Here is a 56126-nt window from a genome sequence, read left to right as displayed (position 1 = left end):
GCCGTGTCGAGGAGGTGGCTGCCATGCGCCAGCATGTAATATTGGCGCAAATCCGCCTTGGGATTGACGGAAGGCTTGCGCGCCTTGGCGCTGGTGATGATGAGCGGCTGCACCGCATCGGTCATGGGGTAGCGGTGGGTGCTGTCGCAATACCAGCCCTTGAACGCCAGCCGCTCGCCCATCTCGTCATCGGCGAAGGCCTTGGCCGCCTGGATGCCGGGATCGAAGCGCTTCATATGGCCGACCTGAAGCACCTTGCCGCTCTTGTGGACCGCGGCTCTCAGGCCTTCGACCTCCTCGACCGAAACGCCTAGCGGCTTTTCGCACAGCACGTGCTTGCCGGCATCGAGTGCCAGCTCCGTGGCCTTCACGTGAAACGTGTCCGATGTCGCGATGATGACGGCATCGAGATCGGGATCGGCCAGCATCTGGCCATAGTCGGCATAGGATTTTTCAGGCGCGTAAGTCGCGGCCATCCTGTCGCGCAGATCGTCGGCGACATCGCAGATGGCATAGAGGTCGGCGTTGCGCGCCTTGGCGCAGGATTCGAAATGCGCCGCCTGCGCAATCGGGCCACAGCCGAGCACGCCGACACGCAGCCGCTTCTCATCTTTGCGAGGCATGGAATCTCTCCTGATTATCGCGCGGCAAGGCCGCGAAGTTGAAATTGCGGATCGCCCGACAAGGCTGACTGGTGCAGCAGGCAGGCAGCGCCCAAGGCCGGGCCGTCGGCGCCGACACGCGACAGTTCAATCGTGGGAGCGGGATAACCTTCGGCCAGGAACTCCGACAGGAAAGCTTCCACCCGTTCGGCGACAAAGGGATAGACGGCATTGACCGAGCCGGAGAGAATGATGCGCTCCGGCTGCAAGGTGCAGGTCAGCGTCGCCAGCCCACGGCCGAACCAGAGCGCCCAGTCGCGCGCGGTGGCGATGGCGGCCGTATCGCCGCCAGCGAGTGCCGCGACAAACTCGTCCACTCCGGCTCGCCGCCCGCTTATGTGGAAATAGCGGGCGAGAAGCGCGTCCTTGCCGACATAGGATTCCAGACGGCCCGGGCGCTTCGCGTCATAGACAAAACCTTCATCGCCGATGCGCAGATGTCCGATTTCGCCGGCGCCGCCGAGCCGGCCGCGATGCAGCCTGCCGGCATTGATGATGCCACCCCCAACGCCGTTCTCGATCAGGATGACCAGAGCATCCTCGCCGTCCTTTCCCGGCTGCGTGCCGTATGTCTCAGCCACGGCGACGGCATTGGCATCGTTTTCCAGGAGGATCGGAAACTCGTCGCCAAAGGCATTGCTCAAAAGCTCGGCGAGATTGACCCCGTGCCAGCCAAGGATGGTGGCATGGTACGAAACGCCGTCGGCGGCGGGGAAGCCGGGCACGGCGACATTGAGCCCATAGGGACGCGTGCCCTCAGGCAATTGCGACCGGATCTCGGCCACGAGCTCCTCGATGATGGCGACCGCAGCTTCAGGCGTGCTGCCCGGTCCGGCAAAAGCCCTGGAGGCGCTGGCACGCTGTGTGCCTGCAAGATCGACAGCCACGACAGCGACCCAGTTGACGCCGATATAGGCGCCAAGAAAGAACCCGCCATCGCCATCGATCTCGACCAGGATTCCGGGGCGGCCGACCCGGCCCTCTCCGTCCTGCTCCTCATCCGGCCCATCCGCCCGCTCCCGCGCCAGACCGGCTTCGGTCAGGCTGAGCACCAGGGTGCCGGTGGTCGAACGGGTCAGGCCGAGATCGCGTGCGAGCGCTGCCCGGCTCAACGCGCCGGCACGAAACAGCGCCGCAAAGGCCCGCGTTTCATTCGGCCGAAGATCGGTCGACACCAGCACTTTCTCCTCCCGAAATTTGTTTGATACGAATACTAATCGAATTTCTGTTCGATCTCAATGGGCTGAAATATCGGCATTGCCAGCCACTGATGCAGATTTTAGACGATAATTTGTGTTTTGAGCTTACAAATTTGCATGAGAGGATGCGATGCCGGTTCTAGCGCGCCTTCGAAAACAGCGGCGGGCAAAGAGCGGACCGCTCAGCAAAGCTGACGCGCAATCCAGGTCCGTGCGCTAAAATCGTTCCTCGTGATTCGGCCCCGATCGGGCCTCAACGCAAGGAATGGCATGAGCAAGGCTCTCTCCACATTCGCATTGGTCGCAGTGTTCACCGCACTGCTCATGGCGCTCTGCCTGGCGGTCGCCAGGCACGGCTATCCCTATGGCGCGATCGGGGTGCGGCGGCTGGACGGCATTGCCGATGCCGGTTCGTTCCTGCCGCTCGCCGCCGTCTATTTCTTTGCCGCCATGCTGATGATGATCCTGCCCATTCGAGCCGCCGGCATCGTCTTGACCCATGCGGCGGATGCGCTGTTCTGGGCGGTGATCGCCTTGTTCGCCACCATTGTCGGCTGTCTCGTCGCCCGCTGGGCCTTTGGCCAGAGCAGCGTGCTGTGGGCGCTCCTGAACTGGCGCTTCCTGTTCGCCGCGGCAATCGTCGGCTGCCATTTCACCATGAATGAACTGCGCCGTAACATCCTGTTGAGAAGCCTGTTCTTCGTCATCTTTGCCGCGGCGACCCTGGCCTGCCTGTTCTGGACGTTTCCGACCTGACCAAGGTCTGCTCCATTTCGTCCGTTTTGAGGTCGCGGCTTTCGCAGCCGCGCGGCATCGGCTATCCAGTCGCCAGCGTCACTTCGCCCCTCACAGTGTCGTCATTTGTCTGATAAATGGTTCAGACATACGGCACCGCCAGCGAAACCATTACAAGGAAGAACCCCGACATGACCCTGTTCCGCAAGAATCTGATCGATGGCGAGTGGGTCGGCGAAGCCGGCTCGCGCAACATCAACCCGTCCGATACCGGCGATCTCGTTGGCGAATATGCCTCGGCCGGCGTCGAACAGGCAAAGCAGGCGATTGCAGCGGCCAAGGCCGCTTTCCCGGCCTGGTCACGCTCGGCGCCGCTCGCGCGTCACAGCGTGCTGAAAAAGGCCTCGGACGAGATCATGGCGCGCAAGGACGAGATCGGCCGCGCGCTGTCACGCGAAGAAGGCAAGACTCTGGCCGAGGGCATTGGCGAAACCATCCGCGCCGCCCAGATCTTCGATTTCTTCGCCGGCGAGACGCTGCGCCTGTCCGGCGAGTTGGTGCCCAGCGTGCGGCCCGGCGTCGGCGTCGAGATCACCCGTGAAGCCGTCGGCGTCGTCGGCATCATCACGCCGTGGAATTTCCCGATCGCCATTCCCGCCTGGAAGATCGCGCCGGCACTCGCCCACGGCAATACCATCGTCTTCAAGCCGGCCGAACTCGTCCCCGAAAGCGCCTGGACCATTGTCGACATCCTGCACCGCGCCGGCCTGCCGAAAGGCGTGCTGAACCTCGTCATGGGCAAAGGCTCTGTGGTCGGCCAGGCCATGCTCGACAGCCCCGACCTCAACGCCATCACCTTCACCGGCTCGGTCGGCACCGGCAAACGCGTCGCCGCAACCAGTGTCGAACATATGCGAAAGTTCCAGCTCGAAATGGGCGGCAAGAACCCGCTCGTCGTGCTCGATGACGCCGATCTCTCCATCGCTGTCGATTGCGCGATCAACGGCGCCTATTTCTCGACGGGCCAGCGCTGCACGGCGTCGTCGCGCCTGGTGGTGACCGAAGGCATACACGACCGCTTCGTGGCGGCGCTCAAGGAGCGCCTGGACAAACTCGTCATCGGCGATGCGCTCGATGCAAAGACCCAGATCGGCCCCGTCGTCGATGCGAGCCAGCTGAAGCAGGACGAAGACTATATCGCCATCGGCAGCCAGGAAGGCGGCAACCTTGCCTTCGGCGGCGAGCGGCTCGATTGCGAAACGCCCGGCTTTTATCTCAGGCCGGCGCTTTTCACCGAGAGCACCAATGCCATGCGCATTTCGCGCGAGGAAATCTTCGGGCCGGTCGCCAACGTCATCCGCGTCAAGGACTATGATGAGGCGCTGGCGGTGGCCAACGACACGCCCTTTGGTCTGACGTCCGGAATCTGCACCTCCAGCCTCAAGCATGCCACGCATTTCCGGCGCAATTCGGAAGCCGGCATGGTGATGGTCAACCTGCCGACCGCCGGCGTCGATTTCCATGTCCCGTTCGGCGGCCGCAAGGGCTCGAGCTACGGCCCGCGGGAACAGGGCCGCTATGCCGCGGAGTTCTACACAACGGTGAAGACAGCCTACACATTTGCCGGCTAATCGGTTGTAAACCGATGATGGCGGCGAAAGAGGAACTCACCTGGCTCAATCCGCCGCCGCATCATGCGTTCGGTGACGACACGGTGCGTGTGAGCACCGGCAAGGAAACCGATTTCTGGCGAGAGACCTTCTACGGTTTCTGGCGCGACAATGGCCATTTCCTCTACCGGCCAGTCGAGGGGGACTTCAGCGCCGAAGTCACCGTCCAGGGTGACTATCGTGTGCTCTACGACCAGGCCGGGCTGATGCTGCGGCTGAGCGACACGCACTGGATCAAGGCCGGCATCGAATACACGGACGGGCTGGCGTATTTTTCGGTGGTCGTCACCAATGACACGTCCGACTGGTCGCTGCTCAGCATTCCCAACGATCCCGACGGCGTCCGCATCCGCCTGACCCGCCACGCCGAGGCGATTCGCATCCAGTATCTGGATGCCACCGATGGCCGCTGGAAGCCTGTGCGGCTCGCCTATTTCCCGGTATCCAGGTCTGTCGATGTCGGCATGATGTGCTGTTCGCCGCAGCGCGAAGGGTTTGAGGTCACCTTTTCCGGCTTTACCGTCGGCCCGCCGATTTCGCGGCAATTGCACGATTGACGGCGATTTCGATCACGCTGGAAGCATGATCCCAAAAAGTGGGTGCCGGTTTTTGGAAAAGATCATGCTTCAATAAAGGGTTAGATCAGCGAAGCGGTTCGGCGTTGAACACCTTCTGCACGATCAGCCACTGACCGTTGAGGAAGAGGCACGACAAAAGATCGGTCACCTCACAGCGGCAAATGGCGCCGGCGCTCCGCGCGCTCATCGACACCATTCGTCGGGGGGCGCGAGGTCAGAGGCGAATAGTTCCTAACCGTCTGCGCGGTGATGGAAGAACTGCAAAAACAGTTCCCGCTCGGTGGTGATGTCGAGCTTTTCGTAGATGCGGCGGCGGTGGTTCTTCACCGTGCCGACGGTGATGCCTAGCCGCTCGGCGATGTTGGCGGTCGGATGTCCCGCGAGTATCAGTTGCACAAGTTCACGCTCGCGCAGTGACAGCTCCGGCCACAGGCTCGTCGGGATGGTCGGCTCCTGTCGGGGCGAGGCGCCCGGCCCGGTCGGCGCCGATGTGCGGGAGAATTCGGCTCCACGCGCCTTGGTGTCCAGCGCATGCAGCGCCTCGAACACCGGCAGCCGCTCGTCCAGCAGCGCGATTTCGCCGTCTTTGAATGAGGCGGTTGAACGGTCGAGAAAGATACCGAGGCACCAGTCGCCCCCGTCGGCCAGCATGATGCCGACCTCGTCGCAGATATCCGACTGCGCCAGGAAGCCGGCTATGTACTGGCCGCGCTTGGCCTCGTCGTCGGCAAGCCGCTTCAGCGGCAGGATGCCCAGCCGCCGCTCGCGCCGCCATGAGGCATAGAACGGGTCGAAGACATAGTAATTGTCGAGATAGCGCCGGACCATTTCGTCCGAGAAGCGCCGGTGCTTGATGAACTCCGGCGTTTGTGTCGCCGAGTAACGCGTCACGGTGACGAGGTCGTGCTCGATGTCGGCGCCGATCAGGTCGATCATGCAGTCGACATGCCTGTCCGTACCGGTGGCGGCGATCGCCCTGGCCAGCGGCGCCCAGATGTTGCTGCCCATGCGCATGCCCTCTTCTCGGCCATCCCGCCCCAAGCGTCATTGTGTCTTTTGGCATATGGCGCAACGCCGCCCAATGACTCTAGCCTGGCCCCATCCTAGAGCAATCCTGAGGCGATCGTGACCCAACCCAACCTCACCAGCCCCATCGTCGGCAATCCCATCGTCATCGGCATTGACGCCGGCGGCACCATGACGGACACGATCCTTGTCGATCAGGACGGCCACTTCAAGATCGGCAAGTCGGCAACCACGCCGAAGAACGAGGCCGAAGGCTTCCTTGCCTCGGCCGAGGACGCCGCGGACGCCTGGGGCATCTCGCTGGAATCGCTGTTCTCCGGCGTCAACGTCGTGCTCTATTCCGGCACCGGCATGCTCAACACGCTGCTGTCACGCACCGGCCGCCGCCTGGGCCTGATCACCACCAAGGGTCTGGAGGACATGATCCTGATGGGCCGCGGCCTGCAGGCATGGGCCGACTATTCCTATGCCGACCGCCTGCATGCGGTGACCCATCATCATCCCGATCCGCTGGTGCCCCGCCGCCGCACCCATGGCGTCACCGAGCGCATCGATCAGTTCGGCGACGTCATCCTGCCGCTCTACGAGCATGAGGTGCATGCCGCCGCCAAAAAGCTGATCGCCGACAAGGTCGAAGCGATCTGCATCATGACCATCTTCTCGCACGTCAATCCGGTGCACGAGAAGCGCATTGCCGAGATCTGCCGCGAGGAAGTGCAGAAGGCCGGCGCCGACATTCTCGTCTACACCAGCCACGAAGTCCGCCCCGTCATCCGTGAACAATCGCGGCTGAACTCGGTGCTGATCGAGGCCTACGCCACATCACGCGGCCGCAAGCAGCTTAAGGGCATCGAGGACGTCTCGAAGAAATACGGCTTCAAATATGGCGTGCAGACGCTGCTCTCCTTCGGTGGCCTGACCTCCATCAACCATCCGCGCCTGCACGAAACCATGATCTCCGGCCCGATCGGCGGCATTCTCGGTGCGGCCTATGTCGGCAAGCTCATCGGCAATGACTCGCTGATTTGCTCGGATATGGGAGGCACCTCCTTCGACATGGGCGTCATCTCGCGCGGCCAGACGCGGATCGAGAACGAGCCGCTGATGGACCGGTTCAAGCTCAACGTGCCGACACTGCATCTCGACACGATCGGCGCCGGCGCCGGCATGATCCTCAAGGTCGATCCGCTGACCAAGAAGGTCTCGCTCGGGCCGGAAAGCGCCGGCTCCGATCCCGGCCCGATCTGCTTTGCCAAGGGTGGCACCGAACCCACCATCGCCGATTGCGACGCCATCCTCGGCCGCCTCAACCCGTATTACTTCCTCGGCGGCAAGGTCGTGCTGCAGGTCGAAAAGGCGCGCAAGGCCTTCGAGGAAAAATGCTCCAGCATCCTTGGCGTCGGCGTCGAGGAAGCCGCGGAGGGCATGATCGACATGCTGGAGGCCGACGCCAACAACGCGCTGCGCCGTGTCATCTCCGGCCAAGGCATCCATCCCTCCGAATTCACGCTGCTCTCCTATGGCGGTTCCGGCCCGCTGCATCTGGCCGGCTGCTCCAGGGGCATCGGCTTCAAGGACATCATCACCTTCCAGTTCGCCGCAGCCTTCTCGGCCTTCGGCTGCACCACCGCCGATTTCATGCGCCGCCATTCGGTGTCGACGCAGCACGACATCGGCGCACGGGCAAGCGATGACGAGCTGCTCGCCTTCGGCAAGAAGGTCACCAATGTCTGGAACGACCTGACCAAGGCCGCAGTCGACGAGATGATCACGGACGGCCACGGCCGCGACAAGATCAAGACCGTGCCGTTCCTGATGATGCGCTACACCGGCCAGCTCGAGGATGTCGAAGTGATGGCGCCGCTTGCCGAGGTCAACTCGGCCGACGACATGCGCAAGGTCATGGACGAGTTCGAGGCGGTCTATGCCAAGGTCAACCATCGGGTGTCGCGCTATGGCGAGGCCGGCTTCACCATCACCGAACTTGGGTTGATCGCCACCGCCGACAAGGTCAAGCCGGTGCTGCTGAAGCGCCCGCTCGGCAAATCGGATCCGGCAGCCGCCCACAAGGGCGTGCGCGAGGCCTATATCGGCGGCCGCTGGCACAAGGCCAATCTCTACGAAATGGACCTTCTGCAGCCCGGCCATGAGGTGATCGGCCCGGCCATCATCGAACATCCCGCCACCACGCTCGTCGTTCATCCGCAGGACCGTGTTCATGTCGATGAATGGACGCTGCTGCACTACACCCACGCTTGAGAGGGCGTCGCCATGTTGGACAAACCTGCCTCGGTGCTGCGCCTTCGCGAGAGACTGCTCGAGTCCGAGCGGCTGATGGAAGAGACCGGCTGCTACGACGGCATCACCGAGCTCACCCTGCGCAACCAGGACCCGCTGAAATTCGAGACGCTGCACACCAAGCTGCGCGCCTATTGCGTCTCGGCCCGTGAAATGGCCCGCCGCATCTCGGCTTCGCCCGGCGTACGCGAGGTCGGCGAAATGGTCGTGGCCATCTACACCCCTGAGGGTGACGCCATCGCGCTCTCCAACGGTATCATGGTCCATGTCCACACGATGAGCCGCTTCATCAAATGGATGATCAAGAACAACTACGAGGAAAACCCGAAGATCCGCGAAGGCGATATCTTCGCCAACAACGATGCCTTCATCGGCACGGTGCAGGTGCCCGACGTCATGGACGTGGTGCCGATCTTCCATGAAGGCACGCTGGTCGGCTGGGCGGGTGCGGTCTGCCACGAGCTGGAAGCCGGCGGCATCACGCCCGGCGGCGACGTCTGCCTGGCGCAAGAGCGCTTCACCGAAGGCCTTTTCGTCTGCGCCGAGAAGATCGGCGAGGATGACGAGATCCGCCGCGACTACGTCATCCGCTGCGAGCGCAATCTGCGCATGCCGATCTATTGGGTGCTCGACGAGAAGGCCAAGGTCGCCTCCTGCATCGACATGCGCGAAAGCGTCAAGCAGCTGATCTCCGAGATCGGCTTGGACTACTGGATGAAGGTGTCGAAGGAGTTCATCGAAGAAGGCCGCCGCGCCCAGCTCGCCCGCACCCGCCAGCTCACCGTGCCCGGCATCTACCGAGGTCATACTTTCTACGGTCACGTCACTGCGGGTAAACCAGGCTTCCAGCTGCTCGGCGATCCGGACTGGCTGTACAACATCCCGATCGAGATGGAGATCACCACCGACGGCAAGATCACCATGGATTTCGAGGGCACGCAGCCCTGGGGCTACCATTCGATGAACTGCACGCCGGCCGGCATGGATGGCGGCATGTTCGTCACCTTGACCCAGCACATGAATTTCGAAGGCCTGGTCAATGACGGCGCCTGGATGGCGACCGAGCTGAAATTGCCGCATGGCACCTGGACCAACCCCGACAACGAGATGGTGGCGACCGCCACCTCATGGGCGCTGCTGCTGCCCGCCTATGGCGTCTTCCAGCGGCTTTTGTCGCGCAGTTTCGTTGCGCGTGGTTTCGTCGAGGAAGCCTTCGTCGGCCAGGTCAACAGCCCGATGATCGAGATGGGCGGCGAAAGCCAGTACGGCACGCCGTTCGGCATGGCGCATTTCGAATGCGCCGCCGCCGGCTCCGGCGCGCTGGCCATCGCCGACGGCCTCGACACCGCCTATGTCGGCTGGAATCCGGAATCCGACATGGGCAACATCGAGGTCTGGGAACAGTCCATGCCGATGATCTATATCGGCCGTTCGATCGTCCCCAATTCGGGCGGCGCCGGCAAATATCGCGGCGGCTGTTCCTTCGTCTCGACCTGGCTGATCAACAAGACCCCGCATCTGCGGCTCCACACCTCGGAGCACTCCTCGCGCGTTTTCGACAATGGCGGCATGTGCGGCGGCTATCCGGCGCCGACCTGCCAGAAGCATCGCGCCGTGCGCAACTCCAACATCCATGAGCTGGCGGCAAAAGGCGAACCGCTGGCGCATGCACCGGGGATCGACCCGCATGTCTCGGACTATGAGAAGACCATCGGCGGCGACCATGTCTTGGTCGAGGGCCCCTACATTACCTCGCCGCACAAGTCGGGCGACATCTTCAGCCATGCCTACAATGGCGGCGGCGGTTACGGCGACGTGCTGGAGCGCGATCCGATCAAGACCGCATGGGATGTCGAGAACGGCTACCTCACCCGCGAAGCGGCGATCCAGATTTTCGGCATCGTGCTGAAGGACGACGCCGACGGCTATCCCGTTGCCGATATCGACGCCACCGTCGAACGCCGTGCCGCCATGCGCAAGCAGCGTCTGGCCAAGGCGATCCCGGTTTCGGACTGGATCGCCAGCGAACGTGGCCGCGTCGAGAAGGCCGACTTCGCGCCCGAGGTGAAGAAAATGTATGCCAGCGCGATCAAGCTGTCGTCGCGCTTCACCAGGGAATTCAGTAATTTCTGGACCGTTGACGCCAGATCGATCTTCATGCCGGGAGCAAAGCCATGACCTCATACAGCAAGGAAGTCCTCGGCGATCTGGCCGCCGGCAAGCTGCCCTGGCCGCAGACCAGGCGCATCATGAGCGCCTACAAGGATGATGACCGCTTCTTAAAGATGGTCGCCGTCTATCAGGATCGTGTCGCCTGGAAGGACCCGATCCTGCTGCCGGTCTCGGATCATCTCTTCATCTGCCAGAGCGGCGATGAGCGGATCACCCGCTGCGAATGCGGTCATTCCTTCGGTGACTATCGCAAGAACTGGAAGCTGAAGGCCGCGATCATCGTGCGCAACACCGAAGAAGCGCTGCGCGAAATCTACCCGAACAGCGACATTCCCGATCCGCAGTGGATGGAAATCCGCGAATTCATCTGCCCGGAATGCGGCACCATGCACGAGGTGGAAGCGGCGGCACCCGGGTATCCGATCGTGCATGATTTCGAACCGGATCTCGAAGGGTTCTACCGCGAATGGCTGGGCAAACCATTATAAGGACATTTGTTTTGTGAACCGCGTTGCAGGCAAGGTAGCGCTCGTCACCGGGGCCGGAATGGGCCTCGGGCGGGCGGCTGCTGTGTTGCTTGCGGACGAAGGCGCCAAGCTTGTCGTCACCGACATCGATGAAGCGGCCGCTCACCAGACGGCCGATCTGATCATCCGGGGAAGTGGCGAATGCCTGCATCTTCAGCATGACGTTTCCGAACCCGACGCCTGGCCGAGGGTGATGGCGGCGGTGGCAAAACGCTTTGGCAGGCTCGACGTGCTGGTCAACAATGCCGGCATCGCCATCGCCAAAAACATCGAGGACACCTCGCTTGACGAATGGCGTCGCACCATGGCGGTCAATCTCGACGGTGTCTTCCTCGGCTGCCAGCACGGCATCGCCCTGATGAAACAATCCGGAGGCGGCTCGATCATCAACCTGTCGTCCATCGACGGCATCATCGGCGAGGCTGACCTCGCGGCCTACTGCGCCTCTAAGGGTGGCGTGCGTACGCTGACCAAGGCGGTCGCGGTACACTGCGCCGCGAAGAGCTACGGCATACGCTGCAACTCGATCCACCCTGGCTATATCTGGACGCCGCAGACGGAAAGCTATCTGCGTGACCTCGGCAAGCTTGAGCAGGAAAAAGCCAAGGCGCTGGCCCGCCATCCGATAGGCTTCCTCGGCGAGCCCAACGACATCGCCTACATGGTCGTCTATCTCGCTTCGGACGAATCCAAATTCGTCACCGGCTCCGAAATGGTCGTCGACGGAGGTTACCTTGCCGTCTGAATCTCAAATCCTGTTGGGCCCGGTCGTCCGCATCGAACAGTCTGGAGACTACGCCTCATGACAAACCTTTCCGGCCGCAGCGCGATCGTTACCGGCGGGTTTTCCGGCATGGGCTTCGCCATTGCCACCGCACTGGCGCAGGCCGGCGCCAATGTCGCCGTCGGCTCCTACATAGCACCCGCCGGCGCCGACAAGTCCGATGCAGCCTACTATCCCGGCGCCGACGAGATCGAGCGCGTGCGCGCAGCCCTGGCTGCCCATGGCACCAGGGTCCACGCCGCCCATCTCGATGTCCGCGAAAGCGATGTGACGAACCGGTTTGCCGCGGACGCGCAAGCGGCCATCGGACCGGCCGACATTCTGGTCAACGCCGCCGGCACCACCGCCGAACAGCCGGTCTGTGGCCATTCCGACGCGCTGTGGGACAAGATCGTCGACACCAATCTCACCGGCGCTTTTCGTGCAACCCGCGCGGTGCTGCCCGGCATGATCGAGCGCGGTTGGGGCCGCATCGTCAACATCGGCTCGACGGCCGCCACCGTCGGCTGGAAGGACAATCCGGCCTACTGCGCCTCCAAGGCCGGGCTTCTGGGCCTCACTCGTTGCGTGGCGCTGGAGGGCGCTGCGCACGGCGTCACCTGCGTCATGATCAGCCCGACCTGGGTCGAGACCGAACTGATGCGCCGCAATGTGGCGCAGGTCGTCGAGCGCGAGGGCAAGGGACGCACGGCCGAGGAAGCGATGGCCGAGATCGCCAAAGGCAACCCGCAGCAGCGCATGCTCCAGCCGCAGGAGATTGCGGCCCTGGCCGTGTTCCTGTGCTCGGATCTGGCCAAGGGCATCACCATGGAAAACATCCAGATCACCGGCGGAGCGCTGTGGTAGCGGCCAAGGCCTGATTTTGCGTGAAGCCGCATTCGCGCCATCTGGCTGTTGCATGATGGTTCTGGCCGGCGGATTGCCCGTGACAACTTTTCCATTGAGTGACAGGCGATACAGGTTATATTGCACTGCACAATGGATGCCCGCAGATCGGGCTCCGGCAAAGGCAGGTTCTGGCGGTCGCGTGCGGCCACCGGCGGGTGTCACGCCCGAGGCCTGACGCGGAAAGCCGGTTCATGGGCGCTTATGCGCGGCTGAAAGGCGGCTTGCCCAGTTGAAAGGCGGCATGGATGAGAAATCCGGTACGTATATGAAGATCCCGAAATCCATTCTGATCGATCCGGAAGGCAACAAGGCCTATGCCGCCTTCGCCGTTGCCGTATCGGTCTTTGCCTTCGCCTATTCCACCAATTTCGGCAAGATCCTGATCCTTGCCTATTATCTGGTGTGGCTGCCGCTGCTGTTCGTCGACTACCGGCGCTTCACGCGCGATCTTTCCAGCACCTGGCTGCCGCTGCTCTTTGTCACCTATATCTGTCTTTCGGTCTTCTGGTCGCAGGCGGCCGGCACCAGCGCTCGGGCGGGGCTGCAATATTTCTCGCATATCCTGTGTGCCTACATCGCCGCGCGCACCATAAGCGTGCGTACGCTGGTGCTGGGCTCGCTGATCGGCATCTTCATCGTGCTGCTTTATTCGCTGAAGGTCGGCGGCTATGCGCTCGACACGATCGACGGCACCACCAATTTCGTCGGCGCCTTCGGCTCCAAGAACCAGGTCGGCTTCTTCGCCTCACTGGGCATCTTCTTCTGCCTTGCCTTTCTCGTCTTTTACCGGCGCAACTGGATGAGTTTCGTGTGGACCGCGCCGATCATGCTGTTGTCGGTCTACATGCTGGCGATCGCCCATTCGGCGACCTCGGTCGCCTCGCTGCCGGCGGTGATCGGCATCGTGGTCTTGCTCACCATGAGCAAGATCCTGTCGCGCGCCTATCGGCGCGTCATGTTTGTCGTCGGCGCCGTCGCGCTGGTCGCGGGTGTGGTGGCCGCCCTCAACCTCGGCCTGCTCGACCTCGTACTCGGGATCTTCGGCAAGGATTCGACGCTGACCGGCCGCACCTATCTCTGGGAACAGGGCTGGCTGGCGGCGCAGCAGCATCCAGTACTCGGCTATGGCTATGCCGCCTACTGGATACAAGGCTTTGCCGATCCGGAACGGCTCTGGGCGGAGTTCTACATCTCGACCCGCACCGGCTTCCATTTCCATAACACCTATATCGAGACCCTGGTCGAGCTTGGCTTCATCGGCATGACCATACTGGCGCTGATCATCCTGCGCTCCTTCTGGGGCCATGTTTCGAAAGTGGTGTTCGGCGAATGGAGTGCCGATTCGGTGGTGCTTGCCGGCGCGGTCGGCTTGATGCTGGTCCGCTCCTTCTTCGAGGTCGAGATACTCGGCCCCTATTTCACGGCCTCGTTCATCGTCTATTACGGCCTGTTCAAGCTGCGCCCGGTGCCGGTTGCCAGGGCAAGGCGGGTCTATGCCCCCGTGCAGGATGAGAAGGCTGCCAGCGGCCGCATGCCGGCACGCGTCTAAAAGCAATTCCAGGACAAGTGTGAAGCGCAGTCCCTGGGAAAAGCGCGTAGCGCTTTCCCCGGAGGATTGCTTCAAAACAAGACGTTAGAGCGGATCGCCGTTTCCGTGAAACGGTAAGCCGCCCGGACAGATCAGGCGACGGCCTGCTTGCGCTGCATCAGCCGTTGCAGGAAGCGGCGCAACGGTTCGTCGTAAATGCGCGTTGCGATATCGGCGATGACGATGACCGAAACCGCCATGACGATGCCGAACCAGGGATGGTGGGCGAACGGGTCGATCGAGGCGGCCTTGCCTGCGCCGGCGATAATCATCAGCATCGGCGTGTGGATGATGTAGATCGGGTAGGAGATCCGCCCCAGCCAGCCATAGAGGCCTGACAGGCCGGCAGCGGTAGGCGCCACGGCGCCGATCACCACCAGGGCCGGGAACACGAAGACGATGCAGGCGAGATCGTAGGCAACGCGCGCGCCGCCGGCCGGCGCAATGGCAAAGACCATAAGCGTCAGCGCGATGGCGGCCTCGACCCACCACCCACCCCGCACGAAGCCGAGGCTGCCTTGATAGCGCGTCATGGATCGGCAAAGCAGCACGCCCAGGAAGAACGAGAAAAAGACGCGCGGCAGGCCGCTGATGATGGTCTTGCCAGTCATGCCGAAGTCGAGCGTGCCGGCCACGATCGAGGCGACCACCAGCAGCGCCAGGCTGACGGCGATGAGCACGCTCAGCACGCGCTTCGACAGCAGGAAAAACACAGCGACATAGGCGATGTTGACGATCAACTCGAAGAACAGCGACCACGACGCCGGATTAAGCGGGAAGATCGTGTGATAGGCATCGCTGACCAGCGGAATGAACAACATGCCCGTCGTCAGCATGGTGCCGATCTCGGAGATCGGCATGTATTCCGCAGGGATCAGCCTGTTCTTGACCAGCAGATAGAAAAAGCCGAGCAACGTGCCGGCAAGGTAGAGCGGGTAGAGCCGGATCAGGCGTATCGCCACGAACGTGCCCAGGCCCATGCCGTTTTCGATCTTGCGGTCATAGGCATGCGCGATGACGAAGCCGCTGAGCAGGAAGAAAAGGTCGACCGCCAGATAGCTCGACGGCAGCACCTTGCCGTCGGCCAGGAATGGCGAGAAGTGGTAGAGCATCACGCTGATCGCCGCCACGCCGCGGATGGCGTCGAGATTGATGTAGACATGGCGTGGGGCGGCGGGCTGCATTGTATGCCTTCAAGCGGTCGAAACGGTCAAAGCAATTGCAGGAAAAGTGCGAGCGGTTTTCCGTCCGGAATTGCTTACAAACAAAGAGCGGGATCGGTTCGCCGATCCAGCCCGCCCGCACCTGGCGCGAACGAGCCGAAATTGTTCCTCCCGTCTTCCTCGCGCGCGTCTCGTCGAGCGAGCCCCGGGGTGGCCGACTATTGGCTGGCCGTCGGCGCCAGCTTCACCTTGATGACGTCGCCCGGCAGCACCGGTGTGTCTTCCTTGGCCTCGATCTCGCTTGTCTTACCGTCGGAAACGCGCACCAGCGAATAGAGAAAGGTCGGTTCTTCACTGCTTGTGATGGCGGCCGTCGTGGCGGGATCCGATGCCTGGGCTATCAGGCCCTTCTGCATGCCCACCCGGAGTGCGGCCTCGTTCAGGTCGGCTTCGACCTGCTGCCGGCTGGCGGCAAGGTTCGAATTCAAGGTGTTCTGAACATCGATGGCGTCCTGCGACGCCTTGCTGATCGACTGCTTGGCGGTGAGGATGGCCGTCTCATAGTCGAGAATCTGGCCTTGCAGATTGGCGACGGACTGCTCCGAACTCAGTATGCGGGTGTTGACGACCAGGCCCTTCTGCACCAGCGGGCTGATGCTTTCGAGCTGTTGTTTGGCGAGGTCGACCTGCCGCTGCTGGTTGACGATCTTCTTCTGCAGCGCTTCGATTTCGCCCTGCAGGACCCCTTTCAATTCGTCGAGCGCCTGCAGCTTCAGCTTCAGCGCCTTCTGGTCGGCGGTCAGAATCTGCATTTCGTCGGCGACGATGGCCTGAAGCCTCGGATCACCCTCGACTTCCTTCGGCACCTCGAAATTCGCCTTGCCGGCAAGGTCCGCGTCGATGCGGGCACGCTTGACGATCAGCCGCACGCGCTGGTCGTCATAAATGTCGAAATTGCCTTTGGCGGTCACCAGGTCCTTGCCCAGTTGCGGGCCATAGTCGGCGTTGCGCCTGTTGCCGCCGGCGATGCTGACCGCCTTCAGCACGGTCAGATCGGGCACATAGGGAAACTGGCCGGGGGTCTGAATCTCGCCCGAGATGTAGAACGGCCGGAACTGCACCATCTCCACCGAGGCTTCCGGCTTGTCCGACAAGGCAAGCTTGCGCTGCAGGGCGACGCTGATCGCGGCCGCGACCTCCGAAGTGGTTTTGCCGGCCGCAGGCAACTCACCGACGAACGGCACCGACAGGGTTCCAGCAGGACCGACCGAATATTCGCCGTTTACCGCCGTCCAGTCACGGAACGTGCCTTCGACGGTCTGCCATTCGGCGACGCGGATGTTGAGCTTGTCCTGCGAGCCGAGCCGATACTCGTCGGCCATCGCTGGACTGGAGAGCGCCGGAACCGTGAGCGACAGTGCGAGGCACGTGGCGACAAGCCGTGCCGGCCGCATCGGGCCAGCAAGGCGAAAATACGCTGATATGTCTGTTTTCAACTGAGCGTTTCCGATCCGTTTTGGCCCCATCCGCCCGATAGGCCTGCTGCCGAGTGCTGGTTGAGCACCGCGGTTGCAAATGCAAGGCCGGCCCATCGCCGAATGGCTTTGGACCGGATTGGCTTCGGGCCGGAACCGGCCCGATTGCTGACCAGTTGCGGTCGGTCAGTAGGAACCGCGCGACATCCACACCGCAGGCACGGTCTTGAGGATGATGCGAACGTCTTCGAACAACGACCAGTTCTCGACATAGTGGCGGTCGAACGCGACGCGGCTATCATAGGAGACATCGTTGCGCCCGCTGACCTGCCAGAGCCCGGTCAAGCCAGGCCGCGACTTCAAATAGTAGACCGCGGCGCTGCCATAGATCTCAAGCTCGTCGCGCACCACGGGACGAGGCCCGACAAGGCTCATGTCGCCCTGCAGGATATTGATGATCTGCGGCAATTCGTCGAGGCTGAGCTTGCGCAGAACGGCGCCGACGCGGGTGACACGCGGATCGTTCTTGAGCTTGCGGGTCGCGATCCATTCGGCATTGGCTTCCGGGTTGACCGCCAGATAAGCGGTCAGCACGCGTTCGCCGTCTTCGACCATGGTGCGGAACTTGAGGCACGGGAAAATCCGCCCGCCGCGTCCAATTCGCTTGTGGCCGTAGAAGATCGAGCCACCGTCGGAAAGCTTGACCAGAAGGGCCACCATCAGGAACAGCGGGCTGAGCGCCACCAGGCCGACAAGTGAACCGAAAATATCGAAACTGCGCTTTAGCAGCCCGCCAATCGGTGGCGGAAAATCTATGCCGACCTGCGAAAATGCCGCATTGGCCGACTTGGCAACATCCCTCATGCAAAAGCTCCATACGTTGAACGGATGGTTTATGTCACGATACCAAAAAAATGCTGCAGCGCAACACACAATTTCCCATACGGGTGAAATAGTCACGTCATGAATTGACTAAATAATAAACGCGCCCTGCCCAAATTTTGCCCTTTATGGCGAGTTTGTGACGAATAATTAGCAACGTCAGGAAATGTAATGCCTTTTTTCGGCCAATTTTGGCCGAATCGTCCTTCACCTCAGAGGGAACGGCTTTAACTGATTTTCGAATCACTCGTTTTGCCAAATTAACCAAATAAAATACTAATCAACATTGTAGGTTCTACTCAAGTAGAAATCGTTTGACGAGTTAGGCCACCACCCCTGCGTGTGCATCGCAGCATGGCAGAGTCGAACGGGTCGGCAGATTGAAAATTATCGCCGGTTGCCCTTGCCGTCAGTTTCGCGCCTTAATAGAGTCGCAAATTATTCCTGTTAGAGTCTGGATGGGTTGGGAAGGCCGGAAGCAACCGGCCGAAAAGGAGCAGCTAAATAAGCTCGCTGGCGAATGGGGAGATACTCGGGTGGGTAAGTCATCGCTTTTGCATGCTCGGGCCGGTTGACGGGCCGCCGATCATGTCGTTACCAAAATTCGTCATTGGAATGGTCTTCGCCCTCGCGATCGTGGCTGCGTGGTCCTATGTCGACGGCGCAACGGTCACCACAACGGTGCTTCGCGTCATCGGCTGCGCTGTCCTCATTCAGATCGGCTATTTCCTGCTGGTCTATGTGATGATCGCCAGGAGCGCTCCGACATCGGCAGACAGGGCTCGCGACGCCGAAAGAAGCCTCGGCGCTGAAAAGGCGGCTGAAGGCGAGAAGCTCTCGGCCAGGCGCAGCGTGCACTGAACAGTCTGAGGCCGCAACGTCGGCCTCGGATCATCGCCGATCTAGCCTGCCTCGGCCGGCTCCGGTTCCGATTGCTCGCCTGAAAGCATTTTGGACAGGCGGCTGCCGGCCTTCGCTTTCAACCTCTGATATTGCCCGACTTCGACGATGCGGCCGGTTTCGATCGCAACCACCCAGTCGGCGAAGGCGATCATCGACGGCCTGTGCGCAATGGTCAGGATGGTCATCGACCCGCGCAAGCCGTCGATCGATTTGGCGATCAGAGACTGGTTCTGCCAGTCGAGCGCGCTGGTCGCCTCGTCGAGAATGAGCAGCAAGGGCTTGCGCAGCAGCGCGCGCGCCAGCGCAATACGCTGGCGTTCGCCGCCTGAGAGCCGCACGCCGCGATCGCCGACCACCGTGTCGAGCCGCAACTCCAGCCGCTCGACAAAATCGGCGCCATGCGCGGCGCGAAGTGCAGTCCACAGCTCCGCGTCGCTGGCCTGCGGTGCGGCAAGGCGCAGATTGGCGGCGATCGTGTCGTGCAGCAGGAATACATCCTGCGGCACATAGGCCACCTGGTCGCGCCAGCGCCGACGGTTGGCAGCATTGATCTCGACGCCGTCGGCCAGGATCGTGCCTTCGCTGGGTTCCAGCAGGCCGAGCAGCATGTCGGCAAGCGTGCTCTTGCCCGATCCGGAAGGACCGATCAGGGCCGTCACCTTGCCGGCGGGCAGACCGAAGGTGACATCGCTCACCACCGGCTTGCCGCCAGCTTCATAGGCAAAGGAGACATTGCGGATGTTGAGCCCGATATCGAGCGACAGTTTGACATCGGATTCGCCATTCGCCGGTTCGCGCTCGGCGTCGAAACGCGCCTGCATGTCGCGCATCGAGGCATAGGCGGGCAGATTGATCAGCACCTGCTGCGCCTGCATCTGCATATCCATGAAGCGCGGCGCAATGCGCATGAACACTAGAAGCAGCACAACGATCTCGGCCAGGGAGAGGTTGAAGCGGACCAAAGCGACATAGATGAACAGGCTGAGGCCGATGACGCTGGCGACCTGGAACAGAGCGGTGCCGATGGTGCTGTTGCGCACATAGTTGATGTTGTCGGCCTTCATTCTCTCCAGCGTCGCGCGAAGCTGCGCGTAATAGGTCGCCTCGACATTCAGGCTCTTGGCCACCTTGATGCCGCCGAGGAACTCCGAGACCGTTCGGTACTGATCCTGGCGATTGGTGGTCAAAACCCGGCCGAAGGCGCTGGCCCGCGCGCGAAACGGTTGCAGCGCCAGGAAGGTGACGATGCCGACGACGATGGCGAACGCCGTCATGACAGGCGAAATGAACAGCGACACCACGAGATAGCCGGCCAAAAGGACGGCGATCTGCACCAGCATCAGCAGCGAGAAGGCGGCCGACTGTACGCGGTCGATGTCGCCGGTCAGCGCGTGGTCGAGGTCGGAGCTGCGCATGCGCGCAAAAATCCCCCACCGCGCTTTGCCGATGCTCTCGAACAGGTTCATGCGCAGCCGGTTGATGAAGTCGAGCAGCAGCCGCGCCATGTAGACGGATTTGTAGCGATTGAACGCCGCCTGCAGCGCGACAAGCCCGACCAGCAGGCAAAGCACCGTGGCCAGTTGCAACGTGCCGTCCGGCGCCAGCCAGCGCACAAAGTCATTGTTCGGCAGCCTGACGGCGAAATTCTGCTCGGGCCGCCCGACCAGATGCAGCAGCGGCACCAGAAGCAGGATCGAGATGCCTTCGGTCAGGCTCCCCAGGATGAGGAACAGCAGCGCGGTCAGCGTCCTGCGCCCGCCGATCCGGGCCATGGCGGCGCCGAATCCGGCGACATCAAGGTAAAACGACAGTTGCAAGATCTTCGATGAGGACATGTCAGCTCACCGCGGCCGGTTGCCGGCAGCCAGATCGTTTTCGATCAGGGCGACGGCTTCACCGATCCGGTCGAGCCCGCTCGGCACTTCAAGGCGGCAGACGCCAACCTGGCTGGCCAAGGCGGCGCATTGGCTAAGATGCGTCGTGGCAAAATCGCCGACCAGGGCCGGGCGGCCGAACCGGGTCACATAGGAGAATTTAATGATTGCCGGCAGGGCGCCGACGCTTGGCAGCGGCATAATCGCTGCCTTGTCGCTGCGCTCGAGGATATAGATCCTGGTCACCGGCACCGCATCGCCTGAGAACCCGCCGTGCAGGCGATGCTGCATCTTGTCGATGGCCGCATGCACTTGCGGGCGGATCTCCGCCTGGATCGGGATGGCGGCGGCGGCATCGGCGGCGAGCTTCAGCTGCGGGAAACCCGGAACGATCATCGGCCGGTCCGCCAGATCGAGCGCCACGACATCGTCGGTCAGCAACCGATGGCCGGCCCGGATCATCGCACTTGCCGTCGTCGATTTGCCCGCGCCTTTGTCGCCCATGAAAACAGCGCTGTTGCCGCCGACGGCAATGGCGCTGGCGTGCAGGATGAGCAGGCCGCGCTGATGCAGGAGCAGCGCCATGACCGGACCGAGCAGCGGGAACGCCAGCAGTGCATCGTCCACGCCCGGCGCCGGCTCCACCTCGATGCGGCAGGCGTCGGTGATCAGGAAGGCGCCGACCGTCTGCCATGCCAGATATTGCTGCCGCGGCTCGAAGCGGAAAGCGGTTCCGGTCTCGGGCGAGGGCTTTGGCAGGTCGATCGGGCCGACCGCGATCAGCACGTCGACAGAGGCCGGCGCGCTTGGCTCCAGCTCGGGCAGCTCGATCTGCGAAGCGATCGTCAGGCCATAGGCCTTGTAGAAGTGCCGCACGCGGGCAGCACCTGGATGCCGGTCATCGGCGGCGAGTGACATGTTGGCCGGCATCACGCGTGCCTCCCGCGCAGTTGCACCTGCCGCAACCACAACGACAGTGCGATCGAACGCCAGACATACTGGACATCGGGCAAGGTGGCTTCGTCCGGTTGCCGCGAGATGCGGCCATAGGCGGCGGTCACTTCGGGCAGGTTGACGTAAGGGGCAATCAGCGCCGCATCCGAAACCAGTACCTTGTCGAGGAGATCGCGGTGATTGCCGAGCATGCCTTTAACCAAGTTGGAGGTGAAATCGATCTTGTCGCGCCGCCACTGCACCGCCGGCGGCAAAATTCCTTCCATGGCCCGCCGCAGAACCGAACGGCCGAAGCCCTGGTTCAGCTTTTCCGCACCGGGCAGCGCCAGGCAGAACTCGACCAGCGGCTTGTCCCAGAAGGGGTAGCGGGGTTCGACGCCGAAATTCGCCGCCGCCTTGTCGAGAACCTCGAAAGCGTGCGGCACCATCCCGTTCGACAGCAGCCAGCGATGGGTCAGGGTCTCGCTGGCGCTGACCGCGGGCGGCATATAACCGGCTCTGCGGAACCGCTCGACAAGGTCCGTCCGCTTCGCCAGATCCGGATTGATCAGGCCGCGCCAACTCGTCGCCGGCCGCCCAGTGGGATGGCGCCGCAATTTGCTCAGCGCGCGGTTTGCGAGCCGTCTGATTTTGGCAATGCGCCAGGCCGGCCCGTAAAGGGTGAGGAACTGGTAGTAGAGGCCGAGCATGCCGTCGCCATAGGTATTGGAGGCGCTGCGCAGCTCGCGCCACAGCTCCATCCATTTGCCCGCATCGGCGAGTTCGTGCAGATGGCCGTGGCCCTGCGAAACCACCTCGTCGCCGCCATGGCCGTCCAACAGCACTTTCATGCCCTTGGCGCCCGCGGTTCTGTAGATGTCGCGGGTCAGCGATAGGCCAGGCGCCAGGAACGTTTCTTCCTGCTCTTCCAGGATGCGCTCGAATTCAGCGAAGGGCGCATAGTTGCCGACGGAAATCAGGGTGCCGTCGACCCTGTGCTGCCCAAGCACCGCCTCGATGAAAGGCCGCTCGTCCATCGGCGAACCCTTTTCGAACACCAATGAGAAGGTCGGCAGCCTCGGCTTCCGCTGCGCCGTATTCTGCAGGCCTGCAACGCAGGCGATCGAGGAGGAATCGAGCCCTCCACTCAGCATCGCACCGACCGCCGGCGTGCCGCGCATACGGTTGCGGACCGATTGCGAAAACAGATGGCGAAACTCTTCGGCCGCGTCCGACCGCATCCGCCTGGGCGAAGGCTCGATCTGCCAGTAGCGGCGCAACACCACCTGGTTGCCGGTCACGGTTAGGCTGTGGCGCGCCGGCAGGCGGAAGATATCGGCGTAGGCGGTTGATTGCGGATCGTCCGGCAGCCCAGCGAGAAATCCGGAAATCTGATGTTCGCTGATGCGCATGTCGACGCCGCCGACATCGAGGATCGGCCCGATCTCGGAGGCAAAGACGAAGCTCCGGTCGCTCGAATGGTAGTAGAAGGGTTTGACGCCGAAATGATCGCGCACGCAAAACAGCTGCTGGCGCTCGCCATCCCAGATGGCAAAGGCAAAATCGCCCTGCAGATGGTCGGGGCAGGCTTCGCCCCAGCGCAGATAGGCGCGCATCAACAGCACGGCGTCGGCAACCGAGCTGTCCCTGATGCCGAGCCTGGCCAGCAATTCGTCGCGATTGTCCAGTCGGCAGTCCGCGGTGATCGCGAGCTTGCCGCCGGCCATCGTCAGCGGGCCGGGTCCGGCTTCATCGGTGGTGTTGAGCCAGGCGTGGCCAAGAACGACGCCCTGGTCCATCCACCACGAACTGCCGTCAGGCGCGCGATGCTGCATGCGGGCAAGCATGCGCTGGATATCGGCCGCGGCCGCCGGCTTGCCTTCCTGCCTGAGCAGAATTCCGGCGACGCCGCTCATCGGTCACTGGCCGTGGTCGACGAGATGGGTAAACCTGCCAAGCGAGCCGCCAAGCACAATGTGGTCGCCGCTGACCAGCCAGGCATGCGCCTTCAATTCAGTCCCGGTATCGCGCTCGATGCCGATACGGATCTTCGAAGCGTTGCCCTGGCGGGCAAGCAGATACTGGCCGGAAAGCGCCTGGGTGAGGCAGCTTGCGCCCGGCACCAGCCGCGCCGCGGCGGCAACGCCCCAGGCGACGCGCCTGAGATCGCCGAGGCCGGCCGGCTCGCTCGCGTCGAGCCGCGTCACCACGCGACGCACCCGGTTGTAGGAAAACAGTGTCAGCCCCAGCCGCACCGCGATGACCACCGCGAGGCAGTGGCCGAGAAAAAACATCTCCGGTCCGCTGAGCGAGAGAACCCTAGACAAGTTCCTCATTATGGAGCCTCGCAAGCCCGGCATCCGCCAGACCTTTCAACAATCCGTCGACATCGGCTTTGCAGCGTTCGGGCTCGACATTGTAGCGCTCGAGTACTGCGCTGCGGATTTCCGCAATCGGCTTCGGCTCCTGGATCAGCTCCCAGATAAAGGCCCCGACGCTGTTCAGGCTGTAATAAATGTTGGATCGCATATCGAGCAGCGCCAGGCCGTTGCCGAATTCGCAGGCCACGGCATCCTTGCTGGCGCTCACCCGATCATGATCCGAGGGTTTCCAGTCCATCCTAAACCTCGCTCACACGACACTGCTTTCAACGCCAATGCTTGGGCAATTCCGGACAAGACGCGAGAGCCGGGACCTGAGCCCCGACTCTCCTTAATGCGCTCTGTTTCAGAGTCAGGACTTTGTCACCCCAACGAGAAGAGTCTCAGGAGAAGGTGAGTTCGCCGACCGGCGTATGTGCCGGAAACGAGGCGTCGAGTGCCGTGGTGCCGCTACCGCCTTGCGTGATCGTCTCGATCGAGCCGTGGACCGTCAGGCTTGGGGTTTCGTACTCATGCTTTTCAACATTCTGTTCCATTTTACTCTCCAATTATGGACTGGAAGCGGCCTGTCGATTGCCGACAGCGATCTATTGCTGCACCGCAATAGCTGCATGGCAGCATTTATGAGTCAAGTCTGATTTACCCACCGTTAATCAATTCTCGGTTGCGGCTGCCTGCCAGGGTGATCAAAACGCTTGCATCTGCATTCTAGCCGCGCATTCCGGGTAGATTCAACGACCTATCCGTGACGCTTAATTAAGCATCTGATTTAATTGCATTAAAATTTTCGCCCAAGATGCCTGTCTTTTGAGCTCGGCCGAATTGGGACAAAATTGTTGCGGGCGTGCCCGCAACATGGCCGGATTCGGCCGACGATCGCGCCCGCTTGTGCAGTTGTGTCGCTAAACGCTCAGGTTGCAGGAAATCGGCGCTGAAGGAAAAACTGGACGCGGCAGATGATTTTGGCGATGCTTTCCTTCGCACTTGCAATATAACTCGCCTCACAAAATTTTTTGCGGAGATGCTGCAGCATATGGCCTTGCAGGAAGGGACCTTCGAAAGATTGCGCGCCGCCGGCTGCGCCGACGAAGTGGCCTATGTGCAGGCGTGCCTGCGGCTATTCTTCAACGCGGAAGCGAGCGCCAGCACTGCGCCTGCACCGGCCATCTCCGTTGCCGATGTTTGCGACATCGCCAGGCTGAACAAGGTCGGGACCTTTGTTCTGAAAGCCTTGTCGCGCCCACCCGTGGGCGAGACCCCGCCGGGGCTGCTCGAGTGGCTCGACACCTATCGCCGGCGCACGATCGCGATGAACTCGTCCGGCATCATGGATTCGATGGCCATCGACAAGGCGCTGCGCGACAGCAGGATCGATTTTGTCTTCCTGAAGGGACCGTTTCAGCAGCAGTTGCTCTACGGCGACCACTTCATGAAGCCGTCCGGCGATGTCGACATATTGGTGTCGCCGGCCGGCTTCTTCAAAGCCCGCGATGCGCTGCGCTCGATCGGCTACGAGGTCGCCGGCAAGTCCCGCTCCGTCTGGTGGGTGCGGTTTTTGGGCGAACAGCACATGGTTCGCAGCCAGGGCCAGAAACTGTCCACCGTCGATCTCCATTACCGGCTGCAGCAGCCGGGATCGCCGAGCCCGCGTGACACGGACGGCTTCCTGCGCCGCAAGCGCGCGCTTGCGATCGCCGGCTCCAGCGTGCCTTTCATCTCGGCTTCCGACACCCTGCTGTTGTCATGCATCAGCGTCGCCAAGGCGCTGTTCAACCGCGAGCCCTGCGCGGGCTATGTCTGCGACATCAGAGCCGCCGCCAGCCGCCTGAGCGAGGCCGAGCAGCAGACTGTACTCGACCACGCGGCCGAGCAGGGGCTGGCCGACACGTTGCTGCTGGGCCTGCGCGCCGCCGACGTGCTGCTTGGCGGCTCCGGCACGCTGCTGTCGGAGCGGGCGACGCGGATCCTGTCACGCATCGGCAATGAAGACCTGTTCCACATGGTCGTCGCGCCGTGGCTGTCGTCGCTCAGATGGCCACAGCGACGCACCGTCTTATGGGAGCTGTGTGGACGCGAACCGGTCCGGTACCTGAGCGAGGCCGGCTGGGCCGCATCCGCCGACCTCAGCCGGCGGATCTTCGAACGGCCGGAAGGCCGGTGATGATGGCTATCGCAGGACGGCAGCAGGCAGCGACGATTCCGTCCTGGTTGGGTGCCGACGGATCATGGGAGGATGGGTTGGGGTTCCCCGCGGGGGACAAGGGGCAGGGCAAAGTCGGCAACCATCTATGGAATTGAAAGGCGTCCCCATGTCCGTATCAGAATCCCGGGTCTGCGTGATCATCGCGGCCCGCAACGCGGCCCGGACCATTCCTGCGGCCATCGCCTCGGCGTTGCGCGAGCCGGAGGTGGCGGAAGTCGTCGTCGTCGACGATGCCTCCACCGACGACACCGCAAAAGTCGCCACTGCTGCCGACGATGGCACCGGCCGGCTGTCGGTCATCCGCCTCGACGTCAATCGCGGACCGTCCTGTGCCCGCAATGCCGCCATTGCCGGCTCGAAATCGCCCTTCATCAGTGTTCTCGACGCCGACGATTTCTTCCTCGAGGGCCGGTTTCGCCAGCTGTTTGCCAGCACCGACTGGGATTTCGCCGCCGACAACATCATGCTGATCCGCGACGATACGGCGACCGATGTCTCGAAGATCGTCGCCCCGTCCTTTTCGGCCGAGCCGGAGTTCCTCGACTTCGAGCGGTTCATCGAAGGCAATATCTCCAGGCGGCGCGTGCAGCGCGGCGAACTCGGCTTTCTCAAGCCGGTCATATCAAGGGCTTTCCTCGACAGGCATGGGCTGCGTTACGACGAAAACCTGCGGCTCGGCGAAGACTATGAGCTTTACGCCCGCGCCTTTGCGCTTGGCGCGCGATTCAAGGTCCTCCGGTCCTGCGGCTATGGCGCTATCGTGCGCGCCGATTCGCTGAGCGGCCGTCACAAGACGCAGGATCTGAAGCGCCTGGCCGATGCCGACCTGGCGCTTCTCAAGATCGACAGCCTGCCTGAAGGCTCCAAGGCCGTGCTGCGCAAGCACGAGCGGCATGTGCGCGACAAATACCGGCTGCGCAATTTCCTCGACGTGAAGGCCGAGCGCGGCATGGCGTCGGCCGCCGCCTATGCGCTGGCCAGCCAGTCAAACCTCATTCCCATCGTTCGCGGCGTTGCCTCGGACAAGCTCGATGCGTTGTTTCGTCACGTCGGTTTATCACCGAGACAGCAGCCAGTGCCGCCCTTGCGGTACTTGATGGCGGGAACCAGCACGTCCCTGGACAAGTAGGCCTGTTCAGTCCGCGGCAACGGGTAAGGAAGGTGGAAAAATTGCCTTTCTGAAACTCGGAGGTTGCCTACGCGCCCCGACGATGGCACTGTATGTTGCGGTGCAGCAATTTTGGAAGGCCAACCGGATGGCTTCAATTTTCGGCTTCAGGTCCAGGGACCCGGCCCGGGACAAGCAGACCGATCTGGCGCGTTTCGACCGTCTGGCAAAGCTGCTGGATCAGATCACGGCCGAGATCTCGGCCGAGAAAACCGGGCTGGAGAATCGCTATCGGTCGGAGTCCACCAACGCGGCCTTCCTGGTCGAGTCGATGGAGAACGGTTCAACGTCGGCAAGCAAGCGGTCTGAGGTCGGCGAATTGACGAAATCGATTCTGAACTGCGAACAGCGCATAGCCGAATTGGCGCGCCAGACCAGCCGGATGAAGGACCTGCGTCATTCACTCGACGTGATCGTCGACGAAAATGGCCAGGGTTCCGATTCGCAGGGCGAATTCATCAAATCCGCAAGCCGGGCCTGACAGCTTCGGCTCGGGCCGGTCATACGAGGCACAAACGAGAAAGTTCGAGGGGACGGAGGATCGAGACCAGCCCGTTAGTGATGCGGGCCAATCGGTGACTTTGGGTTGGGGCGGAACAGCACAAAGGTGAATTGATATGAACGCAGATCCGAAGACGACTCCCATCGTGGCGGTCGATGCCATGATTTCGGCGCAGCCAAATCGGCAAGTGCGTCTTCTATCCGTCGGCGCGCTTCTGCTGGCGGCAGCCGCAGCGCTCTTCGGCGCCGCGCAGCCCTCCCGCGCCCAGGATGCCTCCCCGGAGATACAAAGCGCACCGTCCTTCGTCGACGATTTCAAGAGTTTCGATCGCTCGCGCTGGTATGTCTCCGACGGCTGGTCGAACGGCAAGCACCAGAACTGCACCTGGTCGAAAAGCCTGGTCAAACTTTCCGACAACATGCTGACGCTCGGCTTCGAAAAGCGCAAATTGAAGGATCGCGAGTTCGCCTGCGCCGAGATCCAGACCAAGCAGCGCTTTGGCTACGGAACCTATGAGGCGCGGATGAAGACCGACACCGGGTCCGGCCTCAACGCCGCTTTCTTCACCTATATCGGTCCCGCCGACAAACAACCCTGGTACGAGATCGACTTCGAGGTCCTGACCAAGGACACCTCCAAGGTGCAGGTCAACAGCTACATCGCCGGCAAGCCCAAGAACGAGAAGCTGGCCGAAGTCGAAGGCGGCACCGACAAGGGCTTCAACGACTATGCCTTCATCTGGGAAAAGGACCGGCTGCGCTGGTACGTCAACGGCAAGCTGGTCCAGGAAGTGACCGATCCCGAGCAATTGCCGACCCATTCGCAGAAGATATTCTTCAGCCTCTGGGGCAGCGACACGCTGACCAACTGGATGGGCGCGTTTTCGGATCCCGGCCGTCAGGTGTCGATGCAGGTGCAACGCGTCGCCTTCACCGCGCTCGGCCAGCCGTGCCAGTTTCCGGAATCGCTGGCATGTAGTGTAAGCAGCATAAAGTAGATCTGAACCGGCCCGACAATATCAGGCCAAAGGGCATGAACAGGAATTAACCCGAATGAATTTGACGGTCTTTGGAATTGGCTATGTCGGTCTCGTGCAGGCCGCGGTGCTGGCGGAAGTCGGGCACCAGGTGGTGTGCGTCGATGTCGACGAAAAGAAAGTCGAACGGCTCAACCAGGGCTTCGTGCCGATTTTCGAGCCGGGACTGGAGGCCCTGGTCAAGGAGAACCATGCGGCCGGCCGCATCAAGTTCACCACCGATGCCGCCGCGGCCGTCAAGCATGGCGAGATCCAGATGATCGCGGTCGGCACGCCGCCCGGAGAGGACGGCTCGGCCGACCTCAAATATGTGCTGGCGGTGGCCGAGACTATCGGCCGCGAGATGGACAGTCCCAAGATCGTCGTCGGCAAGTCGACCGTGCCGGTCGGCACCTGCGAAAAGGTCAAGGCCAGGATCGCCGAGACGCTGAAGGTGCGCAGCCGCCAGGATCTGGCTTTCGACGTCGCCTCCAATCCGGAATTCCTCAAGGAAGGCTCCGCCGTTGCCGACTGCATGAAGCCCGACCGCATCATTGTCGGCACCAACAGCGAGGGCACCGAGGCGGTGATGCGCGAGCTCTACGCGCCGTTCAACCGCAACCACGAGAAGATGATCGTGATGGACGTGCGCAGCGCCGAATTCACGAAGTACGCCGCCAACTGCATGCTGGCGACCAAGATCTCCTTCATGAACGAGATGGCCAATCTGGCCGAGCAGCTCGGCGCCGACATCGAGGAGGTGCGCAAGGGCATCGGCTCGGATCCGCGCATCGGCTACCACTTCATCTATCCCGGCCTCGGCTATGGCGGCTCGTGCTTCCCCAAGGACGTGCGCGCCCTGATCAAGACCGCCGAAGGCGTCAAGTTCGACGCCAAGCTGCTGCGCGCCGTCGAGGAGCGCAACAACGAGCAGAAGTCGGTGCTGTTCGACAAGGTGCACCGCTATTTCAAGGGCAATCTCAAGGGCAAGACCTTCGCGCTCTGGGGCTTGGCCTTCAAGCCCAACACTGACGACATGCGCGAGGCGCCGGCGCGCGTCCTGATGGAAGCGCTGTGGAAGGCCGGCGCCAGTGTGCAGGCTTATGACCCCGAAGCGATGCAGGAATGCCAGGCCATCTATGGCCTGCGCGACGATCTGCTTCTGTGCGGCACCAAGGAGGCAGCACTGCGCGGCGCCGACGCGTTGCTGATCGCCACCGAGTGGAAGAGTTTCCGCGCCCCGTCCTTCGACGCGGTGAAGGATGCGCTGACCACGCCGGTCATCTTCGACGGCCGCAACCTCTACGACCCCAAGGTCATTGCCCGCCACGGCATTGAGTATTTCTCGATCGGCAGGATGGCGGCATAGGGCAGGGCGGCACAACGAGGAGCCAGGTTCATGAAAGTTCTGTTTGCAGGCGGCACCGGCTACACGCCGCAATTCAGCGGTGGCGTCCAGTCGAGCACTCACCACCTGGTCGAGCAATTGCGCGAGAACGGTCACGAGGCATCCGTTCTGGCAGCGCTGTTCGGCGACGGCATGTTCGGCTTCAGGGCGCGCGCCAAGATGAAGCTCCTTCGTCAGCGCGCGGTCATCGACAATTTCCCGGGCTATCCCGTGGTGCGGGCGTGGTTTCCCTGGGAAGCGGCCGGCTTCGCCGTCGAAAAGTTGAGGCCGGATGTCGCGGTCGTGCAGTGCCACAATTCGGTGCCGATCGGCAGAGAGCTGCAGACGCTTGGCGTGCCGCTGGCCGTCTATCTGAGGAATGTCGAATTCGACGAATTGGCCGGCGATCTGCGTGAACTCCATTCGGCGGTGTATATCGCCAATTCCGAGTTCACCGCGCGCGCCTACAAGGCAAAATTCGATATCGATTCGACGGTTATCCCGCCGACCATCAATCCCGCGCTCTACAGCACACCGACGACGGGTAAATTTATCACCCTCATCAATCCCTATGAGGAAAAAGGCTTCGATCTTGCGGTGCGCATTGCCGCGGCCTGTCCCGAGATCCCGTTCCTGTTCGTCGAAAGCTGGAAGCTCGACGACGATCATCGGGCCCGGATCGAAGCAACGATCTCTCCCCTCCAAAACGTCAAGCTGGAAGGCCGCACCAGCGACATGAAGACGGTCTACGGCCGCACGAAAATCCTGCTTGCGCCCAGCAAATGGGAAGAGGCCTGGGGCAGGGTGGCCTCGGAAGCGCATTGCAGCGGCATTCCAGTTGTCGGCTCGCGGCGTGGCGGCCTGCCGGAAGCGATCGGCTCCGGCGGCGTGGTGCTGGACTACGACGCGCCGCTCGCCGACTGGGTCGCAGCGGTCAGACGGCTGTGGAACGACGAGGCCGAGTACAAGCGGCTGTCAGCGGCAGCACGCCAGTTTTCGGAGCGTCCGCAAATGAATCCCGACAGCCAGTTCGCGACGTTCATGGGCGTTCTCGACAGCGCAAGGCGTATCGGCCTGGAGCGCGCAGCCTAACGCGTCGCGTTGGAATTCAGCTGACACGCTGCGGCGCCGGGCGACGGCAGTTGCGCAAAGTTCCCGTGAGCCGGTTCCCCATCCGGATCAATTTTTATTGCTGCAGTGCAATATTTTGTGGCACCGCAGCAATCAACGTATTCTGCCTGTCTACATTAGGCACAGCGGTTCAGGCGCCGGGCAAAGACGATGTCGAGAACGGTTGAGGCCTTGTATCGTAGGCGCGGCGGCAGCCGCCGCCGTACAAATTCGCTGAGTCCACCTGCCCATCGCCACCATCGCGCCAATGTTCGGGAAATCTTGCTACGCTGCACCAAAAATGTTGCAGTGCAGCAAAACCTGTACTAACGTCCCTGCGGGTGGGCCAACCGCGGTAGAGTTCTATGCTGCATGTCTTGTGCCTCCGGCACCCTGTTTTCGACCCGGCTTTTGTCAACGGCACACCGGCTCCCCGCACGAGCGAATCCCGCCGATGAAGATTTGCTTCGTAGTCGACAAGTTTCCCTCATTGTCCGAAACCTTTGTTCTCGACCAGATTGCCGGATGCCTTGAACGCGGCATGGAAGTCGGCGTCGTTTGCAACGAGACGTCCTTCGGCAAGGACAGCAACGTCGACGATCCGCGCTGGCAGGCGCTGCCAGGAAAGGTCGTCTGCTGGTGGGGTGGCCTGGGTCGCTATCGTCCGCTGCTCAGGAAGTGGACCGGCAGGTTCTGGGACAAGCTCTCGACGGCCATCGACATTGCTCATGCGCGAAAATTGCAGGGCGCCGACGTCATCGTCGCCCATTTCGGCAACAACGGCATGCGCGTGGCGCGCGCCATCAAGCGCGGCAGGATTTCCGCTCCCCTGGTGACGATATTTCACGGCCGCGATGTCGGCGAGCCGCTGCATGACAATACGCTGGCGCGCTACAAAATCGTGTTCGAAAAAGGCGCTCTTCAACTGCCGGTAAACGGCTTTTTCCGCGATGCCTTGATCGAGGTCGGCGCATTGCCGGAGCAGGTTGTGGTTCACCATATGGGGGTGCGGCCAAATGACATCGACTACCAGTGGCGCTCGTGGGAGCAGGCCACGCTCTCTTTCATCTCGGTCTGCCGCCTGACCGAAAAGAAGGGCATCGAATATGCGCTTCGCGCGCTTGCCGGCCTGCCGCGCCGCGACTGGATCTATTCGGTGATCGGCGGCGGAGAACTTCTTGAGGAGCTGAAGGCGATTGCCGCAAATCTCGGCATCGCCGACAGGGTGCGTTTTCTTGGGTCCCGGCCGCACAGCGAAGTCAAGCAGCGCCTGCGCGACGCGCATGTGTTCCTGCTGCCCAGCGTCGGCGCGCGCGATGGCGATCTGGAAGGCATTCCGGTTTCGCTGATGGAAGCGATGGCCGCCGGCCTGACAGTGGTCAGCACATATCATTCCGGGATTCCCGAACTGATCGATGATCACAAGACGGGTTTTCTCGTGCCCGAGCGGGACGTTGCGGCGCTGACGGGCAAACTTGCCTGGATCGCAGAGAATCCGAAGCTATGTGAAGAGATCGCCCTCGCTGCGCGCAAGAAGATCGAGGCGGAGTTCAACGCAGATGTGCTGAACGAACGTTTCGCACAGATCGCCAAGCAGCTTGGCGAAACGAGGTCGCTTGCATGAACGCCAATCCGCCCCCCCAGTTCGGTCGTGTCGCCCTGCGCGGCGGGCTGGTTACCATCGGCGCCCAGGGCTTCAAGATGGCGATCCAGTTTCTCTCCGTCATCGTGCTCGCCCGTCTGCTCGTTCCCGAGGATTTCGGTCTGGTGGCTTCCGTCGGACCGGTCGTTGCCTTTGTCGGACTGCTTCAGAATCTGGGCCTGCAGCAGGCAGTGGTTCAGCGCAAGGACATCAGCAACCAGCAGCTCAACCAGGTGTTCTGGATCAGCGCACTCGTCGGGCTGGGCAGTGCCGTGGTGGTGGCCGGCCTGGCGCCTGCCATCGCCGCGTTCTACGGCGATCAACGCATGTCTGGCATCACCCTTGGCTCCGCCCTTCCGTTGCTTCTCGGCAGTCTGGCCGCGGTGCCGCTGGCGTTGATGAATCGCCACCTGCAGTTCGGCCAGCTCGCACTGAACGACGTGATAAGCGCCGCCGCCGGACTTCTGGCCGCCGCGATCGCGGCCTATGCGGGGCTGGGCTACTGGTCGCTGGTCATCGGCCCGGCGGTTTCGGCGGTTGTCGCCCTGGCCGCCGCCTGGCGGGTGGCGCGATGGACGCCGTTGCGTCCGGACCTGAAAGTCGACGCCGACATATTGTCGTTCGGCGCCAACCTGACCGGCTTCAACCTCGCCAACTTCTTCTCGCGCAATCTCGACAACATTCTCATCGGAAAATATTCCGGTGCGATCGAGCTCGGCTATTACGACCGCGCCTACAAGCTCCTGCTGTTCCCGCTGCAGAACATCAACCAGCCGCTGACGCGGGTGATGGTGCCGCTGCTCAGCCGCATCCACGATGACAAGGCCCGCTTTCGCGATATCTATGTGCGCACCAATTGGATGCTGGCGGCCGTTACCATGCCGGGCATCGCGGCGCTGACGCTGACCTCCAATCAGATCGTCGGACTTCTCTTCGGCCCGGGCTGGGCGCCGGTCGCACCGATCTTTGCCTGGCTGGGCATCGCCAGCCTGGTCCAGTCTGTGTCAAGCACGACGGGATGGATATTCATCTGTCAGGGCAAGACGAAGACCATGTTCCACTGGGGCATCTATTCGTCGCTGACGACCGTCGCCGCCTTCATTGTCGGCCTGCACTGGGGCGCCGTCGGCGTCGCCGCGGCCTATGCCATCAGCGGTTACGTGCTGCGCGTTCCCGTGCTCGCGGTACTGGTCCATCGCGTCGGTCCGGTGACCGCCGCCGACTTCCTGCTTATGCAGGGGCTTTTCATCGCCTCGTCCCTGCTTGCCTGGTTCTTGTACCTGTGGTTGCCGGTGTCTCTAACGGGCCAGTCAGACCTGCTCGCGGTCTTTTTGGCGCTTGCCCTCAACTACGGCATCGGCCTCGTTTTCATGCTTGCCGTCCCGCAGTCGCGACGCGCTTTGTTCACCACCCTGTCCAACGCCGCTCGCAACATCCGCTGAGCGGCCGCCGATCAGCGGCGCCAGCAAGTTTGTGGCCGACATTGCCGAAGCGTGTTCTTCAAGCACGGCCTGAAGGCTTGTCTTGCGATAGCGGTCGAGATTTCCCGCAAACCGGCCGAGCTTTTCGCGCGCCTCTTCGGGCGTCACGGTGTCGATGTCGAGCAGCACATCGTCGACACCGATTCGCTTGGCAACTTCCTTGGTCTTGAACTCATAGGCGATTGGCAGCACCGGCGTGCCGACGCAAAGCGACATGATCATCATGTGCATGCGCGTCGCGACGACGAAGTCGAAGCCCTTGACCAGCGCCATCAACTGATCCGGCGTGTGGAACGAAGCGTCCACGGTCACATGCTTGGCGATCTCCGGATCGAGCTCGGCGACGATCGCCCGCGCGGTCTTGGAATCGTCATGGGCATATTCCGGCACGCCCTGACACGTCGAGACGAAGGTCACCTCCTTGCCAAGGTCCCTGACAAGAATTGTCGCGATCTCGCGGATCGAATCGAGATAGCGGCGCATGCCGCCCTCACCATCGCTGACGTAGTTCCAATGGCGCACCGAAATGGCGACGCGGCCCGTTGACGCCGGCGGCTGGCTGGAAGCGAGTGACTTGCCGATCCTGTCGGTATCGGCCAGGGCGAATACGGCATCGGCCACTACGTGGCACTTGCCGAGATCCTTCACCAAATCCTGGATATGGGTCCGCGACCGTTCATCGCGCAACAGGATGAGCGGGCTGCGGTCAAAGATCGGGCCAAGCTCCTGGCGGTTGTAACTTTTGTTGAACGGGCCGAGGGATTGCGTGAAGAAGACCGGATCCTTGCCAAATATGGCGTCGAGCCGGAACTGATTGAGGCGTCGCTCGAGATTATAGTTCTCGACGAGATAGGTTCCCCCCGTGGTGACCACCATGTCCGCGTCGGCGTAGATATCGAGACCGCGGCGGTCGTTCTGGCTGAAAAAAGTGCCAAGCGCGCTACTGCCAAACCAGCGCAGGGCCTGGAGAACGAGCCGATTGTAGATTGGCTTGAGCCGGTCCTTCAGCCCGCTGCCATTCTTGTATCGGAACAGCGATTCCGACAGCAGCTTGTGAAATTCGAGGTCCGGATAATCCTTCTTCGGATAGAGTCTTTCCGCAACCTCGGGCTGGCTGTCGAACACGGCGAACCTCACGTTTCCCTGCACGATCGTCTTGAGAATGTGGCGGATCGCCAGCAGAATCGCCGCATCCCCGGTGTTCAGGCAGACTGTGTTTTCGACGACGATCTTCATGGATTTACCTCATTTCGTCAGCAGATCCGCGGCTAGGCCAGCGGTGCTCAAGACGGGCGTAGTGACCGAAAATGCTGCACGCCAGGACAATCCCGATGCGGTCCGCGTCACGATTTAGGGCGTTGCACCGGGCTGGTGGCCAACGCACGGCCCGAGCGGCACTCAAGCAAGGCGGAGATTAGCGCATCAATTTTGCACTGCAACAAAAAACGTGCGCTTATTGCTACGCCGCACCAAAAATGTTGCGATGCAGCAAAAGCTGGGTTAGCATTCCCCTGGGTGGGCCAACAGCGGTCGAGTTTTCATGCTGCATGTCTTGTACCTTGTGCACGACGTTTCCGACCCGGCCGTGCGCCGGCGGATCATAATGCTCAGGGCAGGCGGCGCGCGGGTCACATTGGCCGGCTTCCGTCGGACCACAAATGCTGTTCCCGACGTCGAAGGGCTGCAGCCGATCGACCTCGGTGCGACGCGTGACGGCCGATTCGGCCAGCGCATGGCGGCGGTCGCCAAGGCGGCGCTGTCGATAGGCTCGAAGCTTGGGGCGATGCCGAAGCCCGATCTCATCATCGCGCGTAACCTGGAAATGCTGGCGCTGGCCAAGCGTGCCTTTCGCGGCGGAGTGCCGATCGTCTACGAATGCCTCGACATCCACCGCCTGGTACTGCGCGACGACATGCTGGGCAAGGCGCTGCGCACCGCCGAACGCTATCTCGCCCGCGACGTGAAGCTTCTGGTGACCTCGTCGCCGGCCTTCATCGCCAACTATTTCAAGCCGTTCGGGCAAGTCGCAGCCCCGGTGGAACTGGTCGAAAACAAATACTTCGAAACCGCGCCGGTCTCCACAGACCATGGCTTGAAAGCCGATAACCCCGTCGCACCCCCATGGCGCATCGGCTGGTTCGGCGCGCTGCGCTGCCGCCGCTCGCTCGAGCTGCTGGCCGATTTCACGCGCCGTCAGAGCGGGCGCTTCGAGGTCGTCCTGCGGGGCCGTCCGGCACTCTCTGAATTCCCGGATTTCCACGCTTTTGTCGACGCCGAGCCCTATCTTTCCTTCCGTGGCCCCTACCGCAACCCGGAGGACATGGCGGCGATCTACGGCGAAGTGCATTTCTCCTGGGCCATCGACTTCTTCGAGGAAGGGCAGAATTCGGAATGGCTGCTGCCCAACCGTCTTTATGAGGGCTGCCGCTTCGGCGCCGTGCCGATCTCGATGGGCAATACCGAGACTGGGCGCTTCCTCAACCAGCAGGACATCGGCGTCCTGCTCTCCGACGCCACGCCCGATATTCTGGAAACCGCGCTTGGTCGCATGGACCAGGAGCGTTTCAGCAAAGCCAAGGCACGCGTGCTGGCCCGCAATCCGCGAACCTGGAGCTACGACCGCAGCGACTGCCGCGCCTTTGTCGACCGGCTGCGCGGTTTGGCGGTTGCACCCGGCTCCTTCGTCACCGAGGCGCTGGCCTAGAGATGGCTGGCAATGACAAAAATGCAGAGCATGGAAAGGCGCCGATGACGCAAACCGGAGCGCTTCCGCCAAGCCTGATCATTATCCCGTGCCTCAACGAGGCGGCGCATATCGGTGCATTGCTCGAGCAGTTGGAGCCGGCCGCTGCAAGGCTCGGCGCCCGCATCGTCGTTGCCGATGGCGGCAGCACGGACGGCACTTTAGCCATCGTCGAGGCGGTTGCGGCCAAGGATTCTCAGGTCGTTCTTCTGCACAACCCCAAGCGCATCCAGAGCGCGGCGATTAACCTCGCCGTCGCCAGCTTCGGCGCCGGCGCCGAATACTTCATCCGCATCGACGCCCATGGCGGCTATCCCGCCGATTATTGCGACCGGCTGGTCGAGGAGGCGCTGGCCACATCAGCCGATTCGGTCGTCGTCTCGATGCTGACCAGCGGCAGCGGCGCGGTGCAGAAAGCGGTGGCGGCGGCGCAGAATTCCAAGCTTGGCACCGGTGGCTCCAAGCACAGGCACCTGTCCGCCGGCGAATGGGTCGACCATGGTCATCACGCGCTGATCCGGATTTCGGCCTTCACCGCTGTCGGCGGCTATGACGAGACCTTCAGTCACAATGAGGATGCCGAACTCGACTACCGGCTGCGCCAGGCCGGCTACCGCATCTGGATGAGCGGCAAGACGCAGATGGTCTACTATCCGCGCTCCTCGCTGAAAGGCCTCTATTTCCAGTATCTCGGCTACGGCCGCGGCCGCGCCAGGAATGTGCTCAAGCACCGCATGATCCCAAAGGTCCGGCAGATGATCCCGCTGGCGGTGGCGCCGGTCGTTCTTCTCGCGGCATTTTCCTTCATCCACTGGCTGGCGGCGATGCCGCTGCTGGTCTGGGCCTCCGTCTGCCTCGGCTATGGCCTCTGGACCGCGATTGCCCAGCGCAATCCCAACAATGTGCTCGCCGGCATTTCGGCGATGGTCATGCATTTCGGCTGGTCCGTCGGTTTCTGGCTGCAACTGCTGGGCGCGCGATCGCAGCGCAAGGTGGCCTGATGAGCATGGCCTCCAGGGATCGCCGCATCGACATTTGCGTCTGCACATTCCGACGGCCGGAACTGGCCGACACGCTGCGCTCGCTCGCGGCTCTCGCCATGCCCGCCGGCTTCGGCATCGGCGTCATCGTCGCCGACAATGACGACGAGCCGACCGCCGAGGCGCTGGTGACCGAGCTGGCGCGGGAATTGAAGCTGCTGGTTCGCTATCGGCACGCACCGGCGCGCAACATCTCGGTGGCCCGCAATGCCTGCCTTGACGCCAGCACGGCGGATTTTGCCGCCTTCATCGACGACGATGAGACAGCCTCCCCGCAATGGCTGGCCGAACTGATTGCTGCAGCGGAGACAAGCGGCGCCGAGGCCGTGCTCGGTCCGGTGCGGGCGCTCTACCGTCCGGATGCGCCGGCCTGGATGCGCAAGGGCGATTTCCATTCGACCTTGCCGGTCTGGGTGCGGGGCGAAATCCGCACCGGCTACACCTGCAACGTCCTTTTGAGGATGGGCGCCGACAGCCTGCGTGACCGGCGTTTCAGCCTGGCGCGCGGCCAGAGCGGCGGCGAGGACACCGAGTTCTTCGCTTCGATGGTCAACGCCGGCGGCCGCATCGCTTTCGCACCGGAAGCCTGGGTCGAGGAGGTGGTACCGCGTTCGCGAGCCGCGTTCGACTGGCTGCGCCGTCGCCGCTTCCGGTTCGGCCAGACGCATGGCCACCTCATCGGCCAAAATGTCGGTGTTGTCGGGCGTGCGAAGGATGTCGGCCTTGCCTCGGCCAAGGCTGCCTACTGCTTCGGCATGGCGGCACTGACGGCGATCAGCCCGGTCCGCCGCAACCGCAGCGTGCTGCGCGGCATCATGCATGTTGGTGTCGTCAGCGGCCTGGTCGGTATCAGCGAGATCCGCCAGTACGGCCTGCCTTCGCCACAGCAAGGAGGCAAGCGTGCTGCCTGACGTCTCCTTTATCATCGCCGCCTACAATGCGGCGGCCACGCTCGACCGGGCCATCGCAAGCGCCATCGCCCAGCGCGATGTGAGCGTCGAGATCATCGTCGTCGACGACCAGTCGCGTGACAACACGCTCGACGTCGCACGAGCCTACCCGCAGGACCTCGTCCGCGTCGTCGCACTGCCCGCAAACCGCGGACCGGGCGGCGCCAGGAATGCCGGGCTCGAGCTGGCTTCCGGCCGCTGGGTCGCTGTGCTCGATTCCGACGATGCGGTCCTTCCCGGCCGGCTCGCCGCGATGATTTCGCGTGCCGAGAAAGCAGGTGCAGTGATCGCCGTCGACAACCTCCAGGTGGTGCGCGAGGACGGCGTTGCGGAAGTGACGATGTTCCCTGCCGAATATCTGGAAGGCCTGCGTGAAATCACGCTCGCCGACTACATCGCCGGCAACATCATCTTCGAATCCACGTTCAATCTTGGCTATCTCAAGCCGATCTTCCAGCGCCGCTTCCTGACCGAAAACGGGCTCCGCTATGATGAAAATCTGAGCATCGGCGAGGATTACATTCTGCTCGCCAACGCGCTGGCCAAGGGCGGCAAATGCGTGGTCGAGCCGACGACCGGTTATATCTATCACATCCGTACAGGCTCGATCTCGCGTGTGCTCGAGCTTCGCCATGTCGAGGCGATGCGCAAGGCCGATGCGGTCTTCGCTGAGACGAATTCGATGGACGCGGCTGCCGCGGCCGCCTTCGCCAGGCGCGCTCGCAGCCTGCGCAAGGCGGCATCGTTTCTGTCGCTGGTCCAGCACATAAAAGCGCGTTCGCCGTTGAAGGCGATACGCACCGCGCTAAGTGATCCGGCGGCTGTCGGGCATATGTCGATGCCGATTGCCGTTCGGCTCAGAAGGGTTGCGGCACAGTTTGCCGTGGGGACGGGGAGATGAAGCATGCCAGGGCGTCTTTATAGCCGGCGATAGATAGAAATCTTTTCTCTCAGAAGGAATACCAGATGCAGAAAGTCAGGAAGGCAGTCATCCCGGTGGCGGGGCTTGGAACACGGTTCCTGCCGGCGACCAAATCGATGCCCAAGGAAATGCTGCCCGTGGTCGACCGGCCTGTCGTCCAATATGCGGTCGACGAGGCGTTCGAAGCTGGCATCGAGCACATCGTGTTCGTCACCGGCCGCAACAAGGCTGTCATCGAGGACTATTTCGACCTGCATCCTGAACTGATCGGAACACTTGAGCAGACCGGCAAGAAGACCCAGCTCGAGGCGCTCGAAAGCATGCTGCCTGTGGCCGGCGCCACCAGCTTCATTCGCCAGCAGTCACCGCATGGCCTCGGCCATGCGGTGTGGTGCGCGCGCGAAGTCATTGGCGACGAGCCGTTTGCCCTGCTGCTGCCCGACATGGTGTCGTTCGGCGGCCGCGGCTGCCTCGCCGAAACCATGGATCTCTACCGGCAGACCGGCGGCAACGTCATCGCCGTCGAGCGCTGCGAGCCGTCTGAGACAAGTAAATACGGTATCGTCGGCCGGGGCGCTGAGGTCGGCAACGGCTTCGAGGTGACGGCGATGGTGGAAAAGCCGGCGCCGGCCAACGCGCCGTCGAACTATTACATCAACGGACGCTACATCCTGCAGCCCGAAATCTTCTCGCTGCTCGGCAACCAGCAGCGCGGCGCCGGCAACGAAATCCAGCTTACCGACGCCATGGTCCGCCTGGCGAAAAGCCAGTCGTTCTATGCCCAGCCTTTCAACGGCCGCATGTTCGACTGCGGCTCCAAGGAAGGCTTCATCGAGGCCACCATCGCCTTCGCGCTGGCGCGCGACGACATGAAGGGGCCTGTGCTGGAAATGCTGCAGGCGTTCGTGCGGTCGCACGAGCGTCAGGAAGTGGCCGCATAATGCCCATCTTTCGAGGGCATATGCGTTTGGACGATGGCGCAGCCCATGCCTGCGCGCTTGGCCGCTCAGGTTTCACGCCAGATGGCATGAAGTTTGCGTTGCCTGCTTTGCCCCCGATCTCCGCAGCTTCGGAAGAGATGGGGCCTGACCCCGTCTCGCTCCGGAGCCTGTAACCTAGAATTGGACCGAAGATGAATTATGCCAGCTTTCCTCTCGACAAGAGGATGCCGTTGCCCAACACCGATCAGGAAAAGGGTGAAGACTTCATCGACGTCGAGCGCCTGCTTGGCATGGCGGCGCGCCAGGTCAAGGTGGTGGCGGTCTGCGCCATCATCGGCCTGTTCATGGGCGTGCTCTATCTGCAGACCACGCCCAAGCAATATATGTCGGTTGCCAGCGTGCTGATCGACGAGGGACTGAACAAGGTCGTCGACGACATCTCGGCTGCATCCGTCACCATGCAGACCGACGCCGCCCTTCTCAGCCAGATCGAAATCATCAACTCGGCGCGTCTGGCCTCAGTGGTGGTCGACAAGCTGAAGCTTGACCAGAACGCAGAGTTCATGAACCCGCCGCAATCGGCGCTTGCCAAGGGCATCGGCTTCGTGCGCGGCGTGGTCGGCTACTTCCGCTCAAGTTCCGCCGACCAGATTCCCGGCATGGAAAATGTCGATGAAGCGACACGCCAGGCTATGATGCTGACGGCGCGCCATGACTATGCAGTGCTGAAACTGCAGAGCGAGGTGCTGGCACAGCGCACCGGCCGCAGCTATGTGATAGCCATCGCTTACCAGTCGTCGAATCCGGCGCTCGCCACCGCCATCACCAAGGCCTATGCGGACGCCTATCTCGCCGACCAGCTCAACGCCAGCTTCGACGCCACCGAGCGCGCGGCGGTCTGGCTGCAAGGCCGGCTGACCGAGCTTCGCCAGAACTCGCAGGCGGCCGCTCTGGCGGCCGAAAAATTCCGCTCTGAACATGGACTGGCCGCCAACAGCGACGGCCAGCTGATCAGCGACAAGCAGATCGCCGACCTTACCGCCCAGCTGATCGTCGCACAGGCCGATACGGCGCGCGCCAGCGCCCGCTATCAGCAGTACAAGACCATCGTCGAAAGCGGTTCCGACAACGCCTTCAATGATTCCGCAATATCGAGCGACCAGCCAGCGAGTTCCGTCATCGCAACCCTCAAGACCCGCTATCTCACAGTTGCCAAGCGGCTGCAGGATGTGACGGCCAATTTCGGCGCCGAGCATCCGCAAGCGGTGGCGTTGGCCAAGGAGAAGGCCGATCTGTCGACCCAGATTTTCGGCGAGTTGAAGCAGCTGACCGAAAGCTACCGCAACGAACATGAAGTCGCTTTGTCGCGCGAGACATCGCTGAGGCAGAAGATCGCCGACGCGGCCGGCAAGAGCTCCGTCGACAACCAGTCGCAGGTCAAGCTGCGCGAGCTCGAGCAGCAGGCGCAGGCGCTGACCACGCTCTACCAGACTTTCCTCGGACGCTATGAGGAAGCCTCGCAGCAACAGTCCTTCCCGGTCGGCAAAGTCCGTATCATCTCGGATGCATCAACACCGCTTTCCGCCTCGAGCCCGCGCACGTCCAGGGTGCTGGCGCTTGCGCTGGTGCTAGGCGTGCTGCTCGGCGCCGGCTTTGGCGGCCTGAACGAGTTCAACGAGCGGTTCTTCAGGACCGGTGAGGACATTCGCGATCGCGTCGGCCTCAAATTCCTCGGCTATCTGCCGACGATCGGCGGCAGGCTGAGCAAGGATGCCGACGATGGGCCGGCGGATGCTAAAAGCACCAACACCTTGTCAGCGGCCGAAAAGCGGGCGCGCATGCGGGTCAGCGTCGACGCGCCTGCATCGATGTTCTCCGAAACGCTGCGCAACGCCAAGATAGCCTTCGACGTCGTCATGGAAGGGCAAGGCAGCCGGGTCATCGGTGTGATCTCGATCCTGCCTGGCGAGGGCAAGTCGACGGTCGCGGCCAATCTGGCCGGGCTGCTGGCCGCCAACGGCTCGAAGACCCTTCTGATCGACGCCGATCTGCGCAATCCGGGCCTCAGCCGCAACCTCGGCATGGAGGCCGAGCAAGGGCTGATGGAGGCCGTGGTCAACGGCCAGACCTGGCAGTCGGTCGGCAAGGTGGACCGCCAGACCAAGCTGGCGATCATCCCGGCCGTCCTGCGCGGACAATTCTCGCACACCAGCGAACTGCTCTCTTCGGCCGGCATGCGGCGCTTCATCGACAACGCCAAGGAGACGTTCGAGTACATCGTCGTCGACCTGCCGCCGCTCGGCCCAGTGGTCGACGCCAAGGCCTTCGCGCCGCTGGCCGACGGCTTCGTGCTGGTGACCGAATGGGGCCGCACGCCGCGCGCCATGGTGCGCTCGCTGCTGGAGCAGGAGCCTTACATCGCCAACAAGGTCGTCGGTGCCGTGCTCAACAAGGTCGACCTGAAGAAGCTGGCGAAATACGGTTCGCTCGGCGGCTCGGAGAAATTCTTCGACCGCTATTCGACCTATTATCTCGAAAAGTCGGATCTGCGCACCAAGACGGCCGCCTGAAGCAAGAGAAATTCCAGGAAAAGTGTGAACGGTTTTCCCCGCCCTGCCTTTTTCTGGACAGGCTCTGCCCTCAGGAAAAGATCAACTTGCCGAATTTGTCGGCAATCCTGACGGCTGTCAGCCGGCCGCTCTGAAAGGCGCCGGTGTCGATGTCGAGCCTTCGTCCGTCGAGCCTGGGGATGTCGACTGGCGTGTGCCCGTGCACCACAAACCGGTCGAGCAGATGGGCGGCGTCGAAGAACTCGTCGCGAATGTTGAGCAGATCCCGCTCGTCCTGCGCCACGAGGTCGATGCCCGGCCTGATGCCGGCATGGACGAAGACGAATTTGTCCGAACAGAGCAACACCGGCAGACTGCGCAGGAAGTCGATATGATCGGTCGGGATGACCTCTCTCACACGCCGGTCGACCTCGTCGCTTGACGCATAGAGGCTGGCAAGCCGCGCCGGATCGACGCCGTAGGAAAACAGCGTCTCGCGGCCGCCGACCGCCAGCCAGCGCTCCCGCGACAGATAGCCGTCGAGATAGTTCAGCATCGCGACTTCGTGGTTTCCCGCCAGGCAGACGCGCAAAAACCCTTTCGGCGGCGGTGCCAGCAGATGATCGAGCACGCGCGCCGATTGTGGCCCGCGATCGATATAGTCGCCAAGCATGACGATGATCTTGCGCCCGCGAAATTGCAGCCCGTCGATCACGATCTTCGCTTCCAGCGACAGCAATTCCTTGTAGCAGCCATGCACGTCGCCGATCGCGTAGACGACGGTGTCATCCATATCCATTTCCAGGCGCTCGCGTGGCGCCGGCCGAGGGGTTCTGGATCGCTGAAACAAGGCCACTGGGGCTCGATGCCTGCCGAAAATCGGGTTTCGTTTCCAAAGGGCGCGCCCTCGTGGCGCGCCGCAGAACCCGTGGATACATGGCAGTCGTTGGAAATTCCATAACGGCGACCGGCTGCCTTCGCCGCCGGCCTCAGGACCTGATGGTCAAGCTGGATGCGCGGCTCGGCCCCAACAGCCCCAGCCGCCACGCCTCTGTGCCGGCTCGGCCTCCGGCAACGCCAGGCGGTCAGACCCCGATGCCACGTCCTTTGAGCGCCGCGGTGATCTCATCGAGGATGACGGGATCGTCGATGGTCGCCGGCATCGTCCACTCTTCCTTGTCGGCGATCTTCTGCATGGTGCCGCGCAGGATCTTGCCGGAGCGAGTCTTGGGCAAGCGCTTGATCGTCACCACGGTCTTGAAGGCGGCGACCGGGCCGATCCGTTCGCGCACCAGCCCCACCACCTCGCTTTCAATGGTGCCGGCATCGCGGGCGACCCCGGCATTGAGCACGACGAAGCCGACCGGTATCTGGCCCTTCATGGCGTCGGCGATGCCGATGACGGCGCATTCGGCGACATCGGGATGCGCTGAAAGCACCTCTTCCATGGCGCCGGTCGACAGCCGGTGGCCGGCGACATTGATGATGTCGTCGGTGCGGGCCATGACATAGAGATAGCCGTCCTCGTCGATCATGCCGGCGTCGGCCGTCTTGTAGAAGCCGGGGAACTCCTCGAGATAAGCCTGCCGGAAGCGGGCGTCGGCGTTCCACAGTGTCGGCAGGCAGCCGGCCGGTAGCGGCAGTTTCACGACCACATTGCCGAGTGTGCCGCGCGGCACTTCATGGCCGGCATCGTCGAGCACGCGGATGTCGTAGCCCGGCATCGGCACGCCGGGCGAGCCGTATTTCACCGGCAGCAGGCCAAGGCCCGCCGGGTTGATGGTCATCGGTGAGCCGGTCTCGGTCTGCCACCAATGGTCGACCACCGGCACGTTGAGTTTCTGCTCCGCCCATCTGATGGTTTCGGGGTCGGCGCGTTCGCCGGCGAGAAACAAGGTGCGGAATTTGGACAAATCGTATTTCGGCACGAATTCGCCCTTGGGGTCCTGCCCCTTGATGGCGCGGAAGGCGGTCGGCGCGGTGAACAGCGCGACGACCCCATGCTCGGCAATTACTCGCCAATATGTGCCGGCGTCGGGCGTGCCGATCGGCTTGCCCTCGAAAAGCACGCTGGTCGCGCCATGCAGCAACGGCCCGTAAACGATGTAGGAATGGCCGACCACCCAGCCGACATCGGATGCCGCCCAGAACACCTCACCCGGCTTGACGCCGAACTCGTTTTCCATCGTCCATTTGAGCGCGACCATGTGGCCGCCATTGTCGCGCACGATGCCCTTCGGCTGGCCGGTCGTGCCGGAGGTGTAGATGATGTAGAGCGGATCGGTGGCGAGCACCGGCACGCAGTCGACGTTGGCTCCCGCCGCGCGCTCGCGCGCAACCGCATCGGCAAAGTCGATGTCGTAGTGGTCCTTGAGCTCGCAGCTCAGCTGGTCACGCTGCAGGATCAGGCATGCGTCCGGCTTGTGGCGGGACATCTCGATCGCCTTGTCGAGCAACGGCTTGTAGGCAATCACGCGTCCCGGCTCCAGGCCGCAGGACGCCGAAATAATCAGCTTCGGCTTGGCGTCATCGATGCGTGTGGCAAGCTCATGCGAGGCAAAGCCGCCGAACACCACCGAATGCACCGCCCCGATGCGGGCGCAGGCCAGCATGGCGATCGCCGCTTCGGCCACCATCGGCATGTAGATAATCACGCGATCGCCTTTGACGATGCCGCGGTTCTTCAGCACCGACGTCAGCGCCACTACCTCGCGCTTCAGTTCGGCATAGGTGAATTTCTTGACCGTGCCGGTGATGGCGCTGTCATGGATCAGCGCGATCTGGTCGGCGCGGCCGCCAGCGACATGCCGGTCGAGCGCGTTGAAGCAGGTGTTGCAGGTGGCGCCGTTGAACCAGCGCCCGTAAACGCCGGCCTTGGCATCGAACACGCTGGTCCACGGCGAATACCAGTCGATCGCCTCGGCGGCATCGGCCCAGAACTGTTCCGGGTCGCGTTTCCAGCCGGCATAGACCTCGTGGTAGCGTGACGCCATTCATTCCTCCTCGGGGAAACTCCCTACCTTGCATAGCCTATGCGGGTTTTCCCGGCCATGTCTTCCCCCAAATGCCATGTGCACGATGACAAGGCTGTGCCCGGTTCGAGTAACTGCCCGACCGCCTACAGCCTGTCGGAATCCTACAAATACACCCCACCCGGCAAACCGGCCATATTGGCTGTGCTGGTGCAGCGTTTCAGCCAGGGTTTGAGGACATCGCCGTGACCGGGCAGGCACGCTGAGCAATTCCAGGAAAAGTGTGAAACGGTTTTCCAGGGAAAAGCGCGTAGCGCTCTCTCTTGGGAATTGCGTCAAAACAGAGGTAGAGCGGTGCAAACGTTCAGTAAAACGCTCTGAGCCACAGTCTGCCTTGCGGCAGCCAGCAAACGGTCATGCGCCCTGAAACAGCGCGTTCGTGCCAGATGTCAGCTTAAAGCGGCAAGGCCGCCAGCATCAGGCCGACGCCACCTGCAATCAATATCGCCGCTGCCAACGCCTTCCGATGGCGTTCGAACGCCGTCGGCGCCCGCTCCCAATTGTAACGCATACTCAATGCTCTCCCAAACCCCGGCGGTCTCCATAGCTTACTTAAGGTAAGAAAAGCAAGACCTTGACCCTGTCCGGTAGCCGGCTTCACGGTTTGCGGCAGTGATTTTCAGGCGCAATCACCGACTATTGCTCGGGTAGGTTCCTGCTCTCAGACCTTGAATGATGTGGAAGTTACCACAACTCAGGAATGGGCGTCTCCACCATGTATGGTCGAACTTGTCATCGGGATGGTGGCGTTGCCGGATTGCCACAGATCGTTCGCACCGGCCTGTTCTGCCTCTCATCCGCGCAATAGACAGCGCCGCATTGCCGCGCTATCTGCTCTCCAGCAAAATGGTCTGGAGGGCTCCATGGCCCAAATCGCGTCCGAAATGGTTCTGCGGCTGGCGGATGACGCCTCGGTCCAGCATGTCGGCGACGGCGCTGTCGTGCTTTTGGCGCGCAGCGGCCAGCTTTACACCTGCAACGGAACGACAGAAGCCTTTCTCGACAAGGTCGACGGCGCCCGCAGCCTCGACCAGATAGTCGTCCTGCTTTCCGACGAGTTCGAGGTCGACAAGGATACGCTCGACCAAGACATGGCGGCGCTGGCCGCCGAACTGGTGAGCGAAGGCATTCTCGCCGACCCGGCTCTCTGATGGCGGACGGCGTTCTCCTGCGCACCCTGTTTCGCGTCCACTTGTGGACGAGCGCGCGGCTGATGCCGGTTCTGATCGGCCGCCGCAACTTCGAATCGGTGTTGAAATGGGCGCCGCTCAGCGCGCCTACCCCCTATCGCGGACTGTCGTCCGCCTACATCGTGGCTGCCGTCAACCGCACCGTCCGGCACCCGTGGCTGATGCGCGATCGCAGATGCCTCAGGGAAGGCCTGCTGGCTCACCGCTTCCTGCGCTTTGCCGGCTTCGATCCGGATCTGCGCTTCGGTGTCGATCCGAAGTCGATGCAGGCGCCGCGCATGTCGGCCCATTGCTGGGTCTGTCTCGACGGCCGGCCAGTGGTCAGCGACAGCCTGCCCGGCATGGTGCAGATCTACCGCCATCACGCCGATGCCGGAAAGGCGCGCGCTGCTTGACCGGTTCGGTGGCCACTTTCTGCTATGACCTCAAGGGCCAGGTCATCAGCATATCGGCCTCACGGGCCGATCTGTGGCCGAGCTTCGACCTCATGCTGGGCACGTTGCGTGTGAGCGAACCCGTTGTAACAGGTTTTCACATCGACATTGTCGAGACGTCGCAGTTGCAGGAATCGCCTGCCGGCAAACTCGCTTTCGACGGCGATGTGCCGGAGGACGGCCATTGCCGGCTGATCGACGGCGGCGGCATCGTTCACCTGATCTTTCTCGGCCTGCAGACCGTCTCGATCAATGCCGATGAGGGCTGGGCCGAAATCCGCGTTCATCCTGACGCCAAGGTCAAATGGACGTTGCTGATGATGGTGCTGGATGCCGCGCTCGATGCCGGCGGCCAGCACATGCTCCACACCGCCGGCCTGACATTGCCCGGCCGCGAGGCGCTGGTGCTGATCCATGCGCCGAGCGGCACCGGCAAGTCGACGACTTCGCTGGCGCTGGCCTCGCAGGGCTTCGGCCTTTGCTCTGACGACGCCATGATCCTCAAGGTTTTGGCCGACGGCGGCATCACGGCCTGGGGCTTGCCGCGCAAGGTGAAGGTCCACCGCAACACCGCGGCAATGCTGCCTTTCGTGGCTCCCTGCCTTGGCGACAAATGGGACGCCAATGGCGAGCAGGCGGTCTCGCTGGAACGTCTCGCCGAGATTATCCGCATCGAGGAGACAGTCGACAGGCCGGTTGCGGCATTGCTCCATCTCGCCCGCTCGGCGGATGCGCAGACCCGGCTCGTCCCCATGACCAGGGCAGACGCCATGGTGGCGCTCGCCACCGACAATGTCAGGACCGGTATGACTGGCCTTTTGCCGGCGCAGAAGCGCCGTATGGCAACGATCGCGACGCTGGTCAAAGCCGTTCCGACCTTTACCCTGGAAGTCGGCGCGAGCCCGACCGAGGCGGCCCCGCTGATCCGCTCGGCGCTGGCGGCGCGGGACTAAAGCACTATTCAGGTAAAATGCGGCCTTGGCCTGGCAAGCCGCTGAATCCAGCGAAAAGCGTCGCGGCGCAAACGCGAATGCATCTTGTCCCTGGAATTGACCCCGAGCAACGTATCGCCGTTGATGAGCCACTTGGCCAAACGTATCGAGAGGTCGGGCTTGATCCGGCCGGCCAGTTCGATCGCGCGCGGTGCATTAAACAGCCGCCCCGTCACATTGAGGACCGTCGCCAATTCGAGCTCGATGCCGCTCATGCGCGCCGCCTCGAACAGCTGGTCCTCGTCAACGGATGACCGCAGCGCGCGTACACCTTGCAACACGTCGACGCAAAGCTGCAGCCGGTGGAATTTATGACCGCCCGCGGCATGCACGATGGCGATGGTCAGCAGCGCGGCCGGCGTATCGGCTTCGCCGCCGTCGATGATCTGCAATTCGCGAAAGCCCAGCGACAGCCGTCGGCGCATACCGGAATCATGCACCAAATTGCCGTGCAGTTCGATCAACAGGCTGGTATTCTCTTTCTCCAGCCATTTGAACTCCTGCAGATCCTGCGACTGCGCCTCGCCGCTCCAAAGATCAAAGCCGCACCCGGCAATCGCCGTGTTGGCCTCGGCGATGCTGGCCGGGTCGACCAGGATGTCGATGTCGGTGTAGGGCCGGTCGGCTGCGTGGCGGTAAAGTTTGCGTGCGAAGACCGGCCCCTTGACGATCCGGGCCGGAACGCCTTTCGCCGCCAGTGCCTTCATGATGCGATCGCCATGATACTGCAGCAGCATCGACTGGCCGGTCGCCAGGGTCGACTGGTCGCGCAGTTCCGACAATTTCTGCTGCAAGGCGGCTTCCGCCGGCAGTTGGGCGCTGATTTCCCCGAGCTTGCGCAGCATGATCGGCAGCACGCCGTGGAACTCGGCGTCGGCGAGCAGCGCCAGCAAGCTTTCGGCAGCAACACCAATGCCAATGGCAGCCGGCGCCTCCGGGTCGGCGAAGCTCAGCAGAAGTTTTTCATCGGCAGGCGCAAGAGATGGCAGCATCAACCTGGATGTCGTTCGCCCACTGGAGCAATTCCAGGAAAAGTGTGAAGCGGTTTTCCGTCCGGAATTGCATCAAAACAAGAAGCCAGAGCAGTTCGCCGTTTCAGTGAACTACCCTGGAAGGGCGTATGTTGCAGAAAAGTATGCATGAAGCCAGAGTATGGTGGCCAAACCGGCTCATGAATTGACTTTGTGTGGTTTCCGTCCATTCTTTTGCACCGGACTCAAAGGGTATTTGGAAATGACCAAGAAAAGGTATGAGGCGCCTTTGCTGCGCAAGGCGGGAAAATTATCCAGCCTTGTGGCCGGTGGAGCGTCGAAGACGCTCTAAGACTTCCAAGACTTCGGTTCGGCTGAGGCGAAATACCGGTGGCCTTGGCAGGTGCTGCTGCTGGACTCGCCGCAAAGGGGGAATGAAATGACCAAGAAGCAATATAAGACGCCGGTGCTGCGCAAGGCAGGCAAGCTGTCCAGCGTGACCGCAGGTAACGGTGCGTCCGGCCCCGCAGGCTAGGCGGGAAGTTAGACCGCCTGATCGCTACATTCCCCAGCGCAGCGCGGCTGTACGCACCGGCGCGTCCCACAACGACGTTGCCTCATCATCCAGCATGGTCAGCGTGATCGAGCAGCCGGCCATGTCGAGCGACGTCACATAAGACCCAACCAGCGAGCGGGTCACCGTCACGCCCTGTTTTTCGAAGATGTTGCGGGCGCTGTTGTACATCAGATAGAGCTCCATCAGCGGTGTGCCGCCAAAGCCGTTGATGAACAGCAGGGCGGTGCCCTTTGCCTTGTCGCCGAGATCGCCCAGGATCGCGGCGCAGATTTCCCCGGCGATGACATCGGCGTTTTTCAACGTGTCGCGACGCCTGCCGGGCTCGCCATGGATGCCGACGCCGAATTCCATCTCGCCATCGCCAATGTCGAAAGTCGGCCTGCCGGCCGCAGGCACGGTGCAGCTGGTCAGCGCCACACCCATTGAACGCGTCGCACTGTTGACGCGATCGCCGAGTGCCTTGAGATCCGCCAGTGCCATGCCTTGCTCGGCGGCGGCGCCGACGATCTTCTCGACGACCAGCGTACCGGCTACGCCGCGCCGACCGGTCGTATACGACGAGTTCTCGACCGCGACGTCGTCATTGGTCACCACTTGCAGGATGCCGTCGGCCATCTCGGCCGCCATGTCGAAATTCATCACATCGCCCTCATAGTTCTTGACGATGAACAGGCAGCCGGCGCCGGCATCGACGGCTGCGGCCGCCGCCAGCATCTGGTCCGGCGTCGGCGAGGTGAACACCTGGCCGGGGCAGGCGGCGTCCAGCATGCCGTGGCCGACAAAGCCGGCGTGCAGCGGCTCGTGGCCCGAGCCACCGCCCGAGATCAGCGCTACTTTCCCCGGCTTCAGCACCTTGCGGCGGATGAATTTGTGCTCGTCACCCAGCACCAGGATGTCGGCGTGGGCAGCAACGAAGCCATCGAGGCTTTCGGTCAGCACCGTGTCGACTGAATTCAGAAATTTCTTCATGTGTCCTCCCGAACGCCAGGAAACGCTCAGCCTCCGCTTTTGCCGGTGATGCTGGTGATCTTCTGGATGAAATCATTGACCGCCCTGTCGAGCGCCGCGTTCTGCTTGTCGTCGCCGAAATCCGGCACGATCAGCGACACATGCCGGGTCTTGCGCATGCCCGAGGCTACCGACAGTTTCCCCGGATGCGCCAGATGGTAGGCAGCCAGAAAATGATCGCGCTCGGCCGGGCTGAAATGGCAGACGGAAAAAATAGCCGGCAAATGTTTTGACGGGATCGGGATCGAATAGGCCGGGCTGGAGATTTGTGTCACGAAGCTGCGGTGCTTGCCCAGCGCATCGGCGAGGCGCTGGCGCATGCCCGACGGGCGCTGGTCGATGACCTGCGACAGGATCGTCTTGTAGGCGCGGATCGCCTCTTCGGGGCCGGGTTCTGGTGTCTTGTCGACCATCTCAGCCACGCCTAGACCGAAACATCTGAGATGGCCGCCTTGGCCATGGCGAGTTGGGCAGGGGCCACCGAGAGATCGCGCAGGCCAGCTTCGAGCAGCGCCGGTATTGAGGCCGGATCGCCGCCGGCATCGCCGCACAGGCTGACCGGGATTTTGGCGCGCAAGCCGAACGAGGTCACCGCAGCGATCAGCCGCAGCACGGCTGGATGCCGCACCGAATGGAGATGCGCCACGGCAGAATTGTCGCGGGCGGCGGCCATCACATACTGGGTCAGATCGTTGGAGCCGATCGAGAAGAACGCGACATCGGCAAACGCCTCCGGCGCGATCGCCACCGACGGCACCTCGACCATGATGCCAAGCGGCGGCATTTTGTGCGCGACACCACGCGCGATGAGCCCACCCTGCTCCTCCGCGAACAAAGTGGCGGCACGTTGGTACTCCTCCGTGACTGCGATCATTGGAAACATCACCTTCAGATTGCCGTGGACAGCGGCGCGCAGCAACGCCCGGATCTGCACGCGAAACACATCCGGCCTTGCCAGCGACAGCCTGATGCCGCGCAGGCCGAGGAACGGGTTGCTCTCCTCGACCGTAAAGCCCGGCACCGGCTTGTCGCCGCCGGCATCGACGGTGCGGATGGTCACCGGCTTGTCGCCGGCCCATTCCAGCACCTTGCGATAACAGCGGTATTGCGTCTCCTCATCCGGCGGCGCCTTGCCGAACAGGAATTCAGTGCGCATCAGCCCGACGCCGTCGCAGGTCGAAATGTCGATGCCATCGACCTCGGATGGATCGGCAATGTTGACCTGCACGCGCACCGTCGTGCCGGCCCGGGTTACCGCCGGTTTCGCCAGATAGGCTTCGGCCTTATCGCGTCGCGCCAAAAAAGAGGATGAGGACCGACGGAAAGTTTCGATCTCGGCCTTGGACGGCGCCAATACGATGCCGCCATGCTCGGCATCGAGCAGGGCCAAGCCATCGGGATTTGCCGGTGAAGAGCCAAGCCCCACCACCATCGGCACGCCGCGCGAGCGCGCCAACATGGCGACATGGCTGGCGGTGCTGCCGGCCCTCAGCGCGATGCCGCCGCCGGCACTCCAGTCGGTCTCGAGAAAGCGCGTCGGCGCGATGTCTTCGCCATAGAGAATGGCGCCCGCGGGTGCGGTGCTCTCATCCTCCTCGGTTAGCGCGCGCAGCACGCGGTCGCGGATATCGCGCATGTCGGCGGCGCGGGCCCGGAAATAGTCCTCGTCTGACGTTTCATAGCCGGCGATCTCGGCGTCCAACGCCTGCCGCCACGCCATGTCGGCCGGCATGCCGGAAGGGATCGCGGCGAAGGCCGGTCCGGTCAGCGCCTCGTCCTCCAGCATGGCAAGCTGGAATTCGAGGATGCCGGCCGCCTCGTCGTCGGCGGTTTCGATCAGGGTCGCGAGCTGGTCCGTCGCGCTGGCGAGTGCTGCTTTCAGTGCAGCCTTCTCCTCGCCGGCTGTCGCCTTGCCCGTGTAGCGCGCAGGGCCGCGGTCGAGATTGAACAGCGGCCCTTCGGCATAGCCGGCCGAAGCAGAAATGCCTTGCAGCCTAAGCGGTTCGGGCATGGCCCGCACCCTCGTCGAAATCGCGCCGCACCAGTTCGGCCAGCGCGCCGACCGCCTCAGTGGCGGCTTCGCCGCGGGCCCTGATATGCAGCATAGTGCCTTTCGGCGCCCTGGTCGCCATCACCTTGACGATGCTCTTGGCGTCGAACCACGGGCCATTGGCGGCAAGCGCGATTTCCACTTCGGCGGCAAAGCTCTTGGCGAGCTTGGTGAACTTCACCGAAGGGCGCGCGTGCAAGCCCACCTCGTGGGTGATCAGGACGGTGGCCTCGGCAAATGCGGACATGCGCTCAAAATTCCCGTTCATTCACGATGGCGACAATTCATGCGCCGTCGCCACCACTTCCTTCAGCGAGGCACCGCCGGACGCCTCCGTCGCGGCCATCACTGCGCCTTCGACAATCGGTGCGTTGCAGACGATGATCTTCTGCGCCCGCGGCTCGCCGATCATTTCCACCGCCATCTCCGAGTTGGTCTCGGCGCCGCCGAGATCGACGAGGATGGCGACACCGGCTTCCGACCACGCCTTGTCGATGGCGCCCATGATCGCCTCGACGCTGGTGCCGAGCCCGCCATGGCCGTTTCCGCCGCACCATGCAAGCGGCACTTCGTCGCCCACCATCTGCCGCACCATGTCGGCCGTGCCTTCGGCGACCAGCGGCGAATGCGAAACGATGACGATGCCGACATTGCTCATGCTTGGCCCTCGATGCTTTCGGCGACGGTCCGCACCAGCAGCGCAGTCGAACGCGCGCCGGCGTCCATGTGGCCGATGGAGCGGTCGCCGAGGAATGAGGCGCGACCGCGCAGTGCCTTCATAGACACGGTCGCTTCGGCCGCACGGTCGGCGATATTGGCGATTTCCCCTACTGTCTTGCCTCCAGCCAATGCGTCATGCACAGGCTGCAGCACGTCGAGCATCGTCTTCTGGCCGACCTGCGACTTGCCACGCGCCGCGACGGCTTCGATCGCCTTGCCGAAGGCAGCCGTCAGTTTGGCGCGATCGGGCGCAGCCGAGATCTCCTTGCCGAGCGCCATGAACAGCGTGCCGAACAGCGGTCCGGACGCGCCGCCCACCGTCATCACCAGCTTGGTGCCGATCGCCTTCAGGGCTTCGGGCAGCGGTTTGGTCGAAAACGCCTCTGCCTCGGCTCGCACGGCCTCAAAGCCGCGTCTCATGTTCAGCCCATGGTCGCCGTCGCCGATCGCCTGGTCGAGCGCCGTCAACTCGTCGGCGTGCGCGGCAATCGTGTCCGCTGCCGCTGTGATCAGCCTGGCAAGGTCCAGTGCCGCCATATCCAAATTCCCGGTTGCGGTCCTACCGGCAGTATCGAAAGAATTTTCATTCGACAACTGAAGCATGCGATCAGGCCGCTGCATGCAGCGCGGCGGCGGCCGCGAACACTTCGGCCACTGCATGCGCGCCAGGGTCGACCACGCCTTGCAATTTGGCACCGACATAGGCGGAGCGTCCGGCCTTCGCCTTCTCCATAGCCGCAGTCGCCTCGGCGCCGTGCCGGGCGGCTGTCGCCGCCGCGTCCAGGCCGCTGGCATCGAGCGCTTTCAGCGCCGGCTCCAGCGCATCGACCATGGTGCGGTCGCCGATCCTTGCGCCGCCGTAGAAGGTCATGCGGTCCAGGCCGGAAAGCAGCGCCCTGGACAGGGACGCACCGGAATTCGAAGCCTGCGCCGCCGCGGTGAAGAAGATCGACAGCAGCACACCTGAGGATCCGCCCATGGCGACGCCCAGACTATCGCCCACCGCCGCAAGCGTGGCGGTGGGATCGGCAAGCGGCAGCGTGTCGAGTTTTTCCAGCACGCTACGCGCGCCGGTGGCTACCGTCGAGCCTGTATCGCCATCGCCCGCCTTGGCGTCCAGCCCGTTCAAGGCCTCTTCGAGTGCAATCAGCCTTTCGCAGATCGTGACGACAAGCCTCCGGGTGCGCGCATTCTGACTGGGCTTGCGCGCCGCGCTTTGTCCGGATGCCTTCGCCATGGCAACGACGGCCGGCGCGGCAACGGCCTTTGCCGGCATCCAGGCATATGGCCCGACCGGCGCCAGCAAGGCCTCCTCGCGCGCGGCATCGAGCTTGATCAGCGACAGCGAGAAACCGTTCATGTTGAGCGCCGTCATCAGCGGTCCGGGGCCGATCGCCAGCTTCACGGTTTTGGCCAACGGCGAGGCCAGCACCGCGTTGGCAACAAGCGACATTTCGAGCGGCGGCACCGAACCGAGATTGTTGATCAGCAGCGCATGGCTGGCCTTCGGGTCAAGCCGCGCGGCAAGCCGCTCCGTCATGATCGCCACCAGTCTGTCAGCGCTTTGTACCGCGATGCGCTCGACGCCCGGCTCGCCATGGATGCCGAGGCCGAGTTCGCCATCGTTTTCGCCGAAGCGGTCTTCATGCGGCTGGCCAGGGATCGAGCAGGACGACAGCGACATGCCTAGCGAAACGATATCCTTCGCCGCGGCGCGAGCGGCTGTCGCGATATAGGCCAGGTCGTCGCCAGCTTCCGAGA

General features: G+C 62.6%; 52 protein-coding genes and 2 pseudogenes (2 of these 54 running past the window's edge). 30 read left to right on the top strand and 24 right to left on the bottom strand.

The features are described 5' to 3' along the window. Window positions 1–623, bottom strand: partial view of a Gfo/Idh/MocA family protein gene (locus tag ACWGTO_RS16505; protein WP_454575879.1) — the 5' portion only. Its footprint begins 457 nt before the window's first position; only the first 623 of its 1080 coding nucleotides appear in the window; the start codon lies at window positions 621–623; its stop codon lies off the left edge, out of view. A 14-nt stretch (window positions 624–637) separates the two neighbouring features. Beyond that, on the bottom strand, window positions 638–1837 hold the full coding sequence (locus ACWGTO_RS16500) for an ROK family transcriptional regulator (protein WP_454575878.1): 1200 nt from the start codon (window positions 1835–1837) through the stop codon (window positions 638–640). 294 nt (window positions 1838–2131) lie between these two features. Between ACWGTO_RS16500 and ACWGTO_RS16495 the strand changes: the two genes are divergently transcribed. From ACWGTO_RS16495 to ACWGTO_RS16485, 3 genes are all read left to right on the top strand, one after another. Then, window positions 2132–2617: a hypothetical protein gene (locus ACWGTO_RS16495; RefSeq protein WP_454575877.1), complete on the top strand. Its 486-nt coding sequence runs from the start codon at window positions 2132–2134 to the stop codon at window positions 2615–2617. Between the two features lie 170 nt (window positions 2618–2787). After that, window positions 2788–4227, top strand: a complete 1440-nt coding sequence (locus ACWGTO_RS16490; RefSeq protein ID WP_454575876.1) for an aldehyde dehydrogenase family protein — start codon at window positions 2788–2790, stop codon at window positions 4225–4227. Between the two features lie 14 nt (window positions 4228–4241). Further along, window positions 4242–4823: a DUF1349 domain-containing protein gene (locus ACWGTO_RS16485; RefSeq protein WP_454575875.1), complete on the top strand. Its 582-nt coding sequence runs from the start codon at window positions 4242–4244 to the stop codon at window positions 4821–4823. Between the two features lie 85 nt (window positions 4824–4908). Here ACWGTO_RS16485 and ACWGTO_RS16480 read toward each other — a convergent pair whose 3' ends face one another. Together ACWGTO_RS16480 and ACWGTO_RS16475 are read right to left on the bottom strand one after the other, a co-directional pair. After that, window positions 4909–5031, bottom strand: coding sequence for a hypothetical protein (locus ACWGTO_RS16480; RefSeq protein WP_454575874.1), 123 nt, complete (start codon window positions 5029–5031; stop codon window positions 4909–4911). Window positions 5032–5075: 44 nt separating this feature from the next. After that, window positions 5076–5858: a helix-turn-helix transcriptional regulator gene (locus tag ACWGTO_RS16475; RefSeq protein ID WP_454575873.1), complete on the bottom strand. Its 783-nt coding sequence runs from the start codon at window positions 5856–5858 to the stop codon at window positions 5076–5078. A gap of 111 nt (window positions 5859–5969) precedes the next feature. Between ACWGTO_RS16475 and ACWGTO_RS16470 the strand changes: the two genes are divergently transcribed. From ACWGTO_RS16470 to ACWGTO_RS16445, 6 genes are all read left to right on the top strand, one after another. After that, a complete protein-coding gene (locus tag ACWGTO_RS16470) occupies window positions 5970–8129 on the top strand; it encodes a hydantoinase/oxoprolinase family protein (RefSeq protein ID WP_454575872.1) in 2160 nt (719 codons plus the stop codon). Window positions 8130–8141: 12 nt separating this feature from the next. Then, window positions 8142–10346, top strand: coding sequence for a hydantoinase B/oxoprolinase family protein (locus tag ACWGTO_RS16465; RefSeq protein ID WP_454575871.1), 2205 nt, complete (start codon window positions 8142–8144; stop codon window positions 10344–10346). Next, window positions 10343–10828: an acetone carboxylase subunit gamma gene (locus ACWGTO_RS16460; protein ID WP_454575870.1), complete on the top strand. Its 486-nt coding sequence runs from the start codon at window positions 10343–10345 to the stop codon at window positions 10826–10828. Before ACWGTO_RS16465 ends, ACWGTO_RS16460 begins: the two co-directional genes overlap by 4 nt. Before the next feature lie 13 nt (window positions 10829–10841). Then, window positions 10842–11612: a glucose 1-dehydrogenase gene (locus tag ACWGTO_RS16455; RefSeq protein ID WP_454575869.1), complete on the top strand. Its 771-nt coding sequence runs from the start codon at window positions 10842–10844 to the stop codon at window positions 11610–11612. 57 nt (window positions 11613–11669) lie between these two features. Next, complete coding sequence (locus tag ACWGTO_RS16450) at window positions 11670–12497, top strand: SDR family NAD(P)-dependent oxidoreductase (RefSeq protein WP_454575868.1); 828 nt, start codon at window positions 11670–11672, stop codon at window positions 12495–12497. A 307-nt stretch (window positions 12498–12804) separates the two neighbouring features. Further along, the gene (locus tag ACWGTO_RS16445) at window positions 12805–14088 is read left to right on the top strand and encodes an O-antigen ligase family protein (RefSeq protein WP_454576023.1); all 1284 of its coding nucleotides are present in this window, start codon (window positions 12805–12807) and stop codon (window positions 14086–14088) included. 131 nt (window positions 14089–14219) lie between these two features. On the opposite strand, the gene ACWGTO_RS16440 is transcribed toward ACWGTO_RS16445, so the two are convergent. The 3 genes from ACWGTO_RS16440 to ACWGTO_RS16430 form a co-directional block, all read right to left on the bottom strand. Continuing rightward, the gene (locus ACWGTO_RS16440) at window positions 14220–15311 is read right to left on the bottom strand and encodes an acyltransferase family protein (protein ID WP_454575867.1); all 1092 of its coding nucleotides are present in this window, start codon (window positions 15309–15311) and stop codon (window positions 14220–14222) included. 197 nt (window positions 15312–15508) lie between these two features. Further along, entirely contained in the window at window positions 15509–16786 is a 1278-nt protein-coding gene (locus tag ACWGTO_RS16435) for a polysaccharide biosynthesis/export family protein (protein ID WP_454575866.1), read from the bottom strand. Between the two features lie 165 nt (window positions 16787–16951). Beyond that, entirely contained in the window at window positions 16952–17629 is a 678-nt protein-coding gene (locus ACWGTO_RS16430; protein WP_454575865.1) for a sugar transferase, read from the bottom strand. Between the two features lie 606 nt (window positions 17630–18235). Between ACWGTO_RS16430 and ACWGTO_RS16425 the strand changes: the two genes are divergently transcribed. Beyond that, on the top strand, window positions 18236–18508 hold the full coding sequence (locus ACWGTO_RS16425) for an exopolysaccharide production repressor exox (protein WP_454575864.1): 273 nt from the start codon (window positions 18236–18238) through the stop codon (window positions 18506–18508). Window positions 18509–18549: 41 nt separating this feature from the next. Here ACWGTO_RS16425 and ACWGTO_RS16420 read toward each other — a convergent pair whose 3' ends face one another. The 6 genes from ACWGTO_RS16420 to ACWGTO_RS16395 form a co-directional block, all read right to left on the bottom strand. Next, a complete protein-coding gene (locus tag ACWGTO_RS16420; RefSeq protein ID WP_454575863.1) occupies window positions 18550–20385 on the bottom strand; it encodes an ABC transporter ATP-binding protein in 1836 nt (611 codons plus the stop codon). 6 nt (window positions 20386–20391) lie between these two features. Beyond that, entirely contained in the window at window positions 20392–21357 is a 966-nt protein-coding gene (locus ACWGTO_RS16415) for a serine kinase (RefSeq protein ID WP_454575862.1), read from the bottom strand. Next, entirely contained in the window at window positions 21354–23273 is a 1920-nt protein-coding gene (locus ACWGTO_RS16410; protein WP_454575861.1) for a lasso peptide isopeptide bond-forming cyclase, read from the bottom strand. Before ACWGTO_RS16410 ends, ACWGTO_RS16415 begins: the two co-directional genes overlap by 4 nt. 3 nt (window positions 23274–23276) lie before the next feature. Then, a complete protein-coding gene (locus ACWGTO_RS16405) occupies window positions 23277–23651 on the bottom strand; it encodes a lasso peptide biosynthesis B2 protein (protein WP_454575860.1) in 375 nt (124 codons plus the stop codon). A 25-nt stretch (window positions 23652–23676) separates the two neighbouring features. Then, window positions 23677–23976 carry a PqqD family protein gene (locus ACWGTO_RS16400; RefSeq protein WP_454575859.1) on the bottom strand — a complete coding sequence of 100 codons (300 nt, stop codon included), beginning with the start codon at window positions 23974–23976 and terminating at the stop codon, window positions 23677–23679. Between the two features lie 145 nt (window positions 23977–24121). After that, complete coding sequence (locus ACWGTO_RS16395) at window positions 24122–24274, bottom strand: lasso RiPP family leader peptide-containing protein (protein WP_023684233.1); 153 nt, start codon at window positions 24272–24274, stop codon at window positions 24122–24124. Window positions 24275–24771: 497 nt separating this feature from the next. On the opposite strand from ACWGTO_RS16395, the gene ACWGTO_RS16390 reads away from it, so the two are divergent. The 9 genes and pseudogenes from ACWGTO_RS16390 (at window position 24772) to ACWGTO_RS16350 (ending at window position 34207) form a co-directional block, all read left to right on the top strand. Next, window positions 24772–25899, top strand: coding sequence for a nucleotidyltransferase family protein (locus ACWGTO_RS16390; RefSeq protein WP_454575858.1), 1128 nt, complete (start codon window positions 24772–24774; stop codon window positions 25897–25899). Between the two features lie 148 nt (window positions 25900–26047). Next, the gene (locus tag ACWGTO_RS16385; RefSeq protein ID WP_454575857.1) at window positions 26048–27070 is read left to right on the top strand and encodes a glycosyltransferase family 2 protein; all 1023 of its coding nucleotides are present in this window, start codon (window positions 26048–26050) and stop codon (window positions 27068–27070) included. A gap of 127 nt (window positions 27071–27197) precedes the next feature. Next, the gene (locus ACWGTO_RS16380) at window positions 27198–27590 is read left to right on the top strand and encodes a hypothetical protein (RefSeq protein ID WP_454575856.1); all 393 of its coding nucleotides are present in this window, start codon (window positions 27198–27200) and stop codon (window positions 27588–27590) included. Between the two features lie 136 nt (window positions 27591–27726). Beyond that, window positions 27727–28608 (top strand): endo-1,3-1,4-beta-glycanase ExoK, encoded by an 882-nt coding sequence (gene exoK, locus ACWGTO_RS16375; RefSeq protein WP_454575855.1) that lies wholly within the window; start codon window positions 27727–27729, stop codon window positions 28606–28608. Window positions 28609–28663: 55 nt separating this feature from the next. Beyond that, the gene (locus ACWGTO_RS16370; RefSeq protein WP_454575854.1) at window positions 28664–29995 is read left to right on the top strand and encodes a UDP-glucose dehydrogenase family protein; all 1332 of its coding nucleotides are present in this window, start codon (window positions 28664–28666) and stop codon (window positions 29993–29995) included. Window positions 29996–30025: 30 nt separating this feature from the next. After that, complete coding sequence (locus tag ACWGTO_RS16365) at window positions 30026–31105, top strand: glycosyltransferase (protein WP_454575853.1); 1080 nt, start codon at window positions 30026–30028, stop codon at window positions 31103–31105. A gap of 286 nt (window positions 31106–31391) precedes the next feature. Next, a pseudogene (locus tag ACWGTO_RS16360) lies at window positions 31392–32078 on the top strand (hypothetical protein); the annotation flags it as partial. After that, window positions 32079–32747 carry a glycosyltransferase gene (locus ACWGTO_RS16355; protein ID WP_454576022.1) on the top strand — a complete coding sequence of 223 codons (669 nt, stop codon included), beginning with the start codon at window positions 32079–32081 and terminating at the stop codon, window positions 32745–32747. It abuts the pseudogene before it with no gap. Then, entirely contained in the window at window positions 32744–34207 is a 1464-nt protein-coding gene (locus ACWGTO_RS16350) for a lipopolysaccharide biosynthesis protein (RefSeq protein ID WP_454575852.1), read from the top strand. The genes ACWGTO_RS16355 and ACWGTO_RS16350 overlap by 4 nt, the downstream gene beginning before the upstream one ends. A gap of 225 nt (window positions 34208–34432) precedes the next feature. Here the strand turns inward: ACWGTO_RS16350 and ACWGTO_RS16345 are convergent. Then, window positions 34433–35482: pseudogene (locus tag ACWGTO_RS16345) on the bottom strand (polysaccharide pyruvyl transferase family protein); the annotation flags it as partial. A gap of 304 nt (window positions 35483–35786) precedes the next feature. Here ACWGTO_RS16345 and ACWGTO_RS16340 point away from each other — a divergent pair. The 6 genes from ACWGTO_RS16340 to ACWGTO_RS16315 all read left to right on the top strand — a co-directional run bounded on the left by ACWGTO_RS16340 (window position 35787) and on the right by ACWGTO_RS16315 (window position 43412). Continuing rightward, entirely contained in the window at window positions 35787–36950 is a 1164-nt protein-coding gene (locus ACWGTO_RS16340; RefSeq protein ID WP_454575851.1) for a glycosyltransferase, read from the top strand. Window positions 36951–36994: 44 nt separating this feature from the next. Continuing rightward, window positions 36995–37990 carry a glycosyltransferase family 2 protein gene (locus ACWGTO_RS16335; protein WP_454575850.1) on the top strand — a complete coding sequence of 332 codons (996 nt, stop codon included), beginning with the start codon at window positions 36995–36997 and terminating at the stop codon, window positions 37988–37990. After that, a complete protein-coding gene (locus tag ACWGTO_RS16330; RefSeq protein ID WP_454575849.1) occupies window positions 37990–38940 on the top strand; it encodes a glycosyltransferase in 951 nt (316 codons plus the stop codon). The genes ACWGTO_RS16335 and ACWGTO_RS16330 overlap by 1 nt, the downstream gene beginning before the upstream one ends. Further along, a complete protein-coding gene (locus tag ACWGTO_RS16325) occupies window positions 38930–39880 on the top strand; it encodes a glycosyltransferase family 2 protein (protein ID WP_454575848.1) in 951 nt (316 codons plus the stop codon). Before ACWGTO_RS16330 ends, ACWGTO_RS16325 begins: the two co-directional genes overlap by 11 nt. Window positions 39881–39945: 65 nt before the next feature. After that, complete coding sequence (gene galU / locus ACWGTO_RS16320; RefSeq protein WP_454575847.1) at window positions 39946–40842, top strand: UTP--glucose-1-phosphate uridylyltransferase GalU; 897 nt, start codon at window positions 39946–39948, stop codon at window positions 40840–40842. 191 nt (window positions 40843–41033) lie between these two features. Continuing rightward, window positions 41034–43412 carry a polysaccharide biosynthesis tyrosine autokinase gene (locus tag ACWGTO_RS16315; protein WP_454575846.1) on the top strand — a complete coding sequence of 793 codons (2379 nt, stop codon included), beginning with the start codon at window positions 41034–41036 and terminating at the stop codon, window positions 43410–43412. Between the two features lie 70 nt (window positions 43413–43482). Here the strand turns inward: ACWGTO_RS16315 and ACWGTO_RS16310 are convergent, their stop codons facing one another. Further along, window positions 43483–44190, bottom strand: coding sequence for a metallophosphoesterase family protein (locus tag ACWGTO_RS16310; RefSeq protein ID WP_454575845.1), 708 nt, complete (start codon window positions 44188–44190; stop codon window positions 43483–43485). Between the two features lie 286 nt (window positions 44191–44476). Further along, the gene (locus ACWGTO_RS16305) at window positions 44477–46384 is read right to left on the bottom strand and encodes a propionyl-CoA synthetase (RefSeq protein ID WP_454575844.1); all 1908 of its coding nucleotides are present in this window, start codon (window positions 46382–46384) and stop codon (window positions 44477–44479) included. Between the two features lie 57 nt (window positions 46385–46441). Between ACWGTO_RS16305 and ACWGTO_RS16300 the strand changes: the two genes are divergently transcribed. The 4 genes from ACWGTO_RS16300 (at window position 46442) to ACWGTO_RS16285 (ending at window position 49000) form a co-directional block, all read left to right on the top strand. Further along, window positions 46442–46612: a hypothetical protein gene (locus ACWGTO_RS16300; protein ID WP_454575843.1), complete on the top strand. Its 171-nt coding sequence runs from the start codon at window positions 46442–46444 to the stop codon at window positions 46610–46612. A 674-nt stretch (window positions 46613–47286) separates the two neighbouring features. Then, window positions 47287–47574, top strand: a complete 288-nt coding sequence (locus ACWGTO_RS16295; RefSeq protein WP_454575842.1) for a PqqD family protein — start codon at window positions 47287–47289, stop codon at window positions 47572–47574. Further along, window positions 47574–48008 carry a lasso peptide biosynthesis B2 protein gene (locus ACWGTO_RS16290; protein ID WP_454575841.1) on the top strand — a complete coding sequence of 145 codons (435 nt, stop codon included), beginning with the start codon at window positions 47574–47576 and terminating at the stop codon, window positions 48006–48008. Before ACWGTO_RS16295 ends, ACWGTO_RS16290 begins: the two co-directional genes overlap by 1 nt. After that, window positions 48005–49000 carry a serine kinase gene (locus ACWGTO_RS16285; protein ID WP_454575840.1) on the top strand — a complete coding sequence of 332 codons (996 nt, stop codon included), beginning with the start codon at window positions 48005–48007 and terminating at the stop codon, window positions 48998–49000. The genes ACWGTO_RS16290 and ACWGTO_RS16285 overlap by 4 nt, the downstream gene beginning before the upstream one ends. 8 nt (window positions 49001–49008) lie before the next feature. Here ACWGTO_RS16285 and ACWGTO_RS16280 read toward each other — a convergent pair whose 3' ends face one another. Then, on the bottom strand, window positions 49009–50031 hold the full coding sequence (locus ACWGTO_RS16280; RefSeq protein ID WP_454575839.1) for a nucleotidyltransferase family protein: 1023 nt from the start codon (window positions 50029–50031) through the stop codon (window positions 49009–49011). Between the two features lie 418 nt (window positions 50032–50449). Between ACWGTO_RS16280 and ACWGTO_RS16275 the strand changes: the two genes are divergently transcribed. Next, window positions 50450–50545, top strand: a complete 96-nt coding sequence (locus ACWGTO_RS16275; RefSeq protein ID WP_454575838.1) for a putative RiPP precursor — start codon at window positions 50450–50452, stop codon at window positions 50543–50545. Window positions 50546–50569: 24 nt separating this feature from the next. On the opposite strand, the gene dhaK is transcribed toward ACWGTO_RS16275, so the two are convergent. The 7 genes from dhaK to ACWGTO_RS16240 form a co-directional block, all read right to left on the bottom strand. Then, on the bottom strand, window positions 50570–51556 hold the full coding sequence (gene dhaK / locus ACWGTO_RS16270) for a dihydroxyacetone kinase subunit DhaK (protein WP_454575837.1): 987 nt from the start codon (window positions 51554–51556) through the stop codon (window positions 50570–50572). Between the two features lie 26 nt (window positions 51557–51582). Beyond that, window positions 51583–52008 (bottom strand): hypothetical protein, encoded by a 426-nt coding sequence (locus tag ACWGTO_RS16265; protein WP_454575836.1) that lies wholly within the window; start codon window positions 52006–52008, stop codon window positions 51583–51585. Window positions 52009–52019: 11 nt separating this feature from the next. Beyond that, window positions 52020–53606 (bottom strand): phosphoenolpyruvate--protein phosphotransferase, encoded by a 1587-nt coding sequence (gene ptsP, locus ACWGTO_RS16260; RefSeq protein ID WP_454575835.1) that lies wholly within the window; start codon window positions 53604–53606, stop codon window positions 52020–52022. Beyond that, window positions 53590–53892, bottom strand: coding sequence for an HPr family phosphocarrier protein (locus ACWGTO_RS16255; protein ID WP_454575834.1), 303 nt, complete (start codon window positions 53890–53892; stop codon window positions 53590–53592). Before ACWGTO_RS16255 ends, ptsP begins: the two co-directional genes overlap by 17 nt. A 21-nt stretch (window positions 53893–53913) precedes the next feature. Then, window positions 53914–54303, bottom strand: a complete 390-nt coding sequence (gene dhaM / locus ACWGTO_RS16250) for a dihydroxyacetone kinase phosphoryl donor subunit DhaM (protein WP_023738108.1) — start codon at window positions 54301–54303, stop codon at window positions 53914–53916. Then, entirely contained in the window at window positions 54300–54902 is a 603-nt protein-coding gene (dhaL, locus tag ACWGTO_RS16245) for a dihydroxyacetone kinase subunit DhaL (RefSeq protein ID WP_454575833.1), read from the bottom strand. Before dhaL ends, dhaM begins: the two co-directional genes overlap by 4 nt. Window positions 54903–54972: 70 nt before the next feature. Further along, window positions 54973–56126, bottom strand: partial view of a dihydroxyacetone kinase subunit DhaK gene (locus tag ACWGTO_RS16240; RefSeq protein WP_454575832.1) — the 3' portion only. The gene runs 490 nt beyond the window's last position; the window shows 1154 of its 1644 coding nt (coding positions 491–1644); the start codon falls outside the window, past its right edge — the gene reads right to left on this strand; it ends in the stop codon at window positions 54973–54975.

It is taken from the genome of Mesorhizobium sp. PL10 (assembly GCF_053714315.1).
Note: the sequence above shows the minus strand (reverse complement) of the source record. Positions and strands in the feature narration are given on the sequence as shown.

What these genes read in the sequence shown, in the direction of transcription:
- ACWGTO_RS16495 (WP_454575877.1), top strand. Translation starts at nt 2,132, where the DNA reads ATGAGCAAGGCTCTCTCCACATTCGCATTGGTCGCAGTGTTCACCGCA.
- ACWGTO_RS16490 (WP_454575876.1), top strand. Translation starts at nt 2,788, where the DNA reads ATGACCCTGTTCCGCAAGAATCTGATCGATGGCGAGTGGGTCGGCGAA.
- ACWGTO_RS16485 (WP_454575875.1), top strand. Translation starts at nt 4,242, where the DNA reads ATGATGGCGGCGAAAGAGGAACTCACCTGGCTCAATCCGCCGCCGCAT.
- ACWGTO_RS16480 (WP_454575874.1), bottom strand. Translation starts at nt 5,031, where the DNA reads ATGAGCGCGCGGAGCGCCGGCGCCATTTGCCGCTGTGAGGTGACCGAT.
- ACWGTO_RS16475 (WP_454575873.1), bottom strand. Translation starts at nt 5,858, where the DNA reads ATGCGCATGGGCAGCAACATCTGGGCGCCGCTGGCCAGGGCGATCGCC.
- ACWGTO_RS16465 (WP_454575871.1), top strand. Translation starts at nt 8,142, where the DNA reads ATGTTGGACAAACCTGCCTCGGTGCTGCGCCTTCGCGAGAGACTGCTC.
- ACWGTO_RS16460 (WP_454575870.1), top strand. Translation starts at nt 10,343, where the DNA reads ATGACCTCATACAGCAAGGAAGTCCTCGGCGATCTGGCCGCCGGCAAG.
- ACWGTO_RS16450 (WP_454575868.1), top strand. Translation starts at nt 11,670, where the DNA reads ATGACAAACCTTTCCGGCCGCAGCGCGATCGTTACCGGCGGGTTTTCC.
- ACWGTO_RS16445 (WP_454576023.1), top strand. Translation starts at nt 12,805, where the DNA reads ATGAAGATCCCGAAATCCATTCTGATCGATCCGGAAGGCAACAAGGCC.
- ACWGTO_RS16440 (WP_454575867.1), bottom strand. Translation starts at nt 15,311, where the DNA reads ATGCAGCCCGCCGCCCCACGCCATGTCTACATCAATCTCGACGCCATC.
- ACWGTO_RS16430 (WP_454575865.1), bottom strand. Translation starts at nt 17,629, where the DNA reads ATGAGGGATGTTGCCAAGTCGGCCAATGCGGCATTTTCGCAGGTCGGC.
- ACWGTO_RS16425 (WP_454575864.1), top strand. Translation starts at nt 18,236, where the DNA reads ATGTCGTTACCAAAATTCGTCATTGGAATGGTCTTCGCCCTCGCGATC.
- ACWGTO_RS16420 (WP_454575863.1), bottom strand. Translation starts at nt 20,385, where the DNA reads ATGTCCTCATCGAAGATCTTGCAACTGTCGTTTTACCTTGATGTCGCC.
- ACWGTO_RS16410 (WP_454575861.1), bottom strand. Translation starts at nt 23,273, where the DNA reads ATGAGCGGCGTCGCCGGAATTCTGCTCAGGCAGGAAGGCAAGCCGGCG.
- ACWGTO_RS16405 (WP_454575860.1), bottom strand. Translation starts at nt 23,651, where the DNA reads ATGTTTTTTCTCGGCCACTGCCTCGCGGTGGTCATCGCGGTGCGGCTG.
- ACWGTO_RS16400 (WP_454575859.1), bottom strand. Translation starts at nt 23,976, where the DNA reads ATGGACTGGAAACCCTCGGATCATGATCGGGTGAGCGCCAGCAAGGAT.
- ACWGTO_RS16395 (WP_023684233.1), bottom strand. Translation starts at nt 24,274, where the DNA reads ATGGAACAGAATGTTGAAAAGCATGAGTACGAAACCCCAAGCCTGACG.
- ACWGTO_RS16390 (WP_454575858.1), top strand. Translation starts at nt 24,772, where the DNA reads ATGGCCTTGCAGGAAGGGACCTTCGAAAGATTGCGCGCCGCCGGCTGC.
- ACWGTO_RS16385 (WP_454575857.1), top strand. Translation starts at nt 26,048, where the DNA reads ATGTCCGTATCAGAATCCCGGGTCTGCGTGATCATCGCGGCCCGCAAC.
- ACWGTO_RS16380 (WP_454575856.1), top strand. Translation starts at nt 27,198, where the DNA reads ATGGCTTCAATTTTCGGCTTCAGGTCCAGGGACCCGGCCCGGGACAAG.
- exoK (WP_454575855.1), top strand. Translation starts at nt 27,727, where the DNA reads ATGAACGCAGATCCGAAGACGACTCCCATCGTGGCGGTCGATGCCATG.
- ACWGTO_RS16370 (WP_454575854.1), top strand. Translation starts at nt 28,664, where the DNA reads ATGAATTTGACGGTCTTTGGAATTGGCTATGTCGGTCTCGTGCAGGCC.
- ACWGTO_RS16365 (WP_454575853.1), top strand. Translation starts at nt 30,026, where the DNA reads ATGAAAGTTCTGTTTGCAGGCGGCACCGGCTACACGCCGCAATTCAGC.
- ACWGTO_RS16350 (WP_454575852.1), top strand. Translation starts at nt 32,744, where the DNA reads ATGAACGCCAATCCGCCCCCCCAGTTCGGTCGTGTCGCCCTGCGCGGC.
- ACWGTO_RS16340 (WP_454575851.1), top strand. Translation starts at nt 35,787, where the DNA reads ATGCTGCATGTCTTGTACCTTGTGCACGACGTTTCCGACCCGGCCGTG.
- ACWGTO_RS16335 (WP_454575850.1), top strand. Translation starts at nt 36,995, where the DNA reads ATGACGCAAACCGGAGCGCTTCCGCCAAGCCTGATCATTATCCCGTGC.
- ACWGTO_RS16330 (WP_454575849.1), top strand. Translation starts at nt 37,990, where the DNA reads ATGAGCATGGCCTCCAGGGATCGCCGCATCGACATTTGCGTCTGCACA.
- galU (WP_454575847.1), top strand. Translation starts at nt 39,946, where the DNA reads ATGCAGAAAGTCAGGAAGGCAGTCATCCCGGTGGCGGGGCTTGGAACA.
- ACWGTO_RS16315 (WP_454575846.1), top strand. Translation starts at nt 41,034, where the DNA reads ATGAATTATGCCAGCTTTCCTCTCGACAAGAGGATGCCGTTGCCCAAC.
- ACWGTO_RS16310 (WP_454575845.1), bottom strand. Translation starts at nt 44,190, where the DNA reads ATGGATATGGATGACACCGTCGTCTACGCGATCGGCGACGTGCATGGC.
- ACWGTO_RS16305 (WP_454575844.1), bottom strand. Translation starts at nt 46,384, where the DNA reads ATGGCGTCACGCTACCACGAGGTCTATGCCGGCTGGAAACGCGACCCG.
- ACWGTO_RS16300 (WP_454575843.1), top strand. Translation starts at nt 46,442, where the DNA reads ATGTCTTCCCCCAAATGCCATGTGCACGATGACAAGGCTGTGCCCGGT.
- ACWGTO_RS16295 (WP_454575842.1), top strand. Translation starts at nt 47,287, where the DNA reads ATGGCCCAAATCGCGTCCGAAATGGTTCTGCGGCTGGCGGATGACGCC.
- ACWGTO_RS16290 (WP_454575841.1), top strand. Translation starts at nt 47,574, where the DNA reads ATGGCGGACGGCGTTCTCCTGCGCACCCTGTTTCGCGTCCACTTGTGG.
- ACWGTO_RS16280 (WP_454575839.1), bottom strand. Translation starts at nt 50,031, where the DNA reads ATGCTGCCATCTCTTGCGCCTGCCGATGAAAAACTTCTGCTGAGCTTC.
- ACWGTO_RS16275 (WP_454575838.1), top strand. Translation starts at nt 50,450, where the DNA reads ATGACCAAGAAGCAATATAAGACGCCGGTGCTGCGCAAGGCAGGCAAG.
- dhaK (WP_454575837.1), bottom strand. Translation starts at nt 51,556, where the DNA reads ATGAAGAAATTTCTGAATTCAGTCGACACGGTGCTGACCGAAAGCCTC.
- ACWGTO_RS16265 (WP_454575836.1), bottom strand. Translation starts at nt 52,008, where the DNA reads ATGGTCGACAAGACACCAGAACCCGGCCCCGAAGAGGCGATCCGCGCC.
- ptsP (WP_454575835.1), bottom strand. Translation starts at nt 53,606, where the DNA reads ATGCCCGAACCGCTTAGGCTGCAAGGCATTTCTGCTTCGGCCGGCTAT.
- ACWGTO_RS16255 (WP_454575834.1), bottom strand. Translation starts at nt 53,892, where the DNA reads ATGTCCGCATTTGCCGAGGCCACCGTCCTGATCACCCACGAGGTGGGC.
- dhaM (WP_023738108.1), bottom strand. Translation starts at nt 54,303, where the DNA reads ATGAGCAATGTCGGCATCGTCATCGTTTCGCATTCGCCGCTGGTCGCC.
- dhaL (WP_454575833.1), bottom strand. Translation starts at nt 54,902, where the DNA reads ATGGCGGCACTGGACCTTGCCAGGCTGATCACAGCGGCAGCGGACACG.